At 64.2% G+C, this 57,671-nt stretch carries 45 protein-coding genes, 1 tRNA gene and 1 pseudogene (2 of these 47 cut by a window edge); 13 read left to right on the top strand and 34 right to left on the bottom strand.

Annotated features, from left to right (window positions below):
* Both BL8807_RS05555 and BL8807_RS05550 read right to left on the bottom strand, forming a co-directional pair.
* Positions 1-455, bottom strand: partial view of a DNA recombination protein RmuC gene (locus tag BL8807_RS05555; RefSeq protein ID WP_072724622.1) — the 5' portion only. 937 nt of this gene lie to the left of the window's left edge; the window shows 455 of its 1,392 coding nt (coding positions 1-455); the start codon lies at positions 453-455; the stop codon falls past the left edge of the window.
* Positions 456-531: 76 nt separating this feature from the next.
* Positions 532-813, bottom strand: coding sequence for a metal-sensitive transcriptional regulator (locus BL8807_RS05550; protein WP_072724620.1), 282 nt, complete (start codon positions 811-813; stop codon positions 532-534).
* Positions 814-975: 162 nt separating this feature from the next.
* On the opposite strand from BL8807_RS05550, the pseudogene BL8807_RS12250 reads away from it, so the two are divergent.
* A pseudogene (locus BL8807_RS12250) lies at positions 976-3,697 on the top strand (HAD-IC family P-type ATPase); the annotation flags it as partial.
* Between the two features lie 26 nt (positions 3,698-3,723).
* Positions 3,724-4,059 carry a YHS domain-containing protein gene (locus BL8807_RS12245; protein WP_370737547.1) on the top strand — a complete coding sequence of 112 codons (336 nt, stop codon included), beginning with the start codon at positions 3,724-3,726 and terminating at the stop codon, positions 4,057-4,059.
* A gap of 107 nt (positions 4,060-4,166) precedes the next feature.
* Here the strand turns inward: BL8807_RS12245 and BL8807_RS05535 are convergent, their stop codons facing one another.
* The 9 genes from BL8807_RS05535 to rpsF all read right to left on the bottom strand — a co-directional run bounded on the left by BL8807_RS05535 (position 4,167) and on the right by rpsF (position 11,001).
* Positions 4,167-5,144 carry a ribokinase gene (locus BL8807_RS05535; protein WP_072724618.1) on the bottom strand — a complete coding sequence of 326 codons (978 nt, stop codon included), beginning with the start codon at positions 5,142-5,144 and terminating at the stop codon, positions 4,167-4,169.
* Between the two features lie 67 nt (positions 5,145-5,211).
* Entirely contained in the window at positions 5,212-6,228 is a 1,017-nt protein-coding gene (locus BL8807_RS05530) for a LacI family DNA-binding transcriptional regulator (protein WP_072724616.1), read from the bottom strand.
* A 681-nt stretch (positions 6,229-6,909) separates the two neighbouring features.
* Positions 6,910-7,896 (bottom strand): DUF3152 domain-containing protein, encoded by a 987-nt coding sequence (locus tag BL8807_RS05525; protein WP_226847264.1) that lies wholly within the window; start codon positions 7,894-7,896, stop codon positions 6,910-6,912.
* A 50-nt stretch (positions 7,897-7,946) separates the two neighbouring features.
* Positions 7,947-8,678, bottom strand: coding sequence for an MIP/aquaporin family protein (locus tag BL8807_RS05520; RefSeq protein ID WP_072724614.1), 732 nt, complete (start codon positions 8,676-8,678; stop codon positions 7,947-7,949).
* A gap of 98 nt (positions 8,679-8,776) precedes the next feature.
* Positions 8,777-8,850, bottom strand: a tRNA-Lys gene (locus BL8807_RS05515).
* Positions 8,851-9,265: 415 nt separating this feature from the next.
* Positions 9,266-9,712, bottom strand: a complete 447-nt coding sequence (gene rplI / locus BL8807_RS05510) for a 50S ribosomal protein L9 (RefSeq protein WP_072724612.1) — start codon at positions 9,710-9,712, stop codon at positions 9,266-9,268.
* Between the two features lie 18 nt (positions 9,713-9,730).
* Positions 9,731-9,979, bottom strand: a complete 249-nt coding sequence (gene rpsR, locus BL8807_RS05505) for a 30S ribosomal protein S18 (RefSeq protein WP_072724610.1) — start codon at positions 9,977-9,979, stop codon at positions 9,731-9,733.
* 53 nt (positions 9,980-10,032) lie between these two features.
* Positions 10,033-10,653: a single-stranded DNA-binding protein gene (locus BL8807_RS05500; RefSeq protein WP_072724608.1), complete on the bottom strand. Its 621-nt coding sequence runs from the start codon at positions 10,651-10,653 to the stop codon at positions 10,033-10,035.
* Positions 10,654-10,707: 54 nt separating this feature from the next.
* Positions 10,708-11,001, bottom strand: coding sequence for a 30S ribosomal protein S6 (gene rpsF / locus BL8807_RS05495; RefSeq protein WP_072724607.1), 294 nt, complete (start codon positions 10,999-11,001; stop codon positions 10,708-10,710).
* Positions 11,002-11,259: 258 nt separating this feature from the next.
* On the opposite strand from rpsF, the gene BL8807_RS05490 reads away from it, so the two are divergent.
* A complete protein-coding gene (locus tag BL8807_RS05490; protein WP_072724605.1) occupies positions 11,260-12,273 on the top strand; it encodes a ribose-phosphate diphosphokinase in 1,014 nt (337 codons plus the stop codon).
* Positions 12,274-12,279: 6 nt separating this feature from the next.
* On the opposite strand, the gene BL8807_RS05485 is transcribed toward BL8807_RS05490, so the two are convergent.
* A complete protein-coding gene (locus BL8807_RS05485; RefSeq protein ID WP_072724603.1) occupies positions 12,280-13,038 on the bottom strand; it encodes a 5'-methylthioadenosine/S-adenosylhomocysteine nucleosidase in 759 nt (252 codons plus the stop codon).
* Between the two features lie 200 nt (positions 13,039-13,238).
* Between BL8807_RS05485 and BL8807_RS05480 the strand changes: the two genes are divergently transcribed.
* Complete coding sequence (locus BL8807_RS05480; protein WP_072724601.1) at positions 13,239-14,102, top strand: ABC transporter substrate-binding protein; 864 nt, start codon at positions 13,239-13,241, stop codon at positions 14,100-14,102.
* 57 nt (positions 14,103-14,159) lie between these two features.
* Here BL8807_RS05480 and BL8807_RS05475 read toward each other — a convergent pair whose 3' ends face one another.
* Entirely contained in the window at positions 14,160-15,620 is a 1,461-nt protein-coding gene (locus BL8807_RS05475; RefSeq protein ID WP_072724599.1) for an MATE family efflux transporter, read from the bottom strand.
* A 715-nt stretch (positions 15,621-16,335) separates the two neighbouring features.
* On the opposite strand from BL8807_RS05475, the gene BL8807_RS05470 reads away from it, so the two are divergent.
* The 4 genes from BL8807_RS05470 to BL8807_RS05455 all read left to right on the top strand — a co-directional run bounded on the left by BL8807_RS05470 (position 16,336) and on the right by BL8807_RS05455 (position 23,102).
* Entirely contained in the window at positions 16,336-18,342 is a 2,007-nt protein-coding gene (locus BL8807_RS05470; RefSeq protein WP_072724597.1) for a C1 family peptidase, read from the top strand.
* 241 nt (positions 18,343-18,583) lie between these two features.
* Positions 18,584-20,821, top strand: a complete 2,238-nt coding sequence (locus BL8807_RS05465) for an RNA degradosome polyphosphate kinase (protein ID WP_072724595.1) — start codon at positions 18,584-18,586, stop codon at positions 20,819-20,821.
* A 420-nt stretch (positions 20,822-21,241) separates the two neighbouring features.
* Positions 21,242-22,360, top strand: coding sequence for an NUDIX hydrolase (locus BL8807_RS05460; protein ID WP_226847490.1), 1,119 nt, complete (start codon positions 21,242-21,244; stop codon positions 22,358-22,360).
* 121 nt (positions 22,361-22,481) lie between these two features.
* Positions 22,482-23,102 (top strand): hypothetical protein, encoded by a 621-nt coding sequence (locus BL8807_RS05455; RefSeq protein WP_370737546.1) that lies wholly within the window; start codon positions 22,482-22,484, stop codon positions 23,100-23,102.
* A 286-nt stretch (positions 23,103-23,388) separates the two neighbouring features.
* Here the strand turns inward: BL8807_RS05455 and BL8807_RS05450 are convergent, their stop codons facing one another.
* Positions 23,389-24,693: an ATP-binding protein gene (locus BL8807_RS05450; RefSeq protein WP_072724589.1), complete on the bottom strand. Its 1,305-nt coding sequence runs from the start codon at positions 24,691-24,693 to the stop codon at positions 23,389-23,391.
* A gap of 318 nt (positions 24,694-25,011) precedes the next feature.
* Between BL8807_RS05450 and BL8807_RS05445 the strand changes: the two genes are divergently transcribed.
* The 4 genes from BL8807_RS05445 (at position 25,012) to rlmH (ending at position 29,693) form a co-directional block, all read left to right on the top strand.
* Positions 25,012-27,075, top strand: coding sequence for a glycoside hydrolase family 31 protein (locus tag BL8807_RS05445; protein ID WP_094725330.1), 2,064 nt, complete (start codon positions 25,012-25,014; stop codon positions 27,073-27,075).
* A 176-nt stretch (positions 27,076-27,251) separates the two neighbouring features.
* Positions 27,252-28,508, top strand: coding sequence for a LacI family DNA-binding transcriptional regulator (locus BL8807_RS05440; RefSeq protein ID WP_072726939.1), 1,257 nt, complete (start codon positions 27,252-27,254; stop codon positions 28,506-28,508).
* Between the two features lie 64 nt (positions 28,509-28,572).
* Entirely contained in the window at positions 28,573-29,214 is a 642-nt protein-coding gene (gene upp / locus BL8807_RS05435; protein ID WP_072726980.1) for a uracil phosphoribosyltransferase, read from the top strand.
* Positions 29,214-29,693, top strand: coding sequence for a 23S rRNA (pseudouridine(1915)-N(3))-methyltransferase RlmH (gene rlmH / locus BL8807_RS05430; RefSeq protein ID WP_072726940.1), 480 nt, complete (start codon positions 29,214-29,216; stop codon positions 29,691-29,693). The genes upp and rlmH overlap by 1 nt, the downstream gene beginning before the upstream one ends.
* Here rlmH and BL8807_RS05425 read toward each other — a convergent pair whose 3' ends face one another.
* The 19 genes from BL8807_RS05425 to BL8807_RS05335 all read right to left on the bottom strand — a co-directional run bounded on the left by BL8807_RS05425 (position 29,694) and on the right by BL8807_RS05335 (position 53,881).
* On the bottom strand, positions 29,694-30,740 hold the full coding sequence (locus BL8807_RS05425; RefSeq protein WP_072726941.1) for a glycerophosphodiester phosphodiesterase family protein: 1,047 nt from the start codon (positions 30,738-30,740) through the stop codon (positions 29,694-29,696). It lies immediately after the preceding gene.
* A 268-nt stretch (positions 30,741-31,008) separates the two neighbouring features.
* Positions 31,009-32,163, bottom strand: coding sequence for a glutamyl-Q tRNA(Asp) synthetase (locus BL8807_RS05420; protein ID WP_072726942.1), 1,155 nt, complete (start codon positions 32,161-32,163; stop codon positions 31,009-31,011).
* Positions 32,164-32,584: 421 nt separating this feature from the next.
* A complete protein-coding gene (gene clpB, locus BL8807_RS05415) occupies positions 32,585-35,245 on the bottom strand; it encodes an ATP-dependent chaperone ClpB (protein WP_072726943.1) in 2,661 nt (886 codons plus the stop codon).
* 758 nt (positions 35,246-36,003) lie between these two features.
* Positions 36,004-36,825: a fumarylacetoacetate hydrolase family protein gene (locus BL8807_RS05410; protein ID WP_072726944.1), complete on the bottom strand. Its 822-nt coding sequence runs from the start codon at positions 36,823-36,825 to the stop codon at positions 36,004-36,006.
* Between the two features lie 201 nt (positions 36,826-37,026).
* Positions 37,027-37,656: a hypothetical protein gene (locus BL8807_RS05405; protein ID WP_420837968.1), complete on the bottom strand. Its 630-nt coding sequence runs from the start codon at positions 37,654-37,656 to the stop codon at positions 37,027-37,029.
* Positions 37,657-37,800: 144 nt separating this feature from the next.
* Complete coding sequence (locus BL8807_RS05400) at positions 37,801-39,321, bottom strand: SpaH/EbpB family LPXTG-anchored major pilin (RefSeq protein ID WP_072726946.1); 1,521 nt, start codon at positions 39,319-39,321, stop codon at positions 37,801-37,803.
* A gap of 156 nt (positions 39,322-39,477) precedes the next feature.
* Positions 39,478-41,949: a DUF7604 domain-containing protein gene (locus BL8807_RS05395; RefSeq protein ID WP_072726947.1), complete on the bottom strand. Its 2,472-nt coding sequence runs from the start codon at positions 41,947-41,949 to the stop codon at positions 39,478-39,480.
* Positions 41,950-42,226: 277 nt separating this feature from the next.
* Complete coding sequence (locus BL8807_RS05390) at positions 42,227-43,240, bottom strand: class C sortase (protein WP_370737565.1); 1,014 nt, start codon at positions 43,238-43,240, stop codon at positions 42,227-42,229.
* A gap of 163 nt (positions 43,241-43,403) precedes the next feature.
* Positions 43,404-44,207, bottom strand: a complete 804-nt coding sequence (locus tag BL8807_RS05385) for a YggS family pyridoxal phosphate-dependent enzyme (protein ID WP_193057499.1) — start codon at positions 44,205-44,207, stop codon at positions 43,404-43,406.
* Positions 44,208-44,439: 232 nt separating this feature from the next.
* Entirely contained in the window at positions 44,440-45,885 is a 1,446-nt protein-coding gene (locus tag BL8807_RS05380) for an MFS transporter (RefSeq protein ID WP_072726949.1), read from the bottom strand.
* A gap of 87 nt (positions 45,886-45,972) precedes the next feature.
* Positions 45,973-47,163 carry an iron-containing alcohol dehydrogenase gene (locus BL8807_RS05375; RefSeq protein WP_072726950.1) on the bottom strand — a complete coding sequence of 397 codons (1,191 nt, stop codon included), beginning with the start codon at positions 47,161-47,163 and terminating at the stop codon, positions 45,973-45,975.
* Positions 47,164-47,835, bottom strand: coding sequence for an HAD family hydrolase (locus tag BL8807_RS05370; RefSeq protein WP_072726951.1), 672 nt, complete (start codon positions 47,833-47,835; stop codon positions 47,164-47,166).
* A gap of 135 nt (positions 47,836-47,970) precedes the next feature.
* Entirely contained in the window at positions 47,971-48,954 is a 984-nt protein-coding gene (locus BL8807_RS05365) for a nucleoside hydrolase (RefSeq protein WP_072726952.1), read from the bottom strand.
* Positions 48,947-49,930: a carbohydrate kinase family protein gene (locus BL8807_RS05360; protein WP_072726953.1), complete on the bottom strand. Its 984-nt coding sequence runs from the start codon at positions 49,928-49,930 to the stop codon at positions 48,947-48,949. Before BL8807_RS05360 ends, BL8807_RS05365 begins: the two co-directional genes overlap by 8 nt.
* Complete coding sequence (locus tag BL8807_RS05355; protein ID WP_072726954.1) at positions 49,923-50,624, bottom strand: phosphoribosylanthranilate isomerase; 702 nt, start codon at positions 50,622-50,624, stop codon at positions 49,923-49,925. Before BL8807_RS05355 ends, BL8807_RS05360 begins: the two co-directional genes overlap by 8 nt.
* Position 50,625: 1 nt before the next feature.
* Positions 50,626-51,459: an energy-coupling factor ABC transporter ATP-binding protein gene (locus BL8807_RS05350; RefSeq protein ID WP_072726955.1), complete on the bottom strand. Its 834-nt coding sequence runs from the start codon at positions 51,457-51,459 to the stop codon at positions 50,626-50,628.
* Positions 51,456-52,304 (bottom strand): energy-coupling factor ABC transporter ATP-binding protein, encoded by an 849-nt coding sequence (locus BL8807_RS05345; protein WP_072726956.1) that lies wholly within the window; start codon positions 52,302-52,304, stop codon positions 51,456-51,458. Before BL8807_RS05345 ends, BL8807_RS05350 begins: the two co-directional genes overlap by 4 nt.
* On the bottom strand, positions 52,301-53,125 hold the full coding sequence (locus BL8807_RS05340) for an energy-coupling factor transporter transmembrane component T (protein WP_072726957.1): 825 nt from the start codon (positions 53,123-53,125) through the stop codon (positions 52,301-52,303). Before BL8807_RS05340 ends, BL8807_RS05345 begins: the two co-directional genes overlap by 4 nt.
* A gap of 9 nt (positions 53,126-53,134) precedes the next feature.
* Positions 53,135-53,881, bottom strand: a complete 747-nt coding sequence (locus BL8807_RS05335; protein WP_083570349.1) for an ECF transporter S component — start codon at positions 53,879-53,881, stop codon at positions 53,135-53,137.
* Positions 53,882-54,114: 233 nt separating this feature from the next.
* On the opposite strand from BL8807_RS05335, the gene BL8807_RS05330 reads away from it, so the two are divergent.
* The gene (locus BL8807_RS05330; RefSeq protein ID WP_072726958.1) at positions 54,115-55,998 is read left to right on the top strand and encodes a PfkB family carbohydrate kinase; all 1,884 of its coding nucleotides are present in this window, start codon (positions 54,115-54,117) and stop codon (positions 55,996-55,998) included.
* A 77-nt stretch (positions 55,999-56,075) separates the two neighbouring features.
* Here BL8807_RS05330 and BL8807_RS05325 read toward each other — a convergent pair whose 3' ends face one another.
* A protein-coding gene (locus BL8807_RS05325) for a glycoside hydrolase family 127 protein (RefSeq protein WP_072726959.1) crosses the window boundary here: on the bottom strand, positions 56,076-57,671 show its 3' portion. It continues 417 nt past the right edge of the window; only the last 1,596 of its 2,013 coding nucleotides appear in the window; its start codon lies beyond the right edge, outside the window; it ends in the stop codon at positions 56,076-56,078.

Raw genomic sequence — 57,671 nt, 5'->3', positions numbered from 1 at the left:
TTCTGCAACGCGTCGAGATTCTTGGCCACGGGAGCGAGCGCCTCCAACACCTTGCTCTGTTCGGCCATCGCCTTGGCCTGGGCGAGACGACGCTCCTCGGCCGCCTTAGCGTCCTCCTCACGTTTGGCCTGGGCCTCGGCCTGGGCGCGTTCGCGTTCATGCTGGATGCGGATCTGTTCGGCCTGCTGGGCCTGCGCCAACTGCGATTTGACGAAGGCGAGCTGCTGGTTCAGCCCCTCCAGCTGAGCGCGCGACGCCGCCACCTGCGTCTCACGTTCGGCGACTTCCGCACGGGCGGACTCGAGCGAGGCCTTCAGCCCATCGATCTCCTCGGCGCGTGAGGCGCGCGCGAGCTCCTGTCCCTTGCCCCGGCCATACAGAAATCCGGAGAGCAGCCCCAACGCGGCACCGACCAGCAGCGCCACAACGATCATCACCACAGCAACAGTATCCATGCTTCCAGTAAAGCAGCCCTTGCGAACAGCGGTACTTTTTTACCGACCCGAGGACGTGGCGGTGCGGCCCCTTCGACTACGACTTCACGAGACGGGCGATGGCCGCCGAAGCCTCCGTCAGCTTCTCATCGGCCACCGGCCCTCCCTCCTCGGCCGCCTGGCGCACACAATGGTGCAGATGGTCGTCCAGCAAAAGCAACGCCACCGATTTGAGCGCCGAATCGGCGGCGGAGATCTGCGTCAACACGTCGATGCAATACCGATCCTCCTCCACCATGGCCGCCAACGCCCGAACCTGCCCCTCGATGCGATGCAACCGGGTCAGCACTTTGGCCTTGTCCTCGCCATACCCATGCATGGCAACACCTCCCATCCAATCGACGCTTGGCATAATTGTTTGCAGTATACCATGTGGGGGTATAGGGTATAGTAATAGGCGGCGGCTTTGTCCGCCGTGGTCGAAACCGCCCACGACAACCACCGTCAGGAAGCGAGGTTCGCGCCTATGGAAGGCAATCCAATGGCATCCGCGATCATTCTGTTGGTCGCGGCGGTCTTCACCGCGGGCATCCTGTGGTTCTTCTTCGCCAGGCAGCGGGGCACGGCCGGCGAACTCGCCGACGATGGCGGCAGCCAGAGCGCGACGATCACCGTGAAGGGCGGCTACTCCCCCGCCGTGGTGACCATGCGGGCGGGCGTGCCCGCCACACTGCGCTTCGACCGGCAGGAGACCGGCGAATGCACGTCCCACGTGGTGTTCGCCGACTTGGGACTGGACGCGATGCTGCCCGGCAACGCCGTCACCGAAGTGCGGCTGCCCGCGCTGGCGTCGGGCGAATACCCCTTCGCATGCGGCATGAACATGGTGCACGGACTGCTGCGCGTCGAAGGCGACGCCCCGGCCGGAATGGACGCGGCGGCAAGCGGTTCGGCATCGAACGCCGCATCGCCGGACGCATTCCGCGCGCCTTCGAATCGCCGTTCCACAGGCGAAACGGGAACATCGGGCGAATCGGGACAGACATGCCCATCCTGCGCGAACGGACCGCACGCCTCCGCCCCGGCCTCCGCCGACTACGTCGAAGCGGAACGGCGCGAAGCCGACGAACGCCGCAACGAAATCACGCATCTGACCCGACTCGTGACGGTGGGCGCGGTACTGACCGCACCTGTGTTCGTGGTGATGATGCTGCATATGGTCAACCACATGTGGGTGCCGCAATGGCTGATGAACCCCTGGTGGCAGGCCGCGCTCATCACTCCGGTGATGTTCTATTGCGGAGCGCCGATCCACCGTGTGGGCTTCCCCGCGCTGGCGCACCGCTCGCCCGATATGAATTCGCTGGTTTCGCTGGGAACCTCGGCCGCGTACCTGTACAGTCTGGTGGTCTGCGTGGCGCCCGGACTGCTGCCCGAGGGCTCGCGCGAGCCGTATTTCGAATCGGTGGGTGTGGTGATCACCCTGGTACTGCTTGGCCGCCTGATGGAGACCAAGGCGCGCGAAGGCACCGGCAAGGCGGTGCAAAGTCTGATCACGCTGCGTCCTCGCGTGGCGCACCGGCTCGACACGGATCTGTTCGGCGCTGACGCCACCGCCGACTCCGGTCGCGCGTTCGGCATGATCGACGCAACCGACGCCACCAACGCCGCCAACGCGACCGACTCCACAGCCGACCCCAGCCACACGTTCGCCACGACCGACGCAAACGCCGCCATCGACACAACTAACGCCGCCACCACGACCGACGCGGCAAACGTCGGCACCTCCGGTTCCGCAACCTCCCCGTCGAACGCTCCCACAGGCCACGCCCCATGGATGAACCCCGCCAACGCCACGGATGTCGACATCGACGAGGTGCGGGCCGGCGATCTGATCGTGGTGCGCGCCGGCGAGCGCGTGCCGACCGACGGCGTGATCGTCGCGGGCGAGGCGCGCGTGGACGAGTCGATGATCACCGGCGAATCCGAGGCGGCGACCAAGTCCGCCGACCATGCGCCGACGCTGACCGGCGCGACCGTGCTGCTGTCGGGCAACGTGCTGATGCGCGTCACGCGCGTGGGCGGCGACACCGTGCTCTCGCAGATCATCGCGATGGTGGCACGCGCGCAGGCGACGAAAGCGCCGGTGCAGCGCATGGCCGACCGTATCGCGCGGGTGTTCGTTCCCGCGGTGATGGTGATCGCCGTGTGGACCTTCGCCATCTGGTTCGCGTTCGGCCCCGACCCGGCGTTGGCGCACGCGCTGGTCACCGCGGTGAGCGTGCTGATCATCGCCTGCCCCTGCGCGCTGGGATTGGCCACGCCGCTGTCGGTGACGGCGGCGACCGGATTGGGTGCGCTGCATGGCGTGCTGGTCACCAGCGCGAAGGCTCTGGAGCAGGCGCGGGATATCGGCACGGTGGTGTTCGACAAAACCGGCACCATCACGCGCGGTATCACCGACGAGACCTCGTCTTGGGATAGGCCGAGCTATGAGTTCGACCCGATCAAGGACGGCTCTCGCGAGGCGGTGGCCGCTTTGCGCGCGGCCGGCATCCGCACGGTGATGCTGTCGGGAGACAAGGCCGAAGTGGCAGAGCGCATCGCCCGCGAGGTCGGCATCGACACAGTGATCGCCCAAGTCAAGCCGGACGGCAAAGCCTATTGGATCAGGCAATTGCAGAACGAACGCGACGGTAAGGCCAACGCGTTCGAGACGGTCGGCGCGGCCGGCGTGGCTCGCCCGGCCGACGCGGCCGAAGCGTCCGATCCAGGCAACGGAGGGGCGCGGGATGCCTCGACTCCGCTCGGCATGAGGGAAGAGCTCGCCACACGCGCACGCGGCACGCACGACGCACAGCCCGGCATGACGAAAGAGCATTCCGCACGCGCGAGCGGAGCGCAATCCCGCCGACCTCGGCTTATCGCCATGGTGGGCGACGGCATCAACGACGCGCCGGCATTGGCTCAGGCCGATCTGGGCATCGCCATCGGCACCGGCACGGATGTGGCCATGCAGTCCGCCGACGTGACGCTGATGAGCGGCGATCTGCGCGGAGTGCTCACCACCATCGAACTGTCCAAGGCCACGATGCGCAATATCCGCGAGAATCTCGGCTGGGCGTTCGGCTACAACCTCATCGGCATTCCGCTTGCGGCAGGCGTGCTGTACCCGATCACCGGCTGGCTGCTCAGCCCGATGATCGCCGGATTGGCCATGGCGTTGAGTTCGGTGTGTCTGGTACTTAACGCAAACCGCTTGCACAAAGCGAAGATCGGCGGAAAATCAATGTTTTCACACAGTGAAAATAACAGGTCTCGGGCGAAAACCGAGATTTCGACACACCAAACTCAAAACGAGGCCTTCGAGAGCGTTCCGCGGGTCATCATCGACGAGCGGAGCGCGCTTGCAACCACCGCAACAGATAAGGAGAACCATATGAACATGCACATGCATGAGGCGGATCCGACCGCCACCGAAACCGCCACCGACCCGGTCTGCGGCATGACCGTCGCCGTGAACGCCGAGGCCATCACCCGCGAGCACGCCGGCGCGACCTACTATTTCTGCGGCGAACGCTGCGCCGTCAACTTCGCCAAAGCCCCCGACATGTTCCTGGAGTAAGCGCCTTCATCTTTCTCATCCCCCTGAGCGAGGCCCGACGCCCCACTCCGCCATCCCACGCGAAGCGCCCCTCCCATCGGAAGATGTGGAGGGGCGCTCGTTCCGTTTTAGACGAAGGCGTCGCGGATTTGCGCGGCGGTGCCGTAGGAGGCCTGCGCGCCGTATCCGGTGGCCGCGTACGCGGACACGTAGGAGGCGAGCTGCGCGGCGTCACGCAGAGCGAAGCCCGACGCGAGACCGGCGAGCACGGTGCCCATAAAGGAATCGCCGCATCCGGTGGTGTCGACGGCGTCGACCTTCACCGGCGCGATCCTGATCACGGGCTCGTCCGATGCGGCGTCCAGCACCACCGACCCGTCGCCGCCAAGCGTGATGATCGCCTGGCCGAAACCGTACGCGCGCATGCGTTCCAGTGCGGAATTCCAATCGAAACCATCCCAGTCGTCATCCTCCGGCTCGGCCACGCCCAGCAGTTGCGCCATCTCATGCTCGTTGACGAGCAGGATGTCGGCGGCCGCGATGAGCTCGGCGGGAATCGTCGGCGTGAACGGCGAGTTGTTCAGCAGCACCTTCACACCGGCGTCGTGGCACATGCGCGCGGCAGCGGCGACGGTGTCGATCGGGCTTTCCAAGCACAATCCCAGCACGGAGGACGAGGTCAGCGTCTCGCGCATCGATTCGGCGTATTCGACCGTGACCTGCGCGTTGGAGCCGGGCGAATACACGATGGTGTTCTCGCCGGCCGCGTCCACGGTGATCACCGTGGTGCCGCTGGGGCCGGGCACACGACGCACGTTCGCCACATCGACGCCCGCGTCGGTGAGCTGGCCGAGCAGGAAGTCCGCGTTGGCGTCGGAGCCGACCGCGCCGAACATGCGCACGGTGGCGCCGATGCGGGCGGCGGCCGAGGCCTGGTTGCCGGATTTGCCGCCGGGTAGAATCCGCAGCGGGCCGCCGTTGACGGTCTCCCCCGGTCCGGGAAGACGTTCGGTGGTGACGGTGTAGTCGGCGTTCATCGATCCAATCACGCTGACCACACCATGGATATCGCCGAGCAATGAGAGAGCCTGCCCGCCTTTGGACATTCGTGTTTCCACTGTTGTTCCTTTCTAGATTTCATATCAATCCGCATATCGCGCGACGCCGGCCGCATCACCGCGCGTCGCCGACCGATCCGCGGGGGACGTAGATCGTCTCCACCCGCTGCGATCGGCTTTGCGCCCGCATCCCGCGCTCCGGCTCCCCGACCATGTCGAGGAACAGACGCGCCCCTCTGCATCCGATCTGGCGGACCTGCTGCGAGATCACCGAAACCTGCGGACTGGCGAGCCGGAACAGTTCCAGGTCGTCGAACGAGACCATCGAAAAATCCTCGCCCATACGCAGCCCCATGCTGCCCATCAACGACATCGCGCGGAGCATATCCTGCGAATAGCCGAAGATCAGCGCGCGGACCCCCGCGTCGGACATCCGCTTCAGCACAGAGCCGCACGAGGCCTGATCGAAGCTTGTGGATTCCACGAACACATGCTCCTCGCCCACCATCTCGCAGGCCAGCGCCCGGAAGACGCTTTCGCGTTCCCGCAACGTCGGCGAGGTGTGCACGGGGCCGGAGACGTAGCCGATTTTGGTGAAGCCATGCGCGCGAAGATCCTCCAGCGCGGCCCGCATTCCGGGGAGCGGATCCGAATCCACAAGCGGGACATCGTCCAGACCGTCGACCCGTCGGTCCACGAACACCACAGGCAGCTCGCGCTCCACCAACAGCTTGAGCGCGTCGGAGGATTCGCCTTGGGGCACGATGATCGCGCCGTCGATATGCTGCGCGAGGATGCTCATGATGAAGGCGTCCTGCCGCGACGCGCTTTCCGATGAGGTGCCGATGAACGTGCAGTATCCCGCGTCGAACAAGGCGTCTTGGATCGAGTACGCGAGTTCCGCGAAATACCCGTTGCGGATGTCCGGGACCAGCAGGCCCACCGTCCGCGTTTTCGACGAGCGCATCGCCTGGGCGCGCGAGTCGGGGATGTAGTTGAGCTCCGCGACCGCACGTTCGACGGTGGCTTTCGTCTCCTTCGAGATTCTTCCGTTGCCGTTCAACGCACGGGAGACGGTGGAGACCGAGATCCCCGCATGTTTCGCGACATCGCGAATCGTGACGTACGCCATCGCGGCTCCTTTCCGTGCAGCCCGGCATGCGGTGGGCCGCGTCGCTTCCGTACCTGCGCGCAAGACCGCATCGCCTTGCGTTCGCATGCTTCCCGAATCGTCCATGGTTCGGCTCACGGGCTTGCGGGCCTTCTTCGCCGTGTGGAGCGTCCTTCGGGCGGCGACGCATCGGAAAAACGGCGCGCTCTCCCGCCTTCACCGCCAACCACACATGACGACGATTCGAATATTATGCAGTAACGTTTGCGCAAATCAATCAGATTGATTGAGCTTACTTTGCGGTAACGTTTCCGCAATCATAAAACACAGTTCCGCCGGCGGCAACTTGGCCGGCATGCACGGCGTGTCCTGTCAAAAACGCGAGCGGCATCCTGAACGCGGCCGGCAATCCGCGCGCCGGATACCCGCGCGGAATCCCAATACCCCGGCGAGAATCGCAAAAGGCAGGTCGAGTGCACCTTTCTGGGTCGCCACCGTCCAAGACCCCGGCGAGAATCGCAAAAAAGGAATATCAGCCGACCCAGCTCAACCGACCCAGCTCAGTCGGACCCAGCTCAGCCAATCCGGCTCAGTCGATCCGGCTTAACCAATCCAGCTCAACCGACCCAACTCAGCCAGTCCAACTCAGCCAATCCGGATCAGCCAATCCGGCCCAACCAATCCGAGCCCAGCCGACCCAGCTCAACCGACCCACAGTTCCGAGTCGAGCGGCCACTCGTTGGGAGAGCATCCGAGCAGATCCATGGATTGCTGCTGCATCAGCGGCGCGGGTTGCCCGGCTCCAGCGCAGGTCGTCTCATTGTCGACATGACCCAGGCGATGCCCAACCTCATGGTTGATCACCATCCTGCGGTATCGCGCCAATGTGCCGCCGTTGGCGAGCCAATCCTCGGTCGCGGAATTCCATCGATCGACATTGATGATCACCTGGTCGCCGACCCGGCAGCTGTAGGATTCGGAGCAGCCCTCGGAATACGAGCTCATATACTGCGCTTCGGAGAGGATCAGCGTCATATCGCATTGCCCGTCCGTGCTTTCCTCGAAGGTCACGCCCGCGCGCGGCCACCCTTCGGAGCTGTTCAGCGTGGAGAAGACCGTGTCGGAGAAAGCGGTCGCATCGCCGACCTCGCCATTGGTGGCCACGCAATACCGGTATCGGATCGTGGCCAGACCGCTCGCGTTCGCCGTCTGTTCGGCTTGGGCCAGCAGTTCGGCACGCTGCTCGGCGCTTAACGGGCTGGTTTCGGCCGTCTCATCATCCGATGACTGCGCGCTTCCGTCCGCGCTCTCGGTGCCGTCGGCATCGTCGGATCCGTCGGACTCGCCGTCCGAATCGTCTTCGTTCTGCGCGGGCGAAGACGACGATGTTTGCGAGGATTGCGAGGCGGCGCCGTCCCCAGCGGTATCCGTCGCCTTGCCTGAATGCCATATCACGAACATCACGACCAGCGCCGCGATCAGCAGCACATCCAGCACCCCGAACACCACGATGCGGCGGATCCTGTAGATTCGGCGCAGCTCCCGCTCCCGCCGCCTGGCGTCCGCCCGCGACGGCGAACGCCCATCCCCCGCAGTCGTCGCGACGTCATCGCCCCGGCTTGTCGCCTGCGGTTTTAACGCAGATACGACAACACCCACGAATCTGAGGAATGGATTGTTGCTACTCATAACAACGCCGATTCTAGACCCGTGGGTGTGACGTAACCGTTATCGCTCCGTTATGCGAACAGCGTCTGGTAGAGGAAGGCACCCACGATGGCGCCCAGAATCGGCGCGACCACCGGAATCCACGCCTCGGCCCAGCGCGAGGAGCCCTTGTGGGCGATCGGCAGGATGGCGTGCATCAGGCGCGGCATCAGATCGCGGGCGGGATTGAGGCCGGGGCCGGTCGGGCCGCCCATGGAGGTCACCAGACCCCACACGATGAAGCCGACGACGATCGCGGCCGCGGCCGGGGTCTCCTCGCCCCACGGCGAGGTCAGGCAGCACAGCGCGCCCAGCACCAGCATGAGGGTACCGAAGAACTCGTTGAGGAAGTAGTTCACCTTGGAGCCGGAGGCGTCGGTGGTGCAGAAGGTTCCGAGGATCGCGCCCTCGTTCTCGGTGGCCTGGTAATGCGGGTAGTAGGTCACGTACACGATGAGCTGGCCCACGGCCGCGCCCAGCAGCTGGGCGATGACATAGGGGAGCACCAGCGACCAGTCGAACATGCCGTTGACGGCCTGGGCGATGGTCATGGCCGGGTTGATGTGCGCGCCGGAGATGGCGCCGAACATCAGCACGGGGAACATCACGCCGAAGCCGTAGCCCATGGCGATGGTCAGCCAGCCGGAGGCATGGCCCTTGGTGCCTTTCAGCTCGACGTTGGCCACCGCGCCGTTGCCGAAGATCATCAGCACGGCCGTACCCACGAATTCCGCGGCCAAAATGGTGAACAGGGAGTATTCCATACGGAGATCCTTTGACTTCTTCTCTATCTGATTGCTTCTCTATCGATTGAAGCGATACCTAACAAAAAACCCGCCAGACCGGCGGGTGTTCTTGTTTGTGCCCCCTCAGGGACTCGAACCCTGGACACGCTGATTAAGAGTCAGCTGCTCTAACCAACTGAGCTAAAGGGGCGTTGGTCATTTCTTGAGCCGAGTGAACAGTTTACTCAGGCTCGATAGATATGCAAGTCGGCGTGTCGCGACATCATCCCATCAACACCCGCACGGTACGCGCCCCATACGCGCGCCCATGGTGCGCCCATCGTGCGGTACATGGTGCGGTGGTGCCCATGGTGCGGTGCCTACATGGTGCGGTGGGTTGGAATTTCAACGTTTTCAAGGCACCGCACCATGGAAAGTACGGCACCATGGGCACACCGCACCATGGACCGCACCATGGGCCGCACGATGGGCCGCACGATGGGACACCCACCACAGGGACCATGATGGGGATATGCGAAAGCCTCCCCAAGCGAGCCCGGGGAGGCTTTCGATGCTTAAGCTCAGACTTTGTGCAGTCTGATGGGGTCAGGCCGTAAGGCCCAACGTCACTCGGCCACGACCTTCACGGTGAAGGACGCGGTGATCTCCGGGTGCAGGGCCACCTTGGCGGCGAAGTCGCCGGTGGTCTTGATGGTCTCGACCTCGATGGCCTTCGGATCGACGGAGGCCTTGGAGGCCAGAGCCTTGGCGATCGCGTCGGCGGACACGCCACCGAACAGCTTGCCGGACTCGGAGACCTTGGCGGCGATCGTCACGGTGGTGCCCTCGATGGCGTCCTTGGCGGCGACGGCATCCTCGCGGGTGGCGACGGCCTTGGCCAGACGGGCGCGCTTCATGGCGGCGATCTGAGCCTCGGCACCCTTGGTCCACGCGAAGGCGAGGCCCTGCGGAATCAGGTAGTTGCGGGCGTAGCCGAGCTTGACCTCGACGACGTCGCCGGGATGACCGAGGTTGGAGACGGTCTTGGTGAGAATAACCTTGGTATCAGCCATGTTCTAATCCTCCTGAACTCAGCGGCCCGAGGTGGCGTACGGCAGCAGGGCCATCTCGCGGGCGTTCTTGATCGCCTTCGAGATCTTACGCTGCTCCTGCACGGACACACCGGTGATACGACGGGAACGGATCTTGCCGCGATCGGAGATGAACTTGCGCAGCAGCGCGACGTCCTTGTAATCGATCTCGGTGACCTTCGCCGCCTTCAGCGGGTTCGGCTTCTTCTTGAACGGCTTGACCGGCGGTTGCGGCCTCTTGCGTGACATGATGTTCTCCTTACAAACTATGTATCTATATTCGCTGCGTAAGCTGGACTGGCTTAGAACTCAGGCTCGTCGCTTTCCCCACCGAAGTCGGCGGATCCGCCGAATGTGGAGAAGCCTCCCGAACCGCCCGCGTTGCCCCACGGATCCGCGGCGGGCGCGGCGGCGGGGTTGGAGGGCATGGCGGAGGCGCCGCCGGAATATCCGGCGCCACCCTGATAGCCGCCGTTGCCACCGGCGAAGCCAGCGCCGGCGTTGCCGCCGAAGCCCTGGCCGCCCTGTGCGCCGCGACCCTGGAAGCCGCCCTGACCGGACGACTGACGGGTCACCTGCGCGGTGGCATACCGCAGGGAGGGACCGATCTCGTCGATCTGCATCTCCACCACGGTGCGGTTGGAACCGTCGTTCGCCTGATAGGAACGCTGCTGCAGACGACCGGTCGCGATCACGCGCATGCCCTTGGTCAGGCTCTGCGCGCAGTGGTCGGCCAGATCACGCCAGGCGGAGCAGCGCATGAACAACGCCTGCCCCTCATCCCACTGGCCGGTCTGGCGGTTGTACGTGCGCGGCGTCGAAGCGATGGTGAAGCTCGCCACAGTCGCCCCGGAGCCGATGGTTCGCAGCTCGGGATCCGACGTGAGATTGCCCACGATGGTGATGGTGGTTTCGCCTGCCATGACGGTACCTTCTTGTCTTTACACCAGCTGGTTGCAGCTGCTTAACGCTTGGTTTCAGGCGTCCTTACGAAGGATCTTCGTACGGATCACGGATTCGTTGAGGTTGAGCACACGGTCGAGCTCGTCGCTGGTCGCGGGCTCGGCGGTGTAGGTCACCACGACATAGTTGCCTTCGGTCTTGCCGGCGATCTCGTAGGCGAGCTTGCGGCGTCCCCAGTAATCGGGTTCGTCGACGGAACCGCCTTCGTTGGTGACGATTTCCATATACTGCTCGGTCAGCTTCTTCAGACCGCGCTCATCCAGTTCAGGATCGGCAATGAACATCAGTTCGTACTTGTGTGCAGACATCACCCACCTCCTTCGGACTAATCGGCCACGGACGTTCCGCGGCAGGAGTGTGTTTGCATGTCGCTCCATACATCACGGCGCGAGCGCGCCGCTCCCTATGGGCAACTTGCCAACTATATGTCGCCCCCGCGACGATGGGATCTCCCTCAGGCGGCGACGGTCGGGACGCACGGCGCGGCCCACGCCGGGGGTGCTTGTACACTGGACTACGGCGCGGAACAGACCGGCCATCGATCCAACCATGTAGAGGGATAGGACATGTCGACCATTCTTGAAGGCACGCCGGATAAGCGACTCGCTTTGGTCACGGGGCGGGCATACCCGGAACTCGCGGACGAGGTCGCCTCATACCTCGGCGTCGACATCCTCGAGACCACGGCCTACGACTTCGCGAACGGCGAGATGTACGTGCGTTTCTCCGAGCCGGTGCGCGGCGCGGACGTGTTCGTGCTGCAGTGCCATGCGGGCGACCTCAACAAGTGGATCATGGAACAGCTCATCATGATCGATTCGCTCAAGCGCGCCTCCGCCCGTTCGATCACCGTGGTCGCGCCGTTCCTCGGCTATTCGCGCCAGGACAAGAAGCATCAGGGCCGCGAGCCCATCACCGCCCGTCTGATCTTCGACCTGTTCAAGACAGCCGGCGCGGACCGCATCATGACGGTCGACCTGCACGCCACGCAGGAGCAGGGATTCTTCGACGGGCCGGTGGACCATCTGACCGCCACGCCCGTGCTCATCGACTACGTGCGCGGCGCTTTGCCATTGGAGAACACCACGGTCGTCTCCCCGGACGCCGGCCGAATCAAGGTGAGCGAGCAGTGGGCCCGCAAGCTCGGCAATCTGCCGCTGGCCTTCATCCACAAGCAGCGCGACATCACCCGTCCGAACCATGCCGAGGCGCATGGCATCATCGGCGACGTGAACGGCCGTGACTGCGTGGTGGTCGACGATATGATCGACACCGCCGGAACCATCTGCGAGGCGGTGCGCACGCTGAAGGACTCCGGCGCCAAGTCGGTGACGCTGGTGGCCACCCACGGCCTGCTGTCCGGTCCGGCGATTGAACGACTGTCGCAGTGCGGCGCGCGCGAGATCGTGTTCATGGACACCGTGCCGATCGCCGAAGAGAAGCGCCTGCCCAATATGACCGTGCTGTCGGTGGCCCCGCTGCTGGCCGCGGGCATCCGTTCCGTGTTCGAGGAGGGCTCGGTGGCGATTCTGCTCGACGGCCTGCCCGAGGACATGCGCCCGCGCAACATCTACGCGTAGACGCGGCTACATCCCCTCCAGCATCTCCAGCACCACGCCCGCCACCAGACGAGCGCTGCGGCGGAGGTCCGTGTCGCGCCCGTCGAGCTGCTCATACGATTCCCCGCACATATTGCTCAGCGAGCGGATCACCAGACAGTCGACGCCGGCCTTGGCCGCGATCTGCGCGGCCGCCACGCCCTCCATCTCCTCGCAATCGGCGTGATGGAACGCCACGGATCGGTCGAGATCGGCCGGAGCCGTATTGAAGGTGATGCTTGAGGCCACCGTGCCGACTACATACGTCGGCTGCGTGTGTGAGGGCTTCGGCTCGACGAACATCGTGGTGTCGCCATGCTCGGCGACCGATTCCACACGACGCAGCCCGCGCGCGTCCAACACGCGCGCCGCCCGCTCCACCAAGGGGGCGCTCGACGCGAATTCCTCCAGATACGGCTCGGACTCGGCGATCAACGCCGTATCCGCCCCCAAATAGATCACGCGCTCGCCGATGACGATATCGTCGATGTCCATACGCGGATTGAGTCCGCCGGCGATGCCAGAGAACACCAACGCGTCAGGCCGGTGCTCCATGATCAGATATTGCGCCGCGGCGGCCGTGTTCACAATGCCCATACCCGCCACCGCCACCGCGAGTTCCACGTCATGGTACCGCCCGGCCGCGGTATGCATGCCATAACGCGTCTCGCCGTTCGTCCCGAGAGCTTCGAAGAACAGCTCCGCCTCTTTCTCCAACGCCGTGACCACCGCCACACGCACCGTCATATCCGCCTCCTGAATCGCCGTGTTCCGCACGCGCGCGCCGGCGTCGTTATTCCGCCGGTTTGCCACGCGTTATCACTACATACGATAACCCGTGCGACGTGTTCGTTACATACGCGCGTTAATCTCGTTGTTTGTCGGATTTTTCCAGATCGAACCACCGCATGGCACCGCCCGCCATGCTTAAGAGAGAGGAGACGGCCATGTCCGTCAAAACCCAAGTCCTGCGCGCCGCAGCCGCCGCCGTGGCGGCCACGGCCCTGCTGCTGCCCGCCGCCTGCGGCACGACCAACGACACCGCCACCGACGCCAACGTCGATTCCAGCGATATCACGCAGCAGACCGTCACCCCCGGCACGCTGACCATCGCCACCGGCGACCCCGCCTACACGCCGTGGGTGCTGAACGACGATCCCGAATCCGGCGAGGGCTATGAGGCGGCCGTCGCCTACGCCGTGGCCGAACAGCTCGGCTTCAGCGAGGATGACGTGCAGTGGGTGCGCACCACTTTCGACGCGGCCATCGCGCCGGGCGCCAAGGATTGGGATCTCAACATCCAGCAGTTCTCCATCACCGATGAGCGCAAGCAGGCGGTCGATTTCTCCCCGAGCTACTACAACCCGACGCAGGCCGTGGTGGTGCGACAGGATTCCCCGTACGCCTCCGCCACGTCGATCGACGAGCTGAAGGACGCCACCATCGGCGCCATGGTTGGCACCACCAGCTATGACTTCGCCAAGGAACTCATCAAGGACGACATCCAGACCTTCAACGACAACGCCATGCTGGCCCAGGCGCTGGCCGCCAACCAGATCGACGCGTTGGTGGTCGACTCCCCCACCGCGGTGAACATCGTGGAATCCGGCCAGGTGGAGAACGGCGTGGTGCTCGGCCAGATCCCCGATTCCGAGGATCCTCAGGGCATGGGCATCGTGCTGCCGAAGGATTCGGTGCTGACCGACGCCGTCACCGACGCGGTGAACGCGCTGATCGAGGACGGCACGCTGGCGGCGCTGCAGGAGCAGTGGCTGGCCGAATACACCACCGACATCCCCACGTTGGAGTAACGCCGGGTATACCAGCCGAACCGTAAACGCACGCCCCGCTTGACGCGCCTTTCGCGCTCAGGCGGGGCGTTTCCATATGCCGAGCAGCGGGCGCAGCATCACGGCGAACAGCGCCACGGCAAGCACGGCCGTGGCCAGATCCGCGAAAGCCTGCGCGGCGATCACACCGTGGTATCCGGCCACCCGCTCGCCGATGACCAGCGTGGCGAGCAGCATCACGCCCTGGCGGCTCACCGCCAGAATCAGCGCGCCCACGGCCTTGCCCGCGGACTGGAAGGTGGCGGTGGTGACCAGCACCACGGCCACGCATACCGTGCTGAGCAGCTGCACGCGCAGCATGCCGGTGCCAAGGTCGATGATGGTGGGGTCGTCGATGAAGAATCCCATCAGCAGTCGCGCCCCCAGCCACAGCGTCGCGGTCATGACCAACGCCAGCGCGCATTGGAATCCGTAGGCGAAACGCAGGATGCTCGCAAGACGGCGCATATGGCCGCCGCCGTAGGCGTAACCGATCAGCGGCTGCGCGCCGAATGCGAATCCGACGAGAATCAGCACCGCGATCATCACGATTTTCAGCGCGATGCCCATGGCCGCCACCGCGTCGTTGCCGTACGGCAGCAGGAACAGGTTGACGAGGATCACGCCGATGCTTTGCGTGATGTTGGTCAGCGAGGCGGGCACGCCGATGGCGACCACCTGGCCGATCAGATTGGCGGGAACGGCGAAACGCGCGCGTCGGCGCTTCGCGGAGACGGCGGTCTGAGCCGTGGCCGCGTCCGCGGGGATCGTCTTGGCCACGTCGGCACCGGCGCTCTGGTCTTCGCCATCACGCCGCCACAGTAGGCGCGGGTCGATGGAGAGGCTGTCGCAGCGACGGACCAGCACCCATATGAAGTAGATATCGCCGACGACATTCGCCACGAAAGTCGCGGCCGCGGAGCCGGCGGCGCCCCATCCGAACACCTGGATGAACAGGGGGTTGAGCACGATGTTCACCACCGTGCCGATCACCGTGCCCAGCATGGAGGGCAAGGGCAGACCGGCCGCGCGCAACGTGTTGCCGGGCCCCATCGAAAGGATGATGAACGGCGCGGCCGCGATGATCCACCGGTAGTAGGCCGAGGCGTGCGGCATCGTCGAGGGGTCCGCGCCGAGCATGGTGAGGATGGGCTCCTCGAAGGCGAAGCCCAGCACGATCACCAGCAAACCGGTGAGAATCGCGGCGTAGAACGTGAACACGCTCAGCCGCTTCGCGTCCGCATGGCGGCGCTGGCCGAACAGGCGGGAGATCACCGAACTGCCGCCGAGGCCGAACAGGTCACCTAGGGCGATCATGGCGGTGAACACCGGTGCGGCGAGCGAAACCCCGGCCACCATGTCGGTGTTGCCGGTATGCGCGATGAAGTAGGTGTCGACGGCGTTGTACACCAGCGTGACCAGCATGCTGCATACCACCGGCAGCGCCAATGAGAAGTACGCGCGCGGAACCGGCGCATGTTCGAACAACGTGTTATCCATCGGTCTCTTCCGTTTTGAATATCCCGCCCCAAACGGCCTTCCATATGGGCGGAATCCGCTTCCGCCCCACGCGACCGCATCTTAGCGAAGACCCTTCCCCCACCATCGTGCCGATACGGGTGGGCGATTCGGACCGAACATGAGAAAAGCCCCGCCGGAGCGGGGCTTCCTCTACAAGAACAACTGGAGCAGAATCTCTGCACAACATCATCGTTGTAACGGTAAGTCTTTCCAATGCCCGTCCAACGTAACAGTCCTCTTGACCATACACTTTTTGTGGGCTCTGCTCTGTTCTGTTCTTGTATCTCATAATGTATTCACCCGCCGGCCCATGTGCAAGCCGCGCCCCTATGATGTGCGGTTTTTATCCTAAGTGTTCGCATCATGTTCCCGACGGTCTCTCCGACGGCCGTTATTGTTCATATCGAACGGGACCGATGTTCGTTTCCATCCATCTGCGAACATCACGCGGCGTGTCGCATATCTCGCGCGCCGCCATCGGAACAGCCTTCGAATATAAGGAGGCTCTCTCAACCGGAGATTCGGCGCAATAACCCTTTCTCCATACCCCCGTGCACCCCGCCGGTAGTTGCATACGACGCATTCAAGCCGTAAACTGCATCAGCATTGCCCCCTTTTCATCAGACGACCACGCCTGTCGAGATTCCCCGGGGCATACAGCACCATCATCCAACCCGACATCAAGGAACACCATATGAAGCATCTCGGCAGAGCGGCCATCGCGGCATTGAGCGCGACGATCCTCACCTGCGCCGGCATCGCCCCAACGGCATTCGCCGACCCCACCGACCTGGGATTCACCGACGACGCAACCGGCTCCATCACGAACCTCGACACCACGCAAAGAGGCTCCGCTGGCCTGCACGCCAACCCCAACCTGCAGGCTTTATACAACTACGACCCGGACCAGCCGAGCGCCATCGCGGACCTGCCCGCGTCGTATGATCTGCGTAAGGAAGGCCAATCCACATCGGTCAAAAACCAGGGATACTGGGGCACCTGCTGGGCCTTCGGAACGCTCGCCTCGCTGGAAAGCAATCTCATCAAGCAAGGCGCCGTCACCGACGGGACCGAGCCGGACCTCTCCGAACTGCAGCTCGCCTGGTTCTCTTACACGCCCATGTCGCAAGAGACCTACAAGTCGACCGATTTGCTCACTTCGCCCATGGATCTGAGTGACCAAATCGGCGAAGGAACCTCTTTCATCACCAGCGGCGAAAACGCTCTGCCGCTCAATCAGATGGTGCTGAACTTCGGTGGAAATGATTTGCAAGCCACCAACACGCTGAGCAGCTGGCAAGGAGCGACCACCGAAAGCGAGATACCGTACAGCCTCATCCCCGACACGGAGTCTCCGAACTACTCCCCAGACGCCGCTTTGAGCGACGAGTTGCGCACGCTCTCGCAGGTGCACGTGCAGAATATCGACTATCTGCCCCTTCCTGCCACATTCAAGATTGCCATCACTCCGGATATCACCGACTACACCGAATACTACGAATACGACCCTGCGGCAACGGACGCCATCAAACGCGCGCTGATGGACACCGGCGCCGTCTCGCTAGGATACTACGCCACCTTGTATTCGAAGGACTATAACGTCGATAACGCCGCACAGTACGTTGGCCGCTACGTCACTTCGGAAGATGGGAGCACCGTGGCAAACCACGGCGTGACTATCGTGGGCTGGAACGACAACTATCCCGCTTCCAATTTCACGACCATGCCTCCCGGCAACGGCGCGTGGATTGTCAAAAACAGTTGGGGCACCGACATCGACTCCTTGAAGGAAGGCTATTTCTATCTGTCATACTACGACATGACAATCAGCCAAGCCTCCACGTACCAAGCCGACGTGCCACAGGATTCAAGCAGAACGTTCTCCTACGATCACAACTACCAGTACGACTTCCTCAGCACATCGAGTTACTACATCTTCTATCCTGGCGAATGGGGAAACAAGGCGCGCATCGCCAACGTGTTCACCACCCAAGGCACCGAACAGCTTGAGGCCATCTCCGCCGTCACAGCCAACCCCGGATCCAAAGTATCTTATGAGGTGTACCGGTTGAACGCCGACTCGGCATCCCCCACTGACGGCACGCTGGTGGCCAACGGCACCGAGGTTGTGGAGTACGCCGGATACCACACGCTGGTCTTGGATAACCCGGTCGCGCTTGAGGCCGGCGAGCGATTCTCCGTGGTCGAAACGATCGAAGGACGAGACGGGCGCTACGTACCGATAGAAGCAGCCGCAACGGACTACGACTATTCCGACTACACCCTGCATCAGGAGGCCAAGGTGAGCGCCGGACAGAGCTACGTCTCCCAAGATGATGGCGTCACTTGGACCGACGCCGCATCAATCGAACCCGGCACGGGCACCTTCCCCAGCAGCGACGATACGATCGCGCAGTTCATGACCTCCGAACTCAACGAAAACGGAGAGGATGAGCCGAGCATCTCCATCGGCAACGTGATGATCAAGGCGTTCACCACCGATCGTGATCCGTCCGACACACCTGAGGATCCCGAGAGCCCCGAAGAGCCCACCGATTCCCCCAAGGACGCCACGGCGTCCGACGAAGACCCGCTGCCCGCCACCGGCGCCGACTGGAGCGCTCCGGCCGCGGTATGCGTGCTGCTCTTCGCCACCGGCCTGTGCGTCATCGGCATACGACGCGTGGCCACCCGCGTGTAACCGCGCCACGCACCCTGGGGTTGTGGCCACGACGCGTGTGGCCGCAACCCTGAGTGTGCGCACAACCCGCGCGACCCACATCTCACGCAACACACATACAAGCGCACACGGCATATGTGCGGATATCGGCACACGATACCCGCACCACGCAAGCCGCCCAACATGAACAAATGCTGAAATTCCGTCTCATATAAGCGCGTTTCACTAGGCGGCAGACCACGCCAGCACATAGGATATGCGTATGGCACAGATATTTGACGCACCCTCGAAGGCGATTTTGCGCAGCCAGATCGCTGAGCATATCGCGGAAACCGACAAAAACGACAGACGCATCGAAAGGGAAGGCGAGGCACCGCTGCCCGCCGACCGTTTCTTCGACCGCGAGCTGAGCTGGCTCAAGTTCAACAAGCGCGTGCTCGAGCTCGCCCAGGACGAGGATCTGCCGCTGCTGGAGCGCGCCAGCTTCGCCGCGATCTTCGCCAACAACCTCGACGAGTTCTTCATGGTCCGCGTGGCCGGCCTGAAACGCCGTATCGACTCCGGCATCGCCGTCCCCTCGTCCGCGGGATTGAGCCCCCGACAGCAGCTGCGTTCGATCAGCGAGCAGGCGCATCATCTGCAGGACGAGCACGCGCATTACGTGATCGACACAATCCTGCCCGCGCTGGCTGACGAGCGCATCGTGCTGCTGGGCTGGGACAAGCTCACCACCGCCGAGCAGGAGCGCCTGTCGCGCTACTACCGCCAGCAGGTGTTCCCCGTGCTCACCCCGCTGGCCGTCGACCCGGCCCACCCCTTCCCCTACATCTCCGGCGGTTCGATCAACCTCGCCGTGATCGTGGAGAACCCGGCTTCGGGCAAGTCGCATTTCGCCCGCGTGAAGATCCCCGGCAACCTCAACCGCCTCGTACCGGTCGACGATATGACCGATGAGGAGGCGCGTGACGAGCGTTACGGCTTCATCACGATGGAGAACCTGATCATCGCCCATCTGGAATCGCTGTTCCCGGGCATGATCATCAAGGAGGCCCGTTCCTTCCGCGTCACCCGCAACGAGGACATCGACGTGGAGGAGGACGATGCCGAGAACCTGCTCAACGCGATGGAGAAGGAGCTGCTGCGCCGTCGCTTCGGACCGCCGATCCGCTTGGAGATCTCCGACGAGACCAGCCCCTTCCTCTCCCAGCTGCTCGCCGACCAGCTCGGCGTCAGCGCCGATGAGGTGTACCGTCTGCCCGCCCCGCTCGACGCGACCGTGCTGTTCGAGCTCGGAGGCATCGACCGTCCGGACCTGAAGTACCGCCCGTTCATCCCGACCACCAACCGGCAGATCGCCGAGGTCGAGTCGAGCCGCGCGCAGGACATCTTCGCCGCCATTCGCGAGCACGACATCCTGCTGCACCACCCCTACGACTCCTTCTCCACCTCCGTGCAGGCCTTCCTCGCGCAGGCGGCGGCCGATCCGAAGGTGCTGGCCATCAAGCAGACGCTGTACCGCACCAGCTCGAACTCGCCGATCATCGACGCGCTGGTGGACGCCGCGCACGCCGGCAAGCAGGTGCTGGCGCTGGTCGAGATCAAGGCGCGCTTCGACGAGGACGCCAACATCGCCTGGGCCCGCAAGCTCGAACGCGCGGGCGTGCACGTGGTGTACGGCATCGTGGGCCTGAAAACCCACTGCAAGCTCATCGAGGTGATTCGCCAGGAGGCCGACGGGCTCAAACGCTACTGCCATGTGGGCACCGGCAACTACAATCCGAAGACCGCCCGCATCTACACCGATCTGGGTCTGCTCACCTGCGATCCGGTGGTCGGACAGGATATGACCCGCCTGTTCAACCAGCTGAGCGGATACGCGCCCAAGTCGAGCTTCCATCGTCTGCTGGTCGCCCCGCGCACCGTGCGCACCGGCCTGATCCAGCGCATCCGCCGCGAGGAGGACGCCGCCCGCGCCGGCAAGGAGGCGTGGATCAAGATCAAGGCCAACTCGATCGTGGATGAGAAGACCATCGACGCGCTGTACCGCGCCAGCCAGGCCGGCGTGAAGATCGACATCGTCGAGCGCGGCATCTGCTCGCTTAAGCCCGGCGTTCCGGGGCTCAGCGAGAACATCCGCGTGCGTTCGATCCTCGGCCGACTGCTCGAGCACAGCCGCATCTACGCCTTCTGCAACGCCGACGGCCCGCAGATCGGCGAGGGCCCCGCCTCCGGACCGGAGGTGTGGATCGGTTCGGCCGATCTGATGCACCGCAACCTCGACCGCCGTGTCGAGGCGCTGGTGCGTGTGACCGACGCCGAACAGGTCGACGAGCTGATCCGCTACATCGACCTGCAGATGGCCGACTCCACCGTCAGCTGGCATATGCAGCCGGACGGCACCTACGTGCGCCATGCCAAGGACGGCGAGGGCCGTCCGCTGGTCGACAGTCAGGAATACCTGATCAAGCGGCACCAGCGCCGCCCGCGCACCAACAACTGACCCAGTTGGACGCCACGCCCCTCTCTCGTCATCCCGAGTAGAGGGGCGTCTTTTTCGTCATCCCGCGTGGGAAGGCCTCCCTTTCGACATCCTGAGCGGAGCCCGAAGGGCGAGACGCAAGGATCTCAGGACCAGCAACGACGGCGGACCTGACGAGGCGGCCGATGCCGTATTCGCGATACGCCGTGACGCGGCCGCGGCGACGTGTATTACGCGGATTATGGGGGACTTCCGTAATTTGCGTCACTGGCTCATCCTCAGCGATGGAAATTACGGAAGTCTGGGTTTTGCCGCGTAAAAAGGCTCACTGAGGATTCGGCAGTGACGTAAATTACGGAAGTCCCCGACATTTCGCGTAATAACGATCACAGCATCACAGACCACGCCATCGCCGCATACAATACAACTATGGGAACCAAGATGAGACGAATCGTGGAGGCGGCCGGCGGCATCCTGTACCGGCTGCGTCCCGAATCCCCCGAAAGCGAACATGCCTCCGGCGCCGACGGTCCGCGGTCGGACGGACGTTCCGTAACCGGCATGGCCACGGCGACGGACACCAAGCGCATCCTCGAGCGCATCGAAGTATGCGTGGTGCATCGGCCGAAATACGACGACTGGAGTTGGCCGAAGGGCAAGCTGGAACTCAACGAATCGCACCGTCATGCCGCCGTGCGCGAGATCAGCGAGGAGACCGGCGTTCCGGTGGCGTTGGGTCCGTATTTGGGCGAAGTCGAGTACCCGCTGGATCAGGAGGGGCGCAAATCCCGCCGTTCCAAGGACCGTACGGCGGACACCAAGCATATCCTCTACTGGATGGCCACCCCCGTCAGCGCCGAGGACGCCGAACGCATGCGGGATGCGTTGGGACCGGTGCAACGCGCGGACGTCGGCGAAATCGACGATATCGTGTGGGTGTCGGTGACGAAGGCGCGCAAAATGCTCACCCACTCCACCGACCGTGATGTGCTCGCCCTGTTCGTCGACCGCATCGAGGAGGGCGCGGCCCACGCCGTGCCGGTGCTGCTGGTGCGGCACGGCAAGGCCGAGGCGCGCAAAACCTGGAAGGGCACCGACGCGAACCGCCCGATCACCCCGAGGGGCGCGGCCGCGTCCTACGCGCTCAACCGCGAACTCGCCTGCTACAACCCGACCCGTCTCGCCACCTCGCCGTGGCTGCGCTGCCAGCAGACCCTGCAGGGGCTGTCATGGCAGATCAACAGGCCGATGATTCACCTCGATACGCTCACCGAAGACGCCTACGCCGAAAATCCGAAGGCCGCATGGGACACATTGCTTGCGGAGATCGAGCTCGCGTTCGCCAGCGGACAAACCGACGCGATCTGCATGCACAGGCCGGTGATCGGTGGTATGTTCAAATATCTGCGCGCGATGTGCGCGTCGACGATGCTGGAGAAACGGCTGATCTCCAAATCGCCGTACATGCCGACCGGCACCGCCGTGGCCCTGTTCGTGGCAGGCGGCCCGGGAGGTCCCACGATCATCGATATTCAAAAGGTGGCGCCACTTGTCTATTAACCCCTCGCATTTCGGCCCCGGCAACGGATCGGTGCGCGCGGCCGGCGCGGGATTCGCCCCATCCGGCCTGGGCGCGCGCCCGTCCCGCCCGGGACAGCTCGCGCCCGGTCTGCTTGAGCAGATGGCCGGTGGCATAGATCCGCAGGCGATCAGCGAATTGGCTCATGTCTCCGCGGCCGCGCTGCTCGACCGCGTGCATCACAGCGAGGATCCGGCCGTGGTGGAGCGCGTGCTCACGCTGGTCGACCGCGAGGGCGTGGATGTGATCGCCGAATTGTGGAGCTCCTCCGAGCCTGATTCCTTGCCCGGCATTCTGTGGAGACTGTACATGCTGCGCACGTGGATGCACCGGCACCGCGATTCGATCGCGCGGCTGTGGCGCGTGGGCGAGCCGGTGGCGACGTCCGCCTCCGCCATCGCCGGCGTGGACCAGGCACCCACGGAGGATGACATCGCCCGACTGGCGGATTCGATTCTCTCCGGCGCGTTCACCGGCGACTTCGCCGTGGCGCTCGAACGCGCCTCGGCGTTCACCGACGTGGTGGCCACCGGCTTGCGCGTCGAAGCCCACAAGCTGGTCGTCGCCGCGAACAACGGCGCCGCCGCCGAATCGGCCGTAACCGACGAAGGCGCGCTGCGCACCAAGGCCGCGCGCCTGATGCATACCGCCGGCAATCTGTTCGCCACAGCCAAGGACTTCCAGCACGGCGCGAATCTGTGGCGCCGCGGGCGGCTGGAGTAGCCGCGGATACGTCGGCCTGCGGCCCATCGGCGCTCGTTTCCGCCAAATGATTGACGCGAACGAGCGGCCATGCTTTCCAGACCGAATCCCTGATGATTCGCGCATCCGCCGAACGGCGATATGCGGCGAAACCCCATGCGTAAAACCCATGCATTCAGCGTGTGGCGATATCGCGTGCCTTATACTGATATCCGCGTCGGGCCGTGCTTAAGCCCCGGGCTCCATTTTTTGCCGCCGCGAGCGGCCCTTGCGCCGACAGGCGCTTTCACGGTTCGGCGCATTCCCTCTACAGGAACATCGCCATCCACAACGGCATCACCTCGACGGCATCGCCGGCCGAGCCGACGTTGCCGGGCGACAATTTGATGCCGCGCTTGACCCCGTAATTGTCAATCAGCGACCGCATGGATTTCGCCTGCCGATTCGCCGAGGCCTTGACTTCGACGGCCGTGGCGACATCCTCGTACCTGATGAAGAAATCCATCTCCAAACGCGAGTTCTTCTCGAAGTAATACAGTCGCTTGCCCTGCTTGGCGAACATGTCGCCGATGATGTTCTCGTAGATGGCACCCTTGTAAATACCAAGGTTTTTGCCGACGATCACATCACGTTGGGCGCCGTCCTCCAGCATCGCCATGAGCAGACCGGTGTCGCGCATATACACCTTGAATTTGGCGTTGTCGGCATTGCCCTCAAACGGCAGTTCCGGATTATTCAGGCAATGGCAGAAGTTGATGATGCCCGCGTCGTACAGCCATTGGAGACTTCCCGCGTATTTTCTGGCTCCGCTTCCCTTCTCCACCAATCCGTAGGTAAAGCGCTTCGAATCCTTCGCAAGCTGTTTGGGAATGGAATCGAAACATGCCCGGGCTTTGGCTTTCTCACGCCCTTCGGCGTATTTGGCGATGTCATCGCGGTAATCGTCCAGCAGTGCACGCTGGATACGCAGGACCCGGTCATAATCATGGTCGTCCGCGAAGGATTGCACCACCCGCGGCATACCTCCCACCGCGATATATTGACGTAGGTTGTCCATCATCGAATCGTTGACCGCTGCCGGCACCTGTTCACGACGATCGTAGAGACCCCGCAGATATGCGATGGTCGACGAATCCTGCCCCATCGCCCACAGAAATTCCTCGAAGTCCAAGGAGTACATGGTTTCCCGGTCCACATAGCCGGCGGGGAACGATGAGACCTCCTCATAGTTGATCCCCAGCAACGATCCGGAGGCGATCACATCATAGCGTCCGTCCAGCGCGAAGAATTTCAGTGCGGTGCGCGCGTTCGGGCAACTTTGAATCTCATCAAGGAACAGCAACGTCTTCCCTGGCACGAATCTGCTTCCAGGAATCGACAGCTTCATGCGTTCCACAAGAGCGTCCACGTTGTTGTCGCCATCGAACAGATCCCTATACCGGGCGTCATATTCGAAGTTGATGCTCACATAATGCTCATACTGCTCTCGGGCGAATTGGTCCACGATATAGGTCTTGCCGACCTGGCGAGCGCCTTGCAGCAGCAGACACCGCCTATCAGGATCGTTCTTCCAACGGATAAGACGGTCCATAATCTTTCGTTTCAATACCATACGAACAGTCTCCCCACACTAAATGCATATAACTCGCGCGACTTTTATGCATAGTTTACCAAAAAGTCGCGTGAGTTTTTTGCATTGGTGCATAAAAGTCGCGCGAGTTATGTGCATTTGAGCAGATGCGTCCGTTTTGCCGTTTTGAACGAAACGCCATGACACGGCTTTGTTGTAGCGCTACAATTTTAGCGCTACAATCACATCGGAGCGTGGGGAGCCGGACCTCCTCGCCGGACGCCACGCACGCCATATCCGCAAATCCTTGCCGACGCCACCGACGGCGTCGGGACAACGCCGACCAGCACAGGAGCCGCCATGACCATCAACACCACCCACACGTTCCGAGCCTTGGGCAACGCCCTCGAATGGACCGGCGACGGCGAGTACCTACGCATCGAAGCCTGGGGAGCGAACAGCGTGCGCGTGCGCGCCCGACTGATGGAACCCATCGCCCCGGCCGACTGGGCCCTGCTCGAACCCGAAACAACCACCGCGCCCACCATCACCATCGAAGGGAACGCCGACGGCGGAACCACCGCCACCCTGACCAACGGCGACATCGTCGTCACCGCCGAAGCCAACGCGGAGGGCAGCGCCTGCCGTCTCGGCTTCGCCAAAACCGACGGCACCGTATTGCTGCGCGAATCCAGCGACGGCGGCGCGCTGCGTCTGCGCGCCCGCAAATACGAATCGCTGCCCGGCGGCGGCACACGCGCCACCGTGACCTTCGATGCGAACGATACCGAGCATCTCTACGGCATGGGCGAATACCAACAGCCGGTGATGGACCTCAAAGGCACCACGCTGGAACTCGCGCACCGCAACTCCCAAGTCTCCGTGCCCTTCATGCTCTCCTCGGCCGGATACGGCTTCCTGTGGCACAATCCGGCCGTCGGACGCGCCACCTTCGCCCGCAACACCACCCAATGGCAGGCCTCCGTCTGCGACCAGATCGACTACTGGATCACCACGGGCGCGAACCCCGCCCAAATCGAACGCCAATACGCCGACGCGACCGGCCACGCGCCCGTCATGCCCGAATGGGGACTGGGCTTCTGGCAGTGCAAGCTGCGCTACTGGAACCAGGAGCAGCTGCTCGAGGTGGCGCGCGAATTCAAACGCCGCGAAATCCCCATCGACCTGATCGTCATCGACTTCTTCCACTGGCCGCTGATGGGCGATTTCCGCTTCGACGAGGAATTCTGGCCCGACCCCAAGGCCATGGCCGACGAACTGCACGAGATGGGCATCAAACTCATGGTCTCCGTCTGGCCGCAGATCGACCTCGAGTCGGAGAACTACGACGAAATGCGCCGGCGCAACTATCTGGCCAAAACCCGCCAGGGCAAGGACGTGGGCATGTGGTGGCCGCGCGACAACCAGTTCTTCGACGCCACCAATCCCGAGGCGCGCGCGTTCGTGTGGGCGCTGTCCAAAAAGAACTACACCGACCTCGGCGTCGACGCGTTCTGGCTCGACGAGGCCGAACCGGAATGGGGCGGCGACTACGACTACGACCACTACCTGTACCATCTCGGCCCGGTGAACAAAGTCGGCAACGTGTACCCGCAGCTGTACAACAAAACCTTCTACGACGGCCAACTCTCCATCGGACGGCAAGACGACATCGTGAACCTCACCCGCGCCGCCTGGGCCGGCTCGCAGCGCTACGGATCGCTCGTATGGTCGGGCGACGTGCACTCCACCTTCACGGACCTCAAAGCGCAGATCACCTGCGCCATCCATATGGGCGTCGCCGGCATCCCGTGGTTCACCACCGACATGGGCGGATTCGCGCTAGGCGACCCGGAGAGCGAGGAGTTCCGCGAACTGTACGCACGCTGGTGCCAGTTCTCCTGCTTCTCCCCCGTGATGCGCAACCATGGCGACCGCCTGCCCGGAACCCGCGTGCCCGGCAAGCCCACCACCGACCGCAAGGGCAACCCCATCGACCACATCCACACCGGCGCCGACAACGAGCCGTGGAGCTACGGGGAGGCCATCGAGGAGCTGATGGTCAAGTACATCCGCATCCGCGAGACCCTGCGCCCGTACACGCGCGAACTGTTCGACGCCGCCCACACCGACGGCCAGCCGCTGGTGCGCGGCCTGTTCCACGAATTCCCCGACGACGAGGCGGCGGCCGATGTCGCCGACGAATACCTCTTCGGCCCGGACCTGCTGGTCGCGCCGGTGACCGCGTTCGGCGCACGTTCACGCGAGGTGTATCTGCCCGGCGATGAGTCGACCACATGGACGAATCTGCATGACGGCAAGCAGTACGCCGGCGGCCGGAACGTCAGCGTCGAGGCGCCGCTCGACGTGCTGCCGCTGTTCGCCCGTAACGGCGCAGACCATGGGCTCGCGGGGATGATCTAGGCCGGATGCGGTCCTGCAGTCCCGCGCGGTCGTGCGGATTCACGCGGGGCTGCGGGGCTGCGGAAGTGCGGGCGTGCGGGACTCGCGGACCCGTGCGGGACCGCGGGCGTGCGCGGACGCGACTCCCGCACGCTGTAGCATGAAGGCACGCAGCACGGGTTGAAAGGAGATGGCCCATGGTCACGCTTGACGATGTGGCGGCGCGCGCCGGGGTATCGCGGATGACCGCGTCGAACGCGCTGCGTGGCAAAACGGTCGTCAAGGCCGAAACCGCGCGGCGGGTGCTCGCGGCCGCCGAAGAGCTCGGATACCGCCCGAACATCGCGGCGCGCCAGCTCAGTTCCGGCCGCACGCACGTCATCGGTCTGACCATGACCGACTTCGACCTCATCTTCCCCGCCGACCTCGCCGCCCGCGTCTCCGATCTGGCGCAGGAGCGCGGCTATCAGACGATAGTGCAGCAGACCCGCTTCTCACGCGACTTCGAGCGGCGGGTTCTATCCAGTCCGGCCACACAGGTGTGCGACGGCACGATCGTGTGCTGGCCCAGTTCCGACGCCGCCGACATCCTGTCGTTCGGACGCACGCAACCGCTGGTGTTCTTCGACGGCTTCGGTTTGGAGGGGCAGGCGGATTGCGTGTTCACCCCATGCGTCGAAGGCACGCGCGCGGCCGTGCGGCATCTGATCCAGCAGGGATGCCGCGACGTGCTGGTGATCGGCGAGGAATACGCGGCCCCGGAGGAACTCGCCACGGCGAATTCCTCCGGCCGGCGGCGTCTGCTCGGCGCCATGCGCGGGCTGCGGGAGGCGGGATTGGACTACCGCGCAGGCAACGTCTACGCATGCCCATGGAACCGTCAGGGCGGATACGACTTGATGACGCGGATTCTTGCGGAACGGCGCGACTTCGACGGCGTGTGCTGCCTGAACGATCCGCTCGCCATCGGCGCGTTGAAGGCGCTGACCGACGCCGGCGTCAGCGTGCCACACGAGGTCGCCATCGTGGGATTCGACGGCGTGGAGGACGGACGCTACACCACGCCCGGCCTGACCAGCGTGTGCGTGGATGCCGGCGAGGTCGCCGCCGCATGCCTGGATCTGCTGACCGCGCGTCTTGATGGCGGGAACGCGGGAGCCGAGGATGGCGATGCAGCCGGCAAGGCCGGGGGAACCGCCGCCGGCAGGGCTGGCGAAATCGGCGGGACCGAGGCCGCCGGCGCGGACGGCGCGGCCCGTGCGACCAACACGACCAACACGACCAACACGATCAGCGCAGCCAGCACAATCAGTGCAGCCAACACAGCCGGGACTGCCGACGCAGCCAGGATCGCCGACACAACCGGCCCAACCGACGCGTATGCGCCGCAGACCCGCACCGTCGGGTTCACCCTTGCGCGGCGAGGCAGCGCCGAAAGGAATCCCTCGCTCTAGGGACGCCTCTCGCGCGGCGCGGTCGCGGCCGGACGGCAGGCGCGTTAATCTTGGACGTATGAGTATTGATCTTCATGTTTTGGACCATCCGCTGGTCGAGCATAAGCTCACCGTGCTGCGCAACAAGAACACCCCCTCATCCACATTCCGCGAACTCGTCACCGAGCTGGTGATGCTGGAGGCGTACGAGGCCACCCGCGGACTCGCCGTGGTGGACAAGCCCATCGAGACGCCGGTCGCGCCGATGGTCGGCAAGCATATCGCCACCCCCGCGCCGATCATCGTGCCGGTGCTGCGCGCGGGCCTCGGCATGCTCGACGGCATGACCAAGATGATTCCGACCGCCGAAGTCGGGTTCCTGGGAATGAAGCGCGACGAGGAGCATCCCACCCAGCAGATCACCTATGCGAACCGTCTGCCCGACGACCTGTCCGGCCGCCAGTGCTTCCTCATCGACCCGATGCTCGCCACCGGCGGCACGCTGGTCGCCGCCACGCACTACCTGGCCGAGCGCGGCGCGAAGGACGTCACCGCGATCAACATCATCGCGGCCCCCGAAGGCATCAAATTCGTCGAGGAGAACATCGACCCGACCATCGACTTCAAGATCGTGGTGTGCGGCGTCGATGAGAAGCTCAATGACAGGTGCTACATCGTGCCGGGCCTCGGCGACGCCGGCGACCGCCTCTACGGCGTGATCGACTGATGCAGATCGACATCGTATGCGTCGGCAAGATCAAGGAACGCTATCTTGCCGACGCCATCGGTGAGTACGCCAAGCGCCTTTCGCGCTATTGCAGGCTCTCCGTTCTCGAGGTCGCGGACGAAAAGACGCCGGACCATGCCAGCGAAGGTGTGGAGCGGCAGATCCGCGCCAAAGAAGGCGAGCGCATCGCCAAACATCTCAAATCCGATGCCTTCGTAGTCGCTCTGGCCATCGACGGGAAAATGCTCTCGTCGGAGGAGCTGGCGGCGAATCTCGCGCAATGGGGGTTGCGGGGCGTCAGTCATATCCAATTCGTGATCGGCGGTTCCATCGGCCTTGACGATGCCGTGCTTCGCCGCGCGGACATGAAACTCAGCTTCTCGAAGATGACGTTCCCCCACCAGCTGATGCGCGTGATTCTGCTTGAACAGGTGTATCGGGCCTACAAAATCAACGCGCACGAGCCCTATCACAAGTAATTACTGGCGGGGATCCGGGACGAAGGACTCGAAGATGTGGCGATCGAACCAGGCATCGCATTCGGCAAGCTCGTCCTGGCTGCGCACCGTCCAGGAGACGGTGGTCGCGCCCATCGAGCGGGCGGCGCGCACCTGCGGCGTATTGCCGCCACGCCAGTCATAAGCCACGAAGTCGGGGCGGGACAGCCAGTCGAACACCAGCAGGCCGGCGGCCCACGCCGACGCTCCGGACTCTCCCATCGACGCCGCCTCGGACAACTGCCCGCGGCACGCCTCCGGACGATGTTCCTTATACCAGCACATGGCCTGGGGGTGGAACGACTCGACGACATACGCGCCCTCATAGCCTTGCAGCAGCGCGTCGCCCCGTTCCATCAGCAGTTCGCAACGCTCGTCCCAACGGGCGTCGCAGTCGAATTTGTATTCCACGATCAGCGGCACACGACCATCCACCACTTTGAGCACGTCGGCGAACAGCGGCACATGCTGGTAGTAGCCGTCGGGCGCGGAGGAAGGTGTGGTGACCAGCGGCGGACGCTGCTCAGCGCCGGGCAGCGGCTTGGCCGCCGCATCCCCGGGCTTGCCGCCTGGGAACAGCGGGATGCGGGTCAGCTCGTCGTAGGTCAGATCCTCGATGCGGCGCGGGTCTCCCGCCACACGCAGCAGATCTTCGTCGTGCACGACCACCACCTGGCCATCCAGCGTCAGCTGCACATCGAGTTCGATGCCGTAGCCGGCCTCGCAGGCGGCGGCGAAGGAGGCCAACGAATTCTCCGGGGCGATCGGGCCGGTCTCGTCCGGCGTGGCATAGCCCGCCTTCATCGCCATCCGCCGGGCGAGGGCCACGTAGTCGCCGCTTCCCACGGCGTATTGCGCGGTCAGACCGGAACCGGCGTCATGCAGCCCACGATGGGCGTACCACACGTCGGGCACCGCCGGCACGTAGTTGCGACGCTTGTCGCCGAACGCGCGCGGGGCGAGGGCCCAAGCGGCGGCACCTGCGGCGACCGCGCCGCCGACCAGAACGTTCCTGAGGAATTTCGACATTTCGTTTCCTTCCATTTGGCTTGTCTCAAGGGTAGACCCAACGCGCGTCAACCTGTCGCACCCGGGCGTAGCCGGCCGATGCGGAGTTTGGTGCGCCGGGGTATCGTCATATGTCCAAGTAAAACGATTGATTTACAAGTCTGGTGTGGAAAATCGGCTGTATCGAACGAATCGGACACACCAAACTCGTTTTCCGCCTTTGCGGACGGCCCAATCGGGACTGGCGCGGGCTCCGTTGAGTTCACGTGATTGCGACGTGTTGGCTGATTTATCGTTCAACCAACCAATGCGGACATAAGGGATCCGAAGGGTCGACGGCGCGGTCATCATGTTCGGCGCGCAACGGCTCCCATGAGAAGCCCGGCACAAGTTCGGCGGCGGAACATGGTTCGGCGTCGGGGCGAAGATTCAGCAGATACGCGCAGTAGCCGACGACCTGCTCAGGCGTGACGCCACGGGCGCGCAACGCCCCCATATCGAGCGAACGCTCGCGTTTGGCGAGTCGTTTTCCAGCAGCGTTGTCGATCAGCGGGAGATGCGCGTAGGTCGGATGCTCCGCGGATGGCGCGGCGTTCCTCTGCTTGCCTGAGGCACCGGCGAGTAGACCGTCGTCAGCGTGGGATTTCACGGCCATCACCGTCGGTTCGCCGTTCACCGCTTCGCCGGCAGACAACGTTGGCGAGACCGCATGCGCTTGGGGCACGAAGCCCGCGCGCAGCAGACTCGCGCGGATCCAACGCTGCAAAGCGGTGGAGCGCAGCAGGTCGCGGCCGCGCACGATGCGGTCGACGCCCATGTCGAGGTCGTCGACGACGACCACCAGCTGGTAGGCGAACAGCCCGTCGGCACGGCGGACCACCGAATCGCCGACCATGCGCGGCAAGTTGAACAGTTGCGGGCCGAACACCTCATCGACGAATCCCGAGTAGGCGTCGGCGGCGGTCTCATGCGGCGCGGCCCAGCCACCGGGCATCACGATGCGCAGCGAATGGCGGTCGCCCCGGGCCAGACGCGCCGTGACCTCATCCGGCCGTTCCTCCAACAGCCGGCGGCAGGTGCCGGGATAGATCATGAATCCGTCGCCCTCGTTAGGCGCGGAGGCGGCGCGCAGATCGGCGCGCGAACAGAAGCAGGGGTATACCAGACCGGCGTTGGCCAAGCATGTCAGCGCTTCCTCGTATCGGGCATGGCGTTCGGGCGAGGACTGGTAGACGGCCTCGCCATCCCAGTCGAGACCAAGCCAGACCAGGTCGTCCATCAGCAGACGGTCGGCGTCGGGCAGCACGCGCGGGGTGTCGACATCCTCGATGCGCAGCAGCATGCGTTCGCCACGCGAGCGGGCGTCCAGCCATGCGGCGAGCATCGCGTATGCGTTGCCGATATGCATGCGTCCCGATGGGGTCGGCGCGAATCGTCCGGTCATATGGTCTCCAATACGAGTGGCGAGCGCCGCGGATCATACGTATCGTGCATATCGCATATATCGCATACGGCACCGTTAACCGCCATCGTACTGAACTGGCAGGAATCTGAACAACGATCTGACTGACGGCCGACCGTCGGAAAGGCTCGTGAAACACGACGGATCACAGTGTTTCACGACACAATCCGACGGGGGTAATACAGCAGGGCTCGTGAAACACATTGAATCGCAATGTTTCACGAGCCCTTTCGACGGGGGCGGCCAACGCTTCACGCGTCGCCCGGCCGGGAACGGCCACGCGGGCCATGCCGCGCCGCCATGTTGGACCGCCCCTCGTCATGCCGAGCGTAGTCGAGGCATCTCAACAGGGATTCCTCGACTACGGCTACGCCTCCGCTCGGAATGACGAGGGGCGGAACGATCAGTCTTCTTGGCTGTTGCCGACTGACGCGGTCGGATCGTCGCCGACGAGCTGGTCGGAGGCCCAGGCTGTGAGCTCCAGGTGCTCGCCGCCGGTCTGGTCCACAAGCACGGTGTCGCCGTCATGCACCCTGCCGGCGAGCAGCATGCGGGCCAGCTGGTCGCCGACCTCGGTCTGCACCAGACGACGCAGCGGACGCGCGCCGTACGCCGGATCGTAGCCGACGTTGGCGAGCCATTCGCGGGCCGAATCGGTCACGTCGAGCGTGATGCGGCGTTCGGTCAGACGCGCGGACACGGCGTTGACCTGGATGTCCACGATGCCGCCGAGCTCCTCGCGGGTGAGCGGCTGGAACATCACGGTGTCGTCCAAGCGGTTCAGGAACTCCGGCTTGAAGTTCATATGCACGGTGTCTATCACGGCCTTGCGCTTGGCGTCCGCGTCCATGTCCTCGTTCACGAGGAACTGCGAGCCGAGGTTCGAGGTCATGATCAGAATCGTGTTCTTGAAGTCCACGGTCCTGCCTTGGCCGTCGGTCAGCCGGCCGTCGTCGAGCACCTGCAGCAGCACGTCGAAGATCTCCGGATTGGCCTTCTCCACCTCGTCGAACAGCACCACCGAATACGGGCGGCGACGCACGGCCTCGGTGAGCTGGCCGCCCTGCTCGTAGCCGATGTAGCCGGGCGCGGCGCCGATCAGGCGGCTGACGCTCGACTTCTCCATATATTCGGACATGTCGATGCGCACCATGGCACGCTCGTCGTCGAAGAGGAAGTCGGCGAGCGCCTTCGCCAGCTCGGTTTTGCCCACGCCGGTGGGGCCGAGGAACAGGAAGGAGCCGGTGGGGCGGTTCGGGTCGGAGATGCCGGCGCGCGAGCGGCGCACCGCGTCCGAGACGGCCGCGATGGCCTCCTTCTGCCCGATGACGCGCCTGCCGAGGTAGTCCTCCATGCTCAGCAGCTTCTCGTTCTCGCCCTGCATGAGGCGGCCAACGGGGATGCCGGTCCAGTCGGAGACGATTTCGGCCACCGAGTCAGCGTCCACACGGTCGGGCACCATCGGTTCGGATTGCGCGGCATCCGTCTGGGATTCGGCGTCCGCGGCCTGTTCGGCTGCGGCGAGTTCCTTCTGGATGGCGGGGATTTCGCCGTACAGGATGCGCGACGCCTGCTCCAGATCGCCTTCGCGGGTGAACTTGTCGGCCTGCACGCGCAGGTCGTCAAGCTTGGCGCGCAGGTCGCCGACCTTGTTATGGCCGGCCTGTTCGGCGTCCCACCGGGCTTTGAGTCCGGCGAGCTTCTCGCGCGTGTCGGCGAGTTCGGCCTGCAGTTTGCCCAGACGGTCGCGCGAGGCGGGATCCTCGGCCTTTTTGAGCTGCATCTCCTCCATTTCCAGTCGCGTGACCCTGCGCTGCAGCTCGTCGATCTCCTCCGGGGAGGAGTCGAGCTCCATGCGCAGGTGCGCGGCGGCCTCGTCGACCAGATCGATGGCCTTGTCCGGCAGCTGGCGTCCTGAAATGTAACGGTTGGAGAGGGTTGCGGCGGCCACGAGCGCGTCGTCGCCTATCGTCACCTTGTGGTGGGCCTCATAACGCTGCTTGAGGCCGCGCAGGATGGCGATGGTGTCCTCCACGCTCGGCTCGCCGACGAACACCTGCTGGAAGCGGCGTTCCAGCGCGGGGTCCTTTTCGACGTTCTCGCGGTACTCGTCGAGCGTGGTGGCGCCGATGAGGCGCAGTTCGCCGCGGGCCAGCATGGGCTTGAGCATATTGCCCGCGTCCATGGAGCCCTCGGCCGCACCCGCGCCGACGATGGTGTGGATCTCGTCGATGAAGGTGATGATCCGCCCGTCGGCGTTCTTGATCTCCTCCAGCACGGACTTCAGGCGTTCCTCGAATTCGCCGCGGTATTTGGAGCCGGCCACCATGGACCCCAGGTCGAGGCTGATGAGCTTCTTGCCCTGCAGGGTGCTGGGCACGTCGCCCGCCACGATGCGCTGCGCCAGTCCTTCGACGACGGCGGTTTTGCCGACGCCGGGCTCGCCGATCAGCACCGGGTTGTTCTTGGTGCGGCGGCTCAGGATCTGGATCACACGGCGGATCTCCTGGTCGCGCCCGATCACGGGGTCGAGCTTGCCGTCCCTCGCGGCGGCGGTCAGGTCGGTGGAGTATTTCTCCAGCGCCTTGTAGTTGCCTTCCGCGTCGGGGCTGGTGACTTTCGCGCCGCCGCGCACGCCGGGCACGGCCTTGCGTAGGACCTCGGGGGTGATGCCGTTGGATTTGAGGATGTCGGCGCCTTGGTTGGGTGCGCTGGCGGCGATGCCGATGAGCAGATGCTCGGTGGAGACGTATTCGTCGCCCATATCGCGCATCTCCTTTTCGGCCTGCGCGATCGCCGCGGTGAGTTGGCGGCTGGCCTGCGGCTGCGAGGTGGTCGAACCGCTGGCGCTGGGCAGGGAGACCAAGGCGTTGCGCACGGCCGCGCCGATGGTCTGCGGGTCGCCGCCGGCCGCTTCGATCAGCGAGCGGACCGGTCCGTTCTCCTGTCGCAGCAGCGCGTCCAGCACATGCAGGGTGTCGATCTGCGCGTTGCCCGCGGCCGAAGCGCTTTGGATGGCGTCTCCGATGGCCTCCTGGGCCATGGTGGTGAGCTTCTGTTCCATGTCTGTTCCTCCATTGTTGCGCGCCGGGCGGTTGCCGCGGTTTTCGCGGCCGCCACGGCGCATTCGTCATGTCCTGACATGCTCAACCAATGAAGGAACGATTCTATTCCCAAAACTTGAGTGAACTCGACTCAAGTTTTTAAATACACGCCTTTCAAGAGAACACTCACAATCTATCGCCACACGCCCTACCGGTAGAATCAGCAATGTCAGGCAACCCTGTAGCACGGATTGAATGACCATCACGACAACCGTCGCGATGACGTCGCCGCGTCCAAACGCGGCGCGGCCATAGTAGAAGGCGAGCCATGCGTGCGAACAATAAAGGGCCGCGCAACGGCTCGATGGTGTGGCTTATGGCAGTGATCATCATTGCCTGTTCTGCCAAGATGGATTCCATCACGGCGGACATCGCGTTACTCGCCTTGTGTGGGTACGCAATGCACAACCATCACCGCAGGCCATAGGCCGGCCCCGCCCGCCGCAGCATGCTGCGGCGGGCATTCACTCGAAGCATGCAAAAGGCCGGTATTCCGTGGAATACCGGCCTAGCGCCATAGTAAGGACGCGAACAACGCCCTGTCGATGTTGGCCAATCCTCGGAAAGTCGTTGTACACCCGCCTTGGAATGAGGAAAGTTAGCACGCCTCAACCGACATCACTCATCATAGTCGAGCATGCGCCATACGTCCAGATTCAGCGCGCATCCGCTGCCCATGGGTATGGCAAGCGGTAATAATCACAGTCCGCAAATCCAATTAGCCACGCACGACGACGTTGCGTAGGGAGCCGATGCCCTCGACGTTGACGATGGCCTCGTCGCCGGGGTTCAGCTGGCCGGAGGCGTGCGGCGTGCCGGTGAGGATCACATCGCCCGGCAGCAGCGTGGCGAAGGAGGAGATGGCGGCGATCTGTTCGGGGATGCCGTGGATCAGATTGGCGGTGGTGCCGTTGGCTTGGGGCACATCCTCACCATTGAGCGTGAACGAGATCTTCGCGTCGCGCCAGTCGAGCTCATCGCGGCTCACGATCCAGGGGCCCAGCGGGCAGGCGGTGTCGAAGCCCTTGGCGCGCGTCCACATCGGGTCGAGGCCTTGCAGGTCGCGCAAGGTCACGTCGTTGGTGCAGGTGAAGCCGAGCACATACTCCATGGCGCGTTCGACCGGCACGTTCTTGGCGATGCGGCCCATCACCACGGCCACCTCGGGCTCGTAGTTCATATCGTTCGAATACGAGGGGATCACGATCGGATCGTCCGGGCCGATCACCGAGGTGGAAGGCTTGGCGAAGATGACCATATCCTCGGGCGCGTGGGTGATTTCGGAATGGCCCGCCTCATGCATGAACTGGGCATGCGCCTCATAGTTCTTGCCCAGACCGTAGATTTTGGAGGGGATGACCGGCGCGAGCAGGCGGATGCCGTCACCGTCGACCGGGTAACGCTTGCCGGTGGGGGCCACCTCGCCGCCAAGCAGCGGATGGCCGTCGAGCTCGACGAGATAGTCTTTGCCATCGGATTCGTCGGTCTGGACGAAGGCGTAGCGGGGCGATTCATTGAAGGAAAAACGTGCGATTCTCATAGCCACCAGTGTAGGCAGGGCCGGGCACAACGCGCGGCTTTCGGCCGTCGGTCTAGCGCAGACTCGGCCATCGCCCCGCACGACTCTCGACCGTCGGCCCCGCGCGGGGATCCCAAGTCCGCACGTCATCCCGAGCGCAGTCGAGGGATTTCTTGATTGGCAAAGGCTAATGAGATCCTTCGACTCCGGTTTCGCCTCCGCTCAGGATGACGAAGCCGGAGGGGCCGCACTCGCATCCGCCGAATCGCCGTCCATGTCATGGCGGAGTTCCGGGTGGCGATGCTCGGTGAAGGCGAAGGCGAAATCAGCATCGAGATCGACGTCGGTCCGGTCCGCGCCGTCCTGTTCCATCATCGAGGCGAGCCTATGCTCCAATTGGTCGATGCGCCAGGCCTGCTGGGCGATGATCAGATCGCGCGCCTCCTCCCAAGAGTCGCGTGACATACGAGTAGAGGCGGTAACAATGCCCCCCCCCCCCCGATTCTTTTTGCGGACGGGACGGACCCTGTCGAGCGCGAACGACTCCGGCGAGAAATCCACCGCATCGTCCCCATCGCCACCGGCGAGATACTGTTCCACGCCTTCTTTCTTCGCCTGCTCCTTCCAGCGCGCGAAGCATCGTTCGATGCGCTTGTATCCGACAAGCGACGGATCGAGTCCGGCCTCGCGAAACATCTTCACCGGCGATTCGCCGGCGAAATACCTGCGCAGACAGGATCGTTTGAACGCCTCCGAATACATGATGCGGTTGCGAGTGGCGTTCGCCACCGCGGGCAATTTTCTGAGATACCGCACTTCTTCGGCACTGAACATGCCTCCACCAGTCGCCATTGCATTCCCCTATCACTACCGTCCATGCAAGGACGCCCCGTCCGCATCGCAGACCCGTTACCGTCTCGGCGAACGATCCAATTTCCTCGATTCATCGAAGAGAGGGGCCGACGTTTCGCGACCCCTCTCCCCATCAGTCATGCATCACGCGTTCAAAGATCGCTTCATGCCGCGGCTCTTGACGTAGACCGTGACGGCGACTCCCGCGAGCAGCAGTCCGATCGCGGTGAACAGCGCCGTGCCGGCGGCACCGGTCAGCGGCAGCTGGGTGATGGATTTGACGTTGGTCACCGTGATGGCGCCGGACTCGCCGTCATACTTGACCAGATCGTAGGGATCGCTCGTCAGGCTGTCGCCGAACACCATGGCCTCGCCGTACTTCAAAGTCACGGTGAAGGATCCTGTGACGTTCTGAGCGCCATCGGCGACCTTGGTCTCACGAACGGTGTAGGTGCCGTTCTTCAGACCGGCGAACTCGAAGACGTTGCCGGAGTTGTTCTCGATCTTGGCGACGGAATTGCCGTCGCCATCGAACACCTCGAAGGAGGCGCCGGTCGCGGCGGTGCCGTCGGCCCACACCTTGGTGAAGGAGAACTTGTTGGTGTGCAGCGTCACCGGCGTGCCTTGTCCGGAAGCGTTGCCGCCGTTGTCGATCTCGGCGGAGTTGGTCACCGGGTTCTCCTTGGCGTCGTCCGTCACGGTGGCGGAGTACTTCACGGACAGCTTCTTGCCGGCGTAATCCTGAAGATTGTCCAACGCGGCCTTCGTAAGAGAGACGGTGAAGGTGGCGTTGCTGCCATCACCGGCCACGGTCTGATCGGCCGGGCTCACGGTGTACTCGGATTCCGCGAGCGGCTCGCTCTCGCCTTCGACGTAGACCTTCACATTGCTTTTGGACGTGTTGATGGACAGACCGGCGGAGGCGTAGTCCACGAACGAATAGACGTAGTCGTCGCTCTGGTCGGTAGTGGAGGGCACCATGCCGTTGATGGTGTAGGTCAGCGTATCGCCGACGCTCACCGTGCCGTCGGTGTCGCCTTCGACGCTCTTGGTCGGCGGCACATCGGTCTTCTGGTTCTTGACGTTGATTTCGCCGGTCATGCTCACGGCGGTGTTGGCCGTGCCCACGATAATCGGCAGCGACTTCTCGGTCGCGGTCGCGCCTTCGGTCACATCGACCAGCAGATACAGGCCGCCGTCAAGACCGGTGATGGTGAACGGCTCGGCATCCGCTGTCACCGAAACACCGTTGGTCTCCGCATAGGAGACCAACGCGTTCGCGAATTCACGCGAGGCGTCGTTTCCGCTCCAGGGGAACGCCGAATTGTCGCCGAACAACGGGCTGCCGGTGCCGTTGAGGTCGCCGGACTGCGCCCACACCAACGGATCGACATCCGAAGGCACGTCCGCGCCGGTGGCGGTCCTGATGGCCGTCACCACAGCGTCGCGATCCGCGACGGTTTCGATTTCGCCGCTGTTCTCGCCAAGATACGAGGCCAGCTCCACATACTTGAACGTGTGGCCGTCGACCACACCGTAGCTTCCGGCGTTCAGCGTCAGCGTCTGGTCCGCGGGCGCCGCGTTCGCGGTGGCCGCGCCAAAGGCGAGACCGGCCATCATCGTCGCCGCGGCGGCGATTGAGGCGAATAGTTTCCTCATCTTCATGAGAGGAGTCCTTTCTTCTGTGTTTTGCCCTCGCGGAAGCCGGAGCCCAACTCCGGGCTCCGCGATCCGCAAATCTGTGAAATTATTCAGCCTGCGGCGGTTGAGACAGTGAGACTATGACAACCGCCACAAGATTTGATGGAAAATGTCGGGGAATCAGAGCAAACGTTGCCTGCCTCGCCAGATGCCGACACCGCCGATCAGCAGCAATGCGAGCATGCCCAGCCCCGCGCCGCCGATCAGCCAGTCGCGTTCGGACATGCCGCCGGTCAACGGCAACGACGACACCTCTGTGCGTTTGTTGACGATCGAACCGACATCGATGACGAATCGTCCATCATCTTCGATGCCATTGCTAGGCAACACGCTGACGGCGTGTTCGGCGTCGTCACCGGTCGGCGTCCGATACCCCGTCGGGGCCTTGGTTTCGGTGAGGGTGTATTCGCCCCAGACCAAACCGTCCACGGACAGCTCGCCGGCCGTATCGGAGGACTGGTCGTTCTCGCCGTCGTCCACGATGTTCAGCTCTTCGAAGCCTTCGATGTCGCCGGACAGCGTCCACTGCGAGCCCTCAAGCAGCTTCGTCTGATCACGCTGGTCGACTTTCTTCCAGAAGATCGCACCGGGCAGCGCGGTGTTGGTCACGGTGCAGGTCACGTCGTCGCCCGATTTCAGATTCACCGTCTGCGCTCCGCTCGACCCGCTGGTGGATACGGTGACCGTGTCGCCGTCCGCATCGACGCATTTCCATCGCCCAGCCGTGTATCCGTTGAAGTACTGGTATCCGGTGGATTCGTCCTCGGCTTCGGACAGGGTGTAGATGCCCGGTGCCAACAGGGTTTTGGATACCGACTGCGTGGATACGAAGCCGTCAGTGGACACGTCTCCGCTCGGGGTGGTCGGATTGATGCCGTACGCGCCGCTGTTCTTCAGCGCCGACAGCGTCCAGTTCGCGGGCTGCGCGCCGTAGTCGCCGGCGTAGGTGCTGTCCACGCTTTTGGACAGCGTCAGGCTGGGGACCTTCACCTGAATCACCGGCCGGTCGTAGAGCGCGCTTTGCTCTTCGCCGACGTGCTCCTCTCCATCGACCGTGGTGACCACCTTGTAATACACCGTCGCCGACGTGTCGCCATTGCCATTCGTGGCGTTCGCATAGAAGCCGGCCTGGTTGGAGCTGGTCGTATTGCCTTCGGCGTCGGTGTTGGCATCGCCAGTGTTCGGATACGAGCCGCTGTTGGCGATGAAGTAGTCGTACGCATCGTCGGAGGGTTTGATCAGAATCCTCGCCACATAGGTGACGTTCGGGCTGAGCGTCGTGCCTTCGGGGAAGACCATCGACAGTTCTTTGGTCTCCTGATTGTATTCCACGCTCATGGAGCGCGCGGCCGGATCGGTCTGCGAGACATCGCCGCCGTCCGCGTCGTATGCGGACGATTCCACCAGATAGCCCGTGCCTCCCTGGCTGTCCGTCGCCACGGCGTATTGGGATAGCGTGTCCTTGACCAGCACATCCCGATACGTGGACTGACGGGTGATCTCCTCGATGATGGAGTCGAACGCCGCCGTGAGCTTCTCTTCGTCCGTACCGTCGAAGAAGGTGCCATTGACGTCGTTGGCGAATCGACTCATGTCATCATTCGCTCCGGAACCCGTACTCACCACATACAGTTCGGCACCATTGCGGCTGTTCGCCTCGTTGACGGCGGCGTTGTAATTGTAACCGCTATCATCGCTACTTCCAGTGCCGTAAACGCCGTCGCTTCCGTAGTAGTTGCACTCGCTATTCCACCCGTTGGGGCACCTGACGCCCATCGAACTGTTGCGGAAGGTCGGAGAGCCGTCGGACAGGAAGATGATGTACTTCTTGACACCCGCACGGCTTGAATTCAGCGAATTCGCGTCGCTCAGGCCAGCCTCCCAGTTGGTGCCGCCGCTGGCGCTCATATCGTCAAAGGAGCTCGTGACGGCCGAGGCGGATGTGGTCCACGACTGAGCTCCCCATCGAGAGCTGAGATCCATCACCTTTGAAGTGGTGTCGAAATCCACCACCGCCATCTGCACCTGCTGATTCGTCGGCAACGCCGCGTTCGCGTCGGTCAACAGCTGATTGGCCAACGCCGAAGCGGCCGAGGTCGCGATGCCCCACCGTCTTTGCGTGCAGTTTCCCCGCCGGTCGTAGGCGACGCAGTCATTCATGCTGCCTGAGGTGTCCATCACCAGCACCACATCGGCGGCCTGGTAGTTCTGTTCGGTGCTGGCGCGGGAGGCGCCGGTCACATCCAACGACAACCAGTAAGTGCCGTCGCCGTTGTCTTTGATGTATTTGCGGTGCGCGGGAGCCTCCAGATCCACGTCGTCGTCCGAAGCGGCGGCCACTCCGTCATCCGTGCTCTCAGCAGGGCGAATGTCATCGGCTTCGGCGGCCAGTTCCTCATCGGTTTTCGTCGTTTCGTCATTCGTTTCCGCCGTCTGGGCCGTTCCGGACTGTCCGGAGGAGCTCGACTCCTCAGCGACCGCGGTCCCCACGCCGACGACGCTGACCACCATGGCGAGCGCGGCTACCAGCGCCATGGCTTTGTTCAAGCCCGCTCCGGCGATCCGGGCGAGCAGCTCGCGAATTCTTCCCATATCTTTGTTCCGTTCCTCGCCGTCGAAGACCACACAACCTGCCGCCGACGGATGCACCCAAGCGCCCATAAGCCATGGGACGCCCATACATTGCGCCAACCTAATTCGCTTCCCCAGTCGGCGCGTACACCCTGAACGAGGCAATACTCATCCCCTCGTGAGTCGCGAAAAACAAGCGAGCACAATGCGTCAGGCGAACAACGCATCCCCTCGTACGTCACCTGCACACGCGCGAAACGTTCATATAATGACCCAAACGCAAACCGGAGCCGCGGCGCTAACCTCGCTTGGGCCAGCTGGCGGCATGGCGGCGGATATGCCACGGGGAGTGGAGGAATCCCAGCAGCAGCAGTCCGAACGCCAGCACGCCCAATCCAACGGCGATGGCGATGACGCGGGCGTCCGCCACCGCGTCCTCCTCGGCGGGGATCTCGTCCGGAATCGACGAGCGCACGGCCGAGACCAGCAGACGGTGCGTGTTCACGCCGTAGGGCGTGCAGGTCATCAGGGTCACGCGGTCCTCGCCGGGGACGATCTTCAGCTGCGAGGTATCGTCCGGCTCGATTATGGCGATGCGGTCCACCTGATACCCCAGCGTCTCGCCCATCACCTCGATATAGAAGTAGTCGCCCACTTCCATCTCGTCGAGACGCGTGAACATCGCCGCCTCCACCAGACCGCGATGCCCGGTGATCACGCTGTGGGTGCTCTCGCCGCCGACCGGCAGGCTGGTCCCATAGAGATGGCCCGCGCCCGAGGCGAGCGTGGTTTCGGAGGTCCCGTGGTAGATCGGCAATTCCACGGAGATTTTCGGAATGCTGACGGTGCCCATCACGCCGCCGCCGCTGTCAAGCAGCGACTGGTATTCCTCGTCCTGCTGCGATGCGGATTCGGTTTCGCCGTCGGTCTCGCCGTTGGCGGCGTTTTGGATGGCGGAGAACGGGTCGGCGGCCTCACCCAGAATCGTCTGTCCCGATTCGGCGAGACGCGTGTTGTACGCTCTCGCCTCCTCAAGCGCGGTTTCCGCCTGCGGATACGGCCAGCCCGCCACGCGCTCGGCGGCGCTCGTCGACGTGTTGGCGAGCTCGCGTGAGGAACGGTATTGCAGGGCCAGGGGAAATCCGCCCACGCCGACCGCGGCAAGGACCAGCAGTATGATGACCGCGCGCATCGCCCACAGTTTGCGGCGCAGCGACCGTTGCCGCCGGACGATATCGGACGCGTCGATCACGGCGGCGAAATCGGGGGATTCAACACCCGAAGCGGTTTCGGTGTGCAGGGTCGCGCCCACGGGTGATGCGGCATGCTTCGCACCCGCGCGAATCGCTTTGTCCGTGGACCTCACACCGCCCCTTTCGCCGTACGCCCGCAGGGCCACCCCCGCGCTGGTGGTAGCGTACGACGTCTTCGACGTTCATGGATGCCCCCGCACCCCCGTCGTCGGCGAGAATAGGTCAGATGAAGTCGCGCGCGCCGAAAATGGCGGTGCCGACCCGCACGATGGTGGCCCCTTCGTCGATGGCGAGATCCATGTCCTGGCTCATCCCCATCGACAATTCCACGCAGTGCTCGGTGCCCTCGGTGCCGGATGCGAGAATCAGATCACGGGTGCGGCGCAGATGGGCGAAACCGGAACGGATCACGCGCTCATCATCCACATGCGCGCCGATGGTCATCAGGCCCTGCAATTCAAGACCTCCCATCGCGCCGATGCGTTGCGCCAGATCGATGGCGTGGCTGGGCGGGCAACCGGATTTGGAATCCTCGCCGGACTCGTTGACCTCCAGCAGCACACCGACCGTGATGCCGCGCGCCACCGCGCGGCGGGCGATTCTCTCCGCCAGTTCGATGGAATCCACCGATTCGATCACATCGGCCACGGGCAGCACTTTGCCGATCTTATTCGACTGCAATTGGCCGATGAGATGGAAGGGAATATGTTCGACCGGCTCGACCATGGCCGGGTCCGTCCCCAGCGCGAACCCGCGCTCGGCCAGCCGTTTGGCCAATCCCGGGGCCTTGGCCACGATCTCCTGCGGACGGTTCTCGCCGATCATGCGCACGCCCGCGTCGATGGCGGCGAGAATCTCGCCCACATCACGTGTTTTGGTGGCGGCCAGCAATCGCACCGCCCCCATCTCCCGGCCCGCCTCGGCCTCGGCCGTGGCGACGCGGTCGAGCGCGCGACGCACGTTGTCGGCGATCTGACGGCTCCGAGCCTCATCGATCACCTCGTTGGCGAGGTTCTTATGTTCCATATACGCCGTCATGACACTCCCCTGACCACGCCCGCATCGCGGGCTCGCTCATTCGACCACGCCCCATCGTAGTAGCCGCATATGAAGAAACGACCCGTACGGAAGCGCGTGGGCATCCGTACGGGTCATCCCCATCAGTATCGTGGCGGTTCGGCGGCGGCGCGCAGACTTCCTCGACGCCGCCGAACCGCCGGCCGGGCCGGTCGAGAGACGGCCGGCGGGCGAACGGCGATCAGCTTTCGTCGTCCGCCACGCGCGAACGGCTGTAGATCATCTTCATGGAGGCGATGAAGATCACCATCGCGCCCAGAACGATCGCACCGCCGATGGTGAACACATTGGCGTAGGTGGAGGCCGGTCCCGCCTCGGTGCCGAACAGCGAGCCGCCGCTCATCGCGCCGTTGGCCATGAGCTGGCCGAAGATCGCCACGCCGACGGAGCCGGTGATGGCCTGCATCAGATCGTTGAAGCCCAGCGCGCGGCCGGACTCCTCGGCCTCCACCGTGAGCGTCGCGGTGTCGACGATCGGCTGGTAGAAGAAGGAGGTGCCGAAGTAGTAGATGCACGGAGCCACGGCGAGGGACCAGACCGCGCCCATCGGGATCAGGAAGGCCACGGCGATCAGACCGCCGCCCATGCAGGCGAGGGCCAGGATCACGGAGGCCTTGCGGCCGATCCTCTGGATGATCGGGCCTGCGGCGAAGCCCATGATGGCGGCGAGGATGATCGACCACACCAGCAGGTTGGAGACCTGCGAGGAGTCGATGCCGTAGACGTTCAGGCCGATGGCGTTGCAGCCGGCGTTCAGCGTGTAGCTGAAGAAGTAGCCGACGAAGATCACGACCATGGTCATCGCGAAGGCCGGGTTGGTCAGCATCTTCGGGGTGATGAACGGATCCTTGGCCTTGTTGATGTAGACGACGAAGGCGACCAGCGTCACGATGCAGGAGATGCCCCAGCCCCAGTTCATGTCGGTGAAGAACATGGTGACGGCGCCGGCGAACAGGCCGATCAGGGTGAAGCCGACCACGTCGATACGGGCGCCCTTGGCGTGCTGGTCGGGCAGGTTCTTCGCCAGAACCGGAATGAAGAAGACCGCGATGACGCCGATGCCGAAGAGGATGCGCCAGTCGACGAGGGTCATGTAGCCGGCGAGGAACACGCCGAGCGCCGCGGCGATGCGGAACACGGCGACGAACACGCCGTACCAGATCACACGTTTCTTCTTCTCGATGTACTTGGACACAAGCACGAGGAAGATGGAGCCGGACACCTGCCAGCCGGCGGACTGCACGGTGCGGGCGAGGATGACGATCCAGATGCTCAGGTCGCCGAAGCATCCGAGTATCGAACCGAGCACGAATACGATCGTGCCCAGAATCATCATCTTCTTCAGCGACACGAAGTCGCCGAGCGAACCGTAGACGACGCACACGATGCCGAGCACGATACCCGGGATCGAGGTGATCAACGGGGCCAGATTCGCCTGGCCGAGCTGGTCGCCGATGTTCACGTAGATCATGCCGAAGGCCTGCTGCTGGAGCACGCCCATGGTGAAGATGATGAGCACGATCGGGATCGCGACCTTCGCCATCTTGTTCATTCTGGCGAATTCCTCAGTCCCCTCCTCGGGCACGGGAATGCCGTTTTCCTTTTCCTTGACTGCTGTCTCAGCCATTTCCCTATCCTTTCTATTGGTGATGGGGATTGCTACGTCCGCCAGGTCGGTCTGCGTCGACCCCTCACGGACACATCTGGTTATCTTTCATCGACCGAAGGCGAGTTCGAACACCCGCCTGCAGTCGTCTCGGTCCAGCCGCGCCACCGATCCGATGGAGTCGTCCGGACCGTAGAACGCGATGTTGTCGAGCATGCGTTCCACGCCGTCGCGCGGCAGATCGAGGGCGGCGAACGACGTGGGCATGCCCAACGAGCGGAAGAAGTCCTCCGTGGCCTCGATGCCCCGCCGCGCCAGGTCGGCGTTGCTCATCGTCTCGTTGCGCACGCCGAACACCTCCTGCGCGTACCGGGCGAAGCGGCGCGGCGCGCGCTCGGAAGCCACGCGCATCCACGGGCCCATGATGATGGAGAGCGTCGCGCCGTGCGGGGTGTCGTACAGCGCGCTCAGCTCGTTGGCGATGGTGTGGGTGCCCCAGTCCTGGTCCCGGCCGACGCCCAGGGTGTTGTTTTGGGCGATGGTGGAGATCCACATGATCTGCGCGCGACATTCGTAGTCCGTCAGGTCGGCGAGGCAGCGCGGGGCGACGTCCACCAGCGTGCGCAGCGCGCCCTCGGCCATGCGGTCGATGACGCCGAACTCCTCGTCGGCGCAGAAGTACCGCTCGCAGATGTGCGAGAACATGTCCACGATGCCGCAGGCGGTGGGGTACGCCGGCAATGTGGCGGACAGGGCCGGGTTCATCAGCGCCAGCGCGGGCCGCGCCACCGGGTCGGAGACGAGGAGCTTGAGATGCTCCTCCTCGTTGTTGATCACGGTGACCTGGCTGGATTCGCTGCCCGAGGCCGGCACCGTCAGCACCACGGCGACCGGAAGGGTGCGTTTCGCGGCGGCCGCGCCGGTGAAGTAGTCCCACACGTCGATCTCGGGGTCGGCCGCGCCGAGCGCGATGGCCTTGGCCGAATCGATGACGCTGCCTCCGCCGATGGCGAGCACCGCGTCCACGCCGCGCTCGACGGCGAGCGCCACGCCCTCGCGCACCAGGGTCAAACGCGGATTGGGACGCACTCCGCCCAGCTCCACGACGTCGAGTCCCGCGCCGCGCAGGCTGTCGCGCACGGCGTCGAGCAGACCGTTGGCCTCCAGGTACGCGCCGCCGTCGTGGTGGACCAGCACGGTATGCGCGCCCATCGCGGCCAGACGCGGTCCGGCTTCGCGTTCGACGTCGCGTCCGAACACGAATTCGGTGCCGATGCGGATGCTGAAATCCTGGAACATCTATAATCCTTTCCTTATGGTGTCCGCCAGTTCGTCCACGCCGTCGACGCAGTGGGTGGGGCGGCTGTCGCGCAGAAGCTCCGCGTCGCCGTCGCCATAGGTGACGGCGATGGAGTCGATGCCGTTGGCCCTGGCCGCGACGATGTCGCCGAACGTGTCGCCGACCATCACCGTGTCTGCGGGGTCGGCGCCGCGACGCTCCATCACCGAGCGCACCATCAACGTTTTGAGCAGTGACGGGGAGCCGTCGTCGTACTGGTCGGCGCAATCCCATCCTTCGAACAATCCGGTCCATCCTTTGATGGCGAGGATGCGTTCCAGCGCCTGCCGCGGCTTGTGGGTCACGATATGGTTGACGACGCCCAGCCCGTGCAGGTCGCGCAGCAGCGCCTCGATGCCCGGGTACAGCGCGGTGGACGGATAGTCGGTGATCCCACGGTAGTGCGTGGTCACCAGACGGTCGTACCGGTCGAGCGAGCCGTCGCCCGGATAGGGTTCGATCCGCCGGTGGATTTCGGCCACGCTGAGGCCCAGGTTGCGGTCGTCGGCCATGAAGGAGTCGGGAAGCGCGCCGCCGCAGCTGCGGGCCGCCCATGCGAGCGAACGCCATACGTCGGCGCCGGTGTCGGCCAGGGTGCCGTCGAAATCCCAAAGCACCAGTCGGTAGGCCATATCACGGCTCCTTTCGGATCGGATGATCGGGATGGGGAGGGATGGACGGTTCCGCCGGATGCCCTGGAGGCGAACCAACACATGACGCCGGACCGCCGGCGGAACCATCCTGTTGGGAGGAAGGGAGGGGTACGTTTAGTCGTAACGCTCAAGCGTGGTGTTGAGCAGTTCCACGAATCCGGGGAAGTCGAGTTCGAGGGCGGCCTCGGCGTTCGGCTTCTCCCCGCGGAAGTCCATGGTGGGCGTGCGCTCCAGGTCGACCTCGGGAGCCTCGCCGCGCAGATGGCGGTAGTCGCACACGGTCATGCCGCGAGTGAGCCTGCCGTCGAGTTCGATGTCGATATGCATCGGCACGGACTTGATGAGCTCCGGCTTGACGATCCACGCCACGGCGCAGGCGTCGTGCATGGTGGCGCCGGTCAGCTCGGATTCCTCCGCGCAGGTGCCGATGAAGAAATCGGTCAGGTCGGCGGCCAGCAGGGCGGCCTTGGTGCCGATCCGGCGGAATTCGGCCACATGCTCGCCCGTCAGGTTGCACTGCCGGGTCAGGTTGATGCCGGTCATCTTGACGTGCATGCCGGAGTTGAACACGCGCGAGGCCGCTTCGGGGTCGACGAAGATGTTGAATTCCGCCGCGGGGGTCCAGTTGCCGTAGGTCACGGATCCGCCCATGATGCACAGCTCCTTGACGCGTTCCACGATGCGCGGCTCGCGGTTGATCGCCGCGGCGATGTTGGTCAGCGGGCCGGTGGCAATCAGGGTCACGTCGTCGGTGGACATCACCGTCTCGACGATGAAGTCGACGGCGTGCTTCGGCTGCGGGGCGTGGACCGGGTCTGGCAGCACGGGGCCGTCCATGCCGGTTTCGCCGTGGAATTGCGGCGCGGTGACCAGCGGCGCGACCATCGGGCAGCTGTGGCCGGGGTAGACGCCGATGTCGTCGGCGGCGCCCAGCACCTCCAGCACCTTCAAGGCGTTGGTGGTCACGTTCTCCAGCGGGCTGTTGCCGCCGATGGTGGTCAGGCCGAGCACGTCGAGATGCTGCACGGCGAGCATGATGCCGAACGCGTCGTCGTGCCCGGGATCGCAGTCGAGGATGACTTTCTTCTTGTCACTCATGGATGGGTACCTCCTTGTTGTCGTGTTGGGTGAGAAACAGTTCGAGTTCGGCGGCGTCGGGCGTGCTGCGCGCGCCCTTACGCTCCACCTTGTACGCGGAGACCGCGTTGCCTTCGACCAGCGCGCGTTCCAGGCCGCGCCCCTCGAGACGGGCGCGGATGAATCCGGCGTTGTAGACGTCGCCGGCGCCGATGGTGTCGCCGACCTCGACATGGAACGCCGGAGCGTTGATCGAGCGTCCGTCGGCGAAGGCGATGGAGCCGTTCGCGCCGTCGCGGGCGATCACCACGCGGCCGTCCACCGCCAAGGCCCTGGCGTTCTCCAGCCAGTCGCCTTCGCCGAGATAGGCGAATTCGTCGGGTCCGGAGCCGAGCAGCACCGCGACATACGGCATGATGTCGCGCAGCGCCTCGGCGAAGTCCGGATCGAGCGCGCCGTCGTCGACGCGCAGGTTCAGATCCAGCGAAGTGGTCACGCCGGCCTCGCGGGCCTCGCGGAAGATGGCGATGATGCTTTCGCGCGCGGAGGTCGGGTAGGTCAGCGACATCCCCGAGGAATGTACCCAGGCCGCCGAGCGCACAGCATGCATCGGCACGTACTGCGGGTCGATCACCTTGAAGCTCTGGTCGGCGCGCGGCCACCCCCACAGGTAGCGTTCGCCCCGCTCGTCCACGAAGGCGAACACGCCCACGGTGTTCAGCGAGGAGTCGGTGACCAGACCGGTCACGTCCACGCCGGCCTCGACCAGGTCGCGGCGCACGAACGCGCCGTATTGGTCGTCCCCCACCGTTCCGACGAACATCGTGTCGACGCCGAGTCGGGCGAGCGCCACCGCGGTGTTGGCCGAGGTGCCGCCGCCTTGGATCTCGGGCGTGGGATATTCGACCCGCGTGCGTTCCTCGTTGAGGAAGCGCGGGTAGGGGACGATGATGTCGACGTTCGCATCGCCGACCACGACGACTTGCGGCTCAGGCATTCTTGGCCGCCTTGATGAACGCCTCCACCTTGGCCGGATCCTTGCAACGCAGCGTATCGGCGCGCTCGTCGTCGTAGTTGGTCAGGCTGAAGGAATCGACGCCGTAGGGATTCGTGGCGTAGATGGCCTCGCCCACATTCGACGCGTCGAGACCGCCGGCGATGATGCATTTGACCTTGGTGGAGTCGATGATCGCCTTGTCGATGGCGCGGTCATGGGTCAGGCCGGTGGCGCCGATGTCTCCGGCGTCGGGCGCCTTGGTGTCGATCAGGAAGAAGTCGGAGACCGGCTCGTAGTCGCGCACATACTGCATCACCTTCTGGCTCTCCAACGGCACGCCGGCGAGCACGGGCATCGCCTGCATGATTTTGAGCCCGGGGAAGCGGCTTTTGAGCTCGGCCACCTGCTCGGGCGAGATGCCTTCGATGTCGCCGGAGAGGTGGAGCACGTCGGGCATGGCGGCCTTGAGATCCTCGGTGATCTCCTCGATGTCCTCGGAGCAGGTCAGTCCGATGCGCACGGCCTCGGGCTGCACGCCGTCGAAGATCTCCTTCGCCTGCTCGCAGGTCAGCTGGCCGGGCGTGTGCTTGACATGCCCATAGCTCACACCGATATGCTCGCCGCCCATGTCGATCACCATACGGGCGTCTTCGACGGTTCTGATTCCATAAATCTGCGCGATGACGTCGGCCATGTCAGATCCTTTCCCTTGTGGTTTCCCGTGCGGCGTTCGCCTCACGGACGGCATTCATAAAGGCCGGCACGGTGAACACCGTGTCGCCGAGGCCCGCCTGCGCGGCCACTCTGGTGATCGGCGGCGGCGTGACGAACGAACGGGCGAGCGTGTCCGCATCCGCGAACACCCGCCGCGCGGGCCCGTCCATCAGCACCTGCCCCTGGCACATGACGATGACCCGCGGGAAGTGCGTGGTCACGAATTTCATATCGTGGCTGATGGTGACGCACAGCACGCCGGCCGCCTTCAGCGACGCGATGATGTAGGCGAGTCGCCGATTGCCGCGCAGGTCCTGCCCGCAGGTGGGTTCGTCGAACACCACCGCTTTGGGCTCCATGGCCAGCACCGCGCCGATGGTGCAGAATTTCTTCTCCGCCGCGGAGAGGTCGAAGGGGTGCGTGTCGAGCTTTTTGCCCAGTCCGACCAGATCGGCGACGCGCCGCACGCGCCTGTCGATCTCGTCCGCTCCGACGCCCATCCGCTCGGGTCCGAACGCGAGCTCCTTGCGCACCGAATCGAGGAAGAGCTGGTCGTCCGGATTCTGGAACACGTAGCCTACCTCACGGGACCATTGCGCGGTGCTGCGTTCCGTGATATCCACGCCGTCGATGCGCACATGGCCCTCCGTGGGGCGCAGGATACCGTTGAAATGCTTGACCAGCGTGGTTTTGCCGGCGCCGTTCTGCCCGATGATGGCCACCGGTTCGTCGCCTTCCAGCACCAGGCTCACCCCGCGCAACGCTTTCTCTCCGGTCGGATAGGCGTGGACGAGATTGTCGATTTCCATTCTCATGCGACCACCCGCCTGACCTGCTCCACACATTCCTCCTCGGTGACGGCCGGCTCGCCGACGTCGTATCCCTCCTCGGCGAGGGCGCGTCCAATCCGCACATAATCGGGCACGTCGATGCCGCGCTCGGGTAAGCCCGGATCGGCGAACACCTCCCGCGGCGCGCCGAACGCGGCCATGCGGCCACGGTCGAGCACCAGCACCTTGTCCGCGTAACGGGCCACGCGTTCCATATCGTGGTCCACCATGATCACGGTGACCCCGTCGGCGTTCAGTCTCTTGACGATGTCGAAGATCTCCTCGCCGCCGAGCGGATCGAGCTGCGTGGTGCATTCGTCGAGCACCAGCACCTTCGGCTCCATGATGAACGTCGAGCCGAAGGCCACGCGCTGCACCTGGCCGCCGGAAAGCTCCAGAGGATTCTTGTCGAGGATGTGGTCGATGCGCATCAGTTTGGCCACCTGCTCGACCTTCTCCACCATGGCCTCGCGCGGCACCCCGCGGTTGCCCAGCCCATAGGCGAGCTCCTCGGCGACGGTGCCGGCCGTGTAGCTCAGCTGGTTGAACGGGTTCTGGAACACCAGGCCGATGGTGGTCGACAGGTCGGCGATATCGCTGGATTCCACATCCTTGCCGTCCACGGTGATCGAACCGGCCATCCGCCCGACGAAATAATGCGGCACCAGGCCGATCATCGCGTTGCAGAGGGTGGATTTGCCCGAACCGTTGGCGCCGACGATGCTTAGGAAGCTGCCTTGCTCGACGTCGAAGCTCAGGTCGCGCACGGCGCGGCGTTTGGCGCTGCGGTAGCGGAAGGAGAAATCACGCACGGATACGATGCCGCTCATCGGGAGCCTCCCGTCAGGTCGCCCGGCAGGGTGACGACGCCGGCATAGGCGAGCGCGCTCACCACCACGACGGCGATGAAGAACACCGCGAGCGCGATGCGGACCACACGGTCCGCGCGCGTGCGCTCCACCTGCACATAACTGGTCTGCCTCACGCCTTTGATGCCGAATCCGCGGGTCTCCAGCGTCATGCCGCGTTCCTGCGCGTCGGTGAGTGAGGACATCACCACGGGCCCCAGCAGAGGCAGCGAGGCTTTGACGCGGTCGATCAGGGAGCCGCCCACGTCAAGGCCGCGGGCGCTTTGCGCCTCTTGGATGACGGCCATGCGCCGCTGCATCTGCGGCACGACGTTGAGGCTGGCGAGCACCAGATAGCCGACCTTGGCGTTCACTCCGGTTCCGGTGAGCGCGGCGACGAGTTTGCCCACATACGTGGTGGAGTTCATGATGGTGAAGCTGCCGAGGAACACCATCACCACGACGATGATCTTGGCCGCGTACATCACGCCCTCGAGCCCGAGCTGGGCGAAGCCGAAATCCGCGATGACGGTGCGGTTCCTCGGGCTGTACAGACCTTGGATGAACATCAGCATCACGGTGATGGGGATGCCGAAGCCGACCATGATCTTGGTGAAGGACGGCCCGATCTTCGCGACGAACGCGATCACGAACACCACGACGATCAGCGCGAGCCCCAGCCAGGGATCGGGCCAGATCAGCGCGGCAAGGCCGAAGGCGAACACGGCGGCGACTTTGGTGAGCGGATTCAGCCGTTCGATCACCGTGCCGCGTTCGACGAAGGTGTTGATGCCTTGTGCCATGGCGACGACCTACCTATCGTCGCGCACGCCCGACGGGACGGGGCCGGACGCGGCCTCGGCTCCGGTTTCGAGGGCCGGAAGATCGTCGAGGTCGTCCTCATCATCCTCATCGTCGTCGTCCTCGTCGTCCGCGATCTCGCCGGAGACGGCCTCACCCATCGAATCGGCCGCGTACTGGCTCAGGAAGCGCTGCGGCACCTTCTTGACGATGAAGTAGGCGATCAGCACGGCGATGCCCTTATCGACGAGGTTCTCCAGAATCGACGACGAGAACACCGACACGATGATGTTCTGCATGGCGGCCACCAGCGCGGCGGTCAGCAACGAGGTGCCGTTGACGCCCGTGGCGCCGCCGAACACGAACACGGTCACCAAAGAGGCGCTCACCGCGTTGACCAGCGTCACCGCCAGCCAGACGAGCACCGCGCCCCAGATCTTCTTGAACAGTCCGGCGCGGACCATATAGCCCACGGTCAGACCGCACAGCACGCTGACCAGCGCATAGGGCAGGTTGACCGGGTTGGCCACCAGCGCGAGGAACACGTTCGTGAGCAGACCGCACAACGCGGCCACCCACGGACCGGACAGACAGGCCACCACGATCGTGCCTATCATGTCGAGGAACAAAGGGAGCTTCAGCGTGGAGCACAACGTGCCTCCCACCAGGTTGACGCCCACCGCGATGGGGATCAACACCAGCGATTTGGTGGAGAACTGCGCCTTCACGCTCTGTATGAACGACATCTTCGTCGCCATGATGATTCCTTCCTGTCACGTGCCGCACGCGGCGGGGCCGCGTGCCCTTTCCCAACTCGATTCGACCGCCGTGCCGAATCATCTGTAACGAAACTGTTTTCCTAAAATGTTTTCTTAGCTGTAGAATAACAACCGCGCCGACCGATGTCAAAAACGCGAAACGCCGACTGTAGACTGGACATCAGCACTCCCCTTTATCACAGGCGAACGGGAAAAGGGGGCAAGGAGAAGCCATGAATATCAAAGACATCGCACATATCGCCGGGGTCTCGCCATCCACCGTGTCGAAGATCGTCAATGGCAAGGACCAGAGCATCAGTCCGGAGACCCGGGAGAAGGTGTTGCGCATCGTGCGCGAATACCACTACGCCCCTTACTCCTCCACGCCGAAAACCACGAAATCGTGGAGCATCGGCGTGCTGCTGCGTTCCTCGATCTCCTTCGACACCACACTCGACGGCATCGTGCAGACCGCACAGGCATCAGGATACGGCACCATGGTGTTCAACAGCTATTCCGACGCTGAACAGGAGATGAAGAATATCGCAGCCCTGGGCAAACACCGCGTCGACGGCGTCATCTGGGAGCCCGCCGCGCCCGACAGCCTGAGCCGCAGGGACTCCATCGATCGACTCGACATCCCCGCTTTGACGATCGGCCCGCACGGCGGCGACGAATCCCTGCTGCTGCCCTATACCGAGGCCGCCTACAGGCTCACCGAGGAGCTCATCATGCGCGGGCACAAAGGCATCGCCTGCCTGCTCACGCGCGGCCGACGCACCGAGGACTTCCTCGCCGGATTCAAGCGCTGCCTGTTCGACCACGGCATGCCCTTCGACGACGCGATGGTGTTCTACGAGCTCGACGACACGCTGGTGGGCGGAATCTCCGGGCACACGACCACCGGCGTCGTCTCCTCGCATTACCGCATGGCGCTGGAGTTCCACCAGCTGATGGGCTCGCTGCACTACAGCCTGCCGGACGACGTCTCGTTGGTGTCCATCCGCAACGACACCAACGAGACCCTCGCCTATCCCGGCTCCACCGAGATCTCCACCTACACCATCCGCAACGCCGACTTCGGCTCCTATCTGTGCGCCAAACTCATCACCGCCATCGAGCGCAGCGACGAGCCTCCGCACTCCTTCGTGCAGGAGTTCCATCTCGACAACACCAGCACCCTCAGCGCCCCGTCCTCGATGAACCGCAAGAAGATTACCGTGGTGGGCAGCCTGCATATCGACAACTGCCTATCCGTGCCGAAGCTGCCCACCGAGGGGTCGACGGTCACCGCCGCGCTGTCTTCGGTGGCCCCCGGCGGCAAGGGCATCAACCAGGCGGTGGGCGTCGCCAAACTCGGGCACCGCGTCAGCCTGATCGGCAACGTCGGCTCGGACCCGGACGCCGACTTCATCTTCCGGGAGATGTCCCGCTGGGGCATCGACGCCTCGGGCATCACCCGCCGCGCCCAAAGCAAAACCGGCACGGCGTTCATCTTCGTGGATGCCAACGGCGATTCGATGATCTCGCTGATGCCCGGCGCCAACGACACGCTCAGTCCGCAGGACATCGCCGACAAGGACCAGCTGTTCGAAAACACCGGATACTGCCTCGTCCAATCCGAGATCCCGCTCGCCGCCGTGGAGGCGGCCTGCCGGGCGGCGCACCGCCATCACGCCTCGACGATCCTCAAACCCTCCAACTGCGACCATCTGCCGCACGAGGTGCTCGCCGAAGTGGACATCCTCGTCCCCAGCGAAAACGAGCTGAACGCGCTGATCGACGGCGACGGAACGATCTCCGACAAAGCGCGCGCGCTGATCGACGGCGGCGCGGGATGCGTGATCGTCACCCTGGGCGAGCGCGGTTGCACGCTGTTCTCCGCCGACGCCGAACGGCATTTCCCCGCGGCGGATTTCACGCCGGTCGACAACACCGGAGCGGGTGACGCCTTCATCAGCGCGCTGGCCTCATATCTGATGTACGGGCGCACATTGGAGGAGTCCATCGAGGTCGCCACCGTCGCCGCCGGCTATTCGATCACCCGAGAGGGCGCCACCACCTCGCTGATCGACCGCTCCGCCCTGGAGGCGCGCCTGCTCAACATGGACCTCTGAATCCCATTCCAGGATGACGCAAAGCCGCGCCACTTCTTTCTTTTCTGAAAGGAGGGGCGCGGCTGGGACTTCCAGCGCTAGCGGCGCAGCCACACGCGCATCTGACCCACCTCACGGTTGGCCCACGCGTAATACGGCACCAACACCAGCGTCGCGGGCTCCACCGCGCAGGCGGCGTCGGCGGGCAGATACAGCGGCGCGTCATCCACATCCTCCGCCTCACGCACGGCGGGCAGCGACACCACGCTCACGCCGCCCAGCACATCCGGCTCGAACGCCACGGTGGCGGCGGCCGCGGTCACGCCGTCGGCCAGACGGTAGCCCCACAGATCGCCGGGGTTGTCGACCTGCTCCGCACAGTAGACCAGCGGTCCGCGCATTACGGCCACGCGCCCGGCGTCGTCGCGCACGCGGCTGTTGGCGCGCATCAGCTTCACCGACATGTCCAGATCGAGCGCGATGTCCAGCGATTCGCCGGCGGGCACGTCGAAGTAGGCGAAGCCGTCCAGCACCTCGACCGCGACCGGGCCACCGTTCACGGTCAGCGTGTACGAATCCTTCGACCATGCGGGGATGCGCACGGCGAACCTCACCGTCGCCTCGCCATCCGCAGGCAGCGAGACGCGGTACTCCACATGTCCGTCCCAGGGGAGGTTCGACTCCTGCGTCACGCGCAGACCGGAGGCGAACGTCGCCTCGTTGGCGATGAACTGGTGGCTGAGCACTGTGCGGCCCCCGTCGAGTTCGGTGTAGATATACCGGTCCACCGACGCGATCAGGCGGGCGATGTTGGCCGGGCAGCACGCGCAGCCGAACCAGTCCACGCGGTGCGAGAGCACGTGGTGCCGGTCGGGACTGGCAAGCCCCTCAGGCGATGATTCGAGCGGATTCACGTAGTAGTACTGCTTGCCGTCGAGGCTGATGCCGGCGATCGCGCCGTTGAACAGCTGCCGTTCCAACACGTCCGCGTATTCGCCGCGGGGGTCGGCGAGCAGCATCTGACGCGCGAACATGCTCATGGCCACGGAGGCGCAGGTCTCGCCGTACATGGTGTCGTTCGGCAGATCGTAGTCGTAGGTGAATGATTCGCCCACATGCGTCGAACCGATGGCACCGGTGATGTACATGCGGCGGGTGACGATATTGCGCCAGAACCGTTTCGCGGTCTCCATCAGTTCCACGTCGCCGGTGAGCCGCGCCACATGGGCGATTCCGGTGCACAGGTAGGCGACGCGCACGGCGTGCCCGTCGGCGGTCCGCTGTTCGCGCACAGGTTCGGCGGCCTGGAAATACTCGTTCTTGTAGAAGCCCAGGTCACGAAAGATGTCGTCGCCGCCGAGCGCCTCGCGCTGTTTGGCGTAGAACCGAGGATCCTGCCCGCGCACATCGATGAGATAGCGGGCAAGCTCGAGATAGCGCTTCTCGCCGGTGGCCTCGTGGAGTTTGGCGAGCGCGAGCTCGATCTCCGGATGCCCGTCGGAGCCGTGGATCTTGCCGGCTTCGGGTCCGAAGTTCGCATCGAGGCAGTCGGCCATGCGGCAGGCCACGTCAAGCGCCTGCTCGTTGCCGGTGACCTCCCAATAGGCGACGCCGGCCTCGATGTAGTGGCCCATCACGTACATCTCGTGACTCTGCTGGATCTGGCTGAAACGCGGACGACTGGCCCATATGCC

Source organism: Bifidobacterium lemurum (genome assembly GCF_014898175.1).
Taxonomy (GTDB): domain Bacteria; phylum Actinomycetota; class Actinomycetes; order Actinomycetales; family Bifidobacteriaceae; genus Bifidobacterium; species Bifidobacterium lemurum.
The sequence above is the reverse complement of the archived record's forward strand: the minus strand, read 5'-3'. Positions and strand labels throughout refer to the sequence as shown.

Excerpts from the sequence above, each read along its gene's own strand:
- BL8807_RS05550 (WP_072724620.1), bottom strand. The coding sequence starts at position 813 with ATGCATGGGTATGGCGAGGACAAGGCCAAAGTGCTGACCCGGTTGCAT.
- BL8807_RS12245 (WP_370737547.1), top strand. The coding sequence starts at position 3,724 with ATGTTTTCACACAGTGAAAATAACAGGTCTCGGGCGAAAACCGAGATT.
- BL8807_RS05535 (WP_072724618.1), bottom strand. The coding sequence starts at position 5,144 with ATGTCCAAAGGCGGGCAGGCTCTCTCATTGCTCGGCGATATCCATGGT.
- BL8807_RS05530 (WP_072724616.1), bottom strand. The coding sequence starts at position 6,228 with ATGGCGTACGTCACGATTCGCGATGTCGCGAAACATGCGGGGATCTCG.
- BL8807_RS05525 (WP_226847264.1), bottom strand. The coding sequence starts at position 7,896 with ATGAGTAGCAACAATCCATTCCTCAGATTCGTGGGTGTTGTCGTATCT.
- BL8807_RS05520 (WP_072724614.1), bottom strand. The coding sequence starts at position 8,678 with ATGGAATACTCCCTGTTCACCATTTTGGCCGCGGAATTCGTGGGTACG.
- rplI (WP_072724612.1), bottom strand. The coding sequence starts at position 9,712 with ATGGCTGATACCAAGGTTATTCTCACCAAGACCGTCTCCAACCTCGGT.
- rpsR (WP_072724610.1), bottom strand. The coding sequence starts at position 9,979 with ATGTCACGCAAGAGGCCGCAACCGCCGGTCAAGCCGTTCAAGAAGAAG.
- BL8807_RS05500 (WP_072724608.1), bottom strand. The coding sequence starts at position 10,653 with ATGGCAGGCGAAACCACCATCACCATCGTGGGCAATCTCACGTCGGAT.
- rpsF (WP_072724607.1), bottom strand. The coding sequence starts at position 11,001 with ATGTCTGCACACAAGTACGAACTGATGTTCATTGCCGATCCTGAACTG.
- BL8807_RS05490 (WP_072724605.1), top strand. The coding sequence starts at position 11,260 with ATGTCGACCATTCTTGAAGGCACGCCGGATAAGCGACTCGCTTTGGTC.
- BL8807_RS05485 (WP_072724603.1), bottom strand. The coding sequence starts at position 13,038 with ATGACGGTGCGTGTGGCGGTGGTCACGGCGTTGGAGAAAGAGGCGGAG.
- BL8807_RS05480 (WP_072724601.1), top strand. The coding sequence starts at position 13,239 with ATGTCCGTCAAAACCCAAGTCCTGCGCGCCGCAGCCGCCGCCGTGGCG.
- BL8807_RS05475 (WP_072724599.1), bottom strand. The coding sequence starts at position 15,620 with ATGGATAACACGTTGTTCGAACATGCGCCGGTTCCGCGCGCGTACTTC.
- BL8807_RS05470 (WP_072724597.1), top strand. The coding sequence starts at position 16,336 with ATGAAGCATCTCGGCAGAGCGGCCATCGCGGCATTGAGCGCGACGATC.
- BL8807_RS05465 (WP_072724595.1), top strand. The coding sequence starts at position 18,584 with ATGGCACAGATATTTGACGCACCCTCGAAGGCGATTTTGCGCAGCCAG.
- BL8807_RS05460 (WP_226847490.1), top strand. The coding sequence starts at position 21,242 with ATGAGACGAATCGTGGAGGCGGCCGGCGGCATCCTGTACCGGCTGCGT.
- BL8807_RS05455 (WP_370737546.1), top strand. The coding sequence starts at position 22,482 with ATGGCCGGTGGCATAGATCCGCAGGCGATCAGCGAATTGGCTCATGTC.
- BL8807_RS05450 (WP_072724589.1), bottom strand. The coding sequence starts at position 24,693 with ATGGTATTGAAACGAAAGATTATGGACCGTCTTATCCGTTGGAAGAAC.
- BL8807_RS05445 (WP_094725330.1), top strand. The coding sequence starts at position 25,012 with ATGACCATCAACACCACCCACACGTTCCGAGCCTTGGGCAACGCCCTC.
- BL8807_RS05440 (WP_072726939.1), top strand. The coding sequence starts at position 27,252 with ATGGTCACGCTTGACGATGTGGCGGCGCGCGCCGGGGTATCGCGGATG.
- rlmH (WP_072726940.1), top strand. The coding sequence starts at position 29,214 with ATGCAGATCGACATCGTATGCGTCGGCAAGATCAAGGAACGCTATCTT.
- BL8807_RS05425 (WP_072726941.1), bottom strand. The coding sequence starts at position 30,740 with ATGTCGAAATTCCTCAGGAACGTTCTGGTCGGCGGCGCGGTCGCCGCA.
- BL8807_RS05420 (WP_072726942.1), bottom strand. The coding sequence starts at position 32,163 with ATGACCGGACGATTCGCGCCGACCCCATCGGGACGCATGCATATCGGC.
- clpB (WP_072726943.1), bottom strand. The coding sequence starts at position 35,245 with ATGGAACAGAAGCTCACCACCATGGCCCAGGAGGCCATCGGAGACGCC.
- BL8807_RS05410 (WP_072726944.1), bottom strand. The coding sequence starts at position 36,825 with ATGAGAATCGCACGTTTTTCCTTCAATGAATCGCCCCGCTACGCCTTC.
- BL8807_RS05405 (WP_420837968.1), bottom strand. The coding sequence starts at position 37,656 with ATGGCGACTGGTGGAGGCATGTTCAGTGCCGAAGAAGTGCGGTATCTC.
- BL8807_RS05400 (WP_072726946.1), bottom strand. The coding sequence starts at position 39,321 with ATGAAGATGAGGAAACTATTCGCCTCAATCGCCGCCGCGGCGACGATG.
- BL8807_RS05395 (WP_072726947.1), bottom strand. The coding sequence starts at position 41,949 with ATGGGAAGAATTCGCGAGCTGCTCGCCCGGATCGCCGGAGCGGGCTTG.
- BL8807_RS05385 (WP_193057499.1), bottom strand. The coding sequence starts at position 44,207 with ATGGAACATAAGAACCTCGCCAACGAGGTGATCGATGAGGCTCGGAGC.
- BL8807_RS05380 (WP_072726949.1), bottom strand. The coding sequence starts at position 45,885 with ATGGCTGAGACAGCAGTCAAGGAAAAGGAAAACGGCATTCCCGTGCCC.
- BL8807_RS05375 (WP_072726950.1), bottom strand. The coding sequence starts at position 47,163 with ATGTTCCAGGATTTCAGCATCCGCATCGGCACCGAATTCGTGTTCGGA.
- BL8807_RS05370 (WP_072726951.1), bottom strand. The coding sequence starts at position 47,835 with ATGGCCTACCGACTGGTGCTTTGGGATTTCGACGGCACCCTGGCCGAC.
- BL8807_RS05365 (WP_072726952.1), bottom strand. The coding sequence starts at position 48,954 with ATGAGTGACAAGAAGAAAGTCATCCTCGACTGCGATCCCGGGCACGAC.
- BL8807_RS05360 (WP_072726953.1), bottom strand. The coding sequence starts at position 49,930 with ATGCCTGAGCCGCAAGTCGTCGTGGTCGGCGATGCGAACGTCGACATC.
- BL8807_RS05355 (WP_072726954.1), bottom strand. The coding sequence starts at position 50,624 with ATGGCCGACGTCATCGCGCAGATTTATGGAATCAGAACCGTCGAAGAC.
- BL8807_RS05350 (WP_072726955.1), bottom strand. The coding sequence starts at position 51,459 with ATGAGAATGGAAATCGACAATCTCGTCCACGCCTATCCGACCGGAGAG.
- BL8807_RS05345 (WP_072726956.1), bottom strand. The coding sequence starts at position 52,304 with ATGAGCGGCATCGTATCCGTGCGTGATTTCTCCTTCCGCTACCGCAGC.
- BL8807_RS05340 (WP_072726957.1), bottom strand. The coding sequence starts at position 53,125 with ATGGCACAAGGCATCAACACCTTCGTCGAACGCGGCACGGTGATCGAA.
- BL8807_RS05335 (WP_083570349.1), bottom strand. The coding sequence starts at position 53,881 with ATGGCGACGAAGATGTCGTTCATACAGAGCGTGAAGGCGCAGTTCTCC.
- BL8807_RS05330 (WP_072726958.1), top strand. The coding sequence starts at position 54,115 with ATGAATATCAAAGACATCGCACATATCGCCGGGGTCTCGCCATCCACC.